Annotated in this window: 48 protein-coding genes and 1 pseudogene (1 of these 49 running past the window's edge); 27 read left to right on the forward strand and 22 right to left on the reverse strand. The window is 49.5% G+C overall.

Going from position 1 to position 57,671, the window contains the following annotated elements; translation table 11 throughout:
- From ACN0YR_RS09120 to ACN0YR_RS09150, 7 genes and pseudogenes are all read left to right on the forward strand, one after another.
- A pseudogene (locus tag ACN0YR_RS09120) lies at nt 1-699 on the forward strand (hypothetical protein); the annotation flags it as partial.
- A gap of 394 nt (nt 700-1,093) precedes the next feature.
- Nucleotides 1,094-1,384, forward strand: a complete 291-nt coding sequence (locus ACN0YR_RS09125) for a hypothetical protein (RefSeq protein WP_417848899.1) — start codon at nt 1,094-1,096, stop codon at nt 1,382-1,384.
- A 32-nt stretch (nt 1,385-1,416) separates the two neighbouring features.
- Nucleotides 1,417-1,983 carry a ParB N-terminal domain-containing protein gene (locus ACN0YR_RS09130; protein ID WP_417848900.1) on the forward strand — a complete coding sequence of 189 codons (567 nt, stop codon included), beginning with the start codon at nt 1,417-1,419 and terminating at the stop codon, nt 1,981-1,983.
- Between the two features lie 235 nt (nt 1,984-2,218).
- Complete coding sequence (locus ACN0YR_RS09135; protein ID WP_417848901.1) at nt 2,219-2,968, forward strand: ATP-binding cassette domain-containing protein; 750 nt, start codon at nt 2,219-2,221, stop codon at nt 2,966-2,968.
- A gap of 128 nt (nt 2,969-3,096) precedes the next feature.
- Nucleotides 3,097-3,492, forward strand: coding sequence for a hypothetical protein (locus tag ACN0YR_RS09140; RefSeq protein WP_417848902.1), 396 nt, complete (start codon nt 3,097-3,099; stop codon nt 3,490-3,492).
- Nucleotides 3,493-3,610: 118 nt separating this feature from the next.
- Nucleotides 3,611-3,991, forward strand: coding sequence for a hypothetical protein (locus ACN0YR_RS09145; protein WP_417848903.1), 381 nt, complete (start codon nt 3,611-3,613; stop codon nt 3,989-3,991).
- Nucleotides 3,992-4,028: 37 nt separating this feature from the next.
- Nucleotides 4,029-5,390, forward strand: a complete 1,362-nt coding sequence (locus ACN0YR_RS09150) for a terminase large subunit domain-containing protein (RefSeq protein ID WP_417848904.1) — start codon at nt 4,029-4,031, stop codon at nt 5,388-5,390.
- Between the two features lie 20 nt (nt 5,391-5,410).
- Here the strand turns inward: ACN0YR_RS09150 and ACN0YR_RS09155 are convergent, their stop codons facing one another.
- Nucleotides 5,411-5,935 carry an RrF2 family transcriptional regulator gene (locus ACN0YR_RS09155; protein ID WP_417848905.1) on the reverse strand — a complete coding sequence of 175 codons (525 nt, stop codon included), beginning with the start codon at nt 5,933-5,935 and terminating at the stop codon, nt 5,411-5,413.
- Between the two features lie 339 nt (nt 5,936-6,274).
- Entirely contained in the window at nt 6,275-7,147 is an 873-nt protein-coding gene (locus tag ACN0YR_RS09160; protein ID WP_417848906.1) for an SGNH/GDSL hydrolase family protein, read from the reverse strand.
- A 106-nt stretch (nt 7,148-7,253) separates the two neighbouring features.
- On the opposite strand from ACN0YR_RS09160, the gene ACN0YR_RS09165 reads away from it, so the two are divergent.
- Nucleotides 7,254-7,598, forward strand: a complete 345-nt coding sequence (locus tag ACN0YR_RS09165) for a histidine triad nucleotide-binding protein (protein WP_417848907.1) — start codon at nt 7,254-7,256, stop codon at nt 7,596-7,598.
- A gap of 325 nt (nt 7,599-7,923) precedes the next feature.
- On the opposite strand, the gene ACN0YR_RS09170 is transcribed toward ACN0YR_RS09165, so the two are convergent.
- The gene (locus ACN0YR_RS09170) at nt 7,924-8,118 is read right to left on the reverse strand and encodes a hypothetical protein (RefSeq protein WP_417848908.1); all 195 of its coding nucleotides are present in this window, start codon (nt 8,116-8,118) and stop codon (nt 7,924-7,926) included.
- A 276-nt stretch (nt 8,119-8,394) separates the two neighbouring features.
- Here ACN0YR_RS09170 and ACN0YR_RS09175 point away from each other — a divergent pair, with 276 nt between their 5' ends.
- The gene (locus ACN0YR_RS09175) at nt 8,395-8,811 is read left to right on the forward strand and encodes a hypothetical protein (RefSeq protein ID WP_417848909.1); all 417 of its coding nucleotides are present in this window, start codon (nt 8,395-8,397) and stop codon (nt 8,809-8,811) included.
- Nucleotides 8,812-8,993: 182 nt separating this feature from the next.
- Here ACN0YR_RS09175 and ACN0YR_RS09180 read toward each other — a convergent pair whose 3' ends face one another.
- Complete coding sequence (locus ACN0YR_RS09180) at nt 8,994-10,217, reverse strand: 1-acyl-sn-glycerol-3-phosphate acyltransferase (protein WP_417848910.1); 1,224 nt, start codon at nt 10,215-10,217, stop codon at nt 8,994-8,996.
- Nucleotides 10,218-10,658: 441 nt separating this feature from the next.
- On the opposite strand from ACN0YR_RS09180, the gene ACN0YR_RS09185 reads away from it, so the two are divergent.
- From ACN0YR_RS09185 to ACN0YR_RS09200, 4 genes are all read left to right on the forward strand, one after another.
- Nucleotides 10,659-10,841, forward strand: coding sequence for a hypothetical protein (locus tag ACN0YR_RS09185; protein WP_417848911.1), 183 nt, complete (start codon nt 10,659-10,661; stop codon nt 10,839-10,841).
- Between the two features lie 297 nt (nt 10,842-11,138).
- Complete coding sequence (locus tag ACN0YR_RS09190; RefSeq protein ID WP_417848912.1) at nt 11,139-11,549, forward strand: hypothetical protein; 411 nt, start codon at nt 11,139-11,141, stop codon at nt 11,547-11,549.
- Nucleotides 11,550-11,950: 401 nt separating this feature from the next.
- Nucleotides 11,951-12,502: an RNA polymerase sigma factor gene (locus tag ACN0YR_RS09195; protein WP_417848913.1), complete on the forward strand. Its 552-nt coding sequence runs from the start codon at nt 11,951-11,953 to the stop codon at nt 12,500-12,502.
- Between the two features lie 106 nt (nt 12,503-12,608).
- Nucleotides 12,609-13,415 (forward strand): anti-sigma factor family protein, encoded by an 807-nt coding sequence (locus ACN0YR_RS09200; protein ID WP_417848914.1) that lies wholly within the window; start codon nt 12,609-12,611, stop codon nt 13,413-13,415.
- Nucleotides 13,416-13,496: 81 nt separating this feature from the next.
- Here the strand turns inward: ACN0YR_RS09200 and tadA are convergent, their stop codons facing one another.
- The gene (tadA, locus tag ACN0YR_RS09205; RefSeq protein WP_417848915.1) at nt 13,497-13,985 is read right to left on the reverse strand and encodes a tRNA adenosine(34) deaminase TadA; all 489 of its coding nucleotides are present in this window, start codon (nt 13,983-13,985) and stop codon (nt 13,497-13,499) included.
- A 352-nt stretch (nt 13,986-14,337) separates the two neighbouring features.
- Between tadA and ACN0YR_RS09210 the strand changes: the two genes are divergently transcribed.
- Nucleotides 14,338-15,375 carry a sugar phosphate isomerase/epimerase family protein gene (locus ACN0YR_RS09210; RefSeq protein ID WP_417848916.1) on the forward strand — a complete coding sequence of 346 codons (1,038 nt, stop codon included), beginning with the start codon at nt 14,338-14,340 and terminating at the stop codon, nt 15,373-15,375.
- Nucleotides 15,376-15,467: 92 nt separating this feature from the next.
- Complete coding sequence (locus ACN0YR_RS09215; RefSeq protein ID WP_417848917.1) at nt 15,468-15,788, forward strand: cupin domain-containing protein; 321 nt, start codon at nt 15,468-15,470, stop codon at nt 15,786-15,788.
- An 89-nt stretch (nt 15,789-15,877) separates the two neighbouring features.
- Here the strand turns inward: ACN0YR_RS09215 and ACN0YR_RS09220 are convergent, their stop codons facing one another.
- Nucleotides 15,878-16,846: a prepilin peptidase gene (locus ACN0YR_RS09220; protein WP_417849143.1), complete on the reverse strand. Its 969-nt coding sequence runs from the start codon at nt 16,844-16,846 to the stop codon at nt 15,878-15,880.
- 11 nt (nt 16,847-16,857) lie between these two features.
- Entirely contained in the window at nt 16,858-17,982 is a 1,125-nt protein-coding gene (locus tag ACN0YR_RS09225) for a serine hydrolase domain-containing protein (protein WP_417848918.1), read from the reverse strand.
- Nucleotides 17,983-18,135: 153 nt separating this feature from the next.
- On the opposite strand from ACN0YR_RS09225, the gene ACN0YR_RS09230 reads away from it, so the two are divergent.
- Entirely contained in the window at nt 18,136-19,407 is a 1,272-nt protein-coding gene (locus ACN0YR_RS09230; protein WP_417848919.1) for a hypothetical protein, read from the forward strand.
- Nucleotides 19,408-19,700: 293 nt separating this feature from the next.
- On the opposite strand, the gene ACN0YR_RS09235 is transcribed toward ACN0YR_RS09230, so the two are convergent.
- Entirely contained in the window at nt 19,701-20,561 is an 861-nt protein-coding gene (locus ACN0YR_RS09235; protein ID WP_417848920.1) for a hypothetical protein, read from the reverse strand.
- A 100-nt stretch (nt 20,562-20,661) separates the two neighbouring features.
- Nucleotides 20,662-21,795: an HlyD family secretion protein gene (locus ACN0YR_RS09240; protein ID WP_417848921.1), complete on the reverse strand. Its 1,134-nt coding sequence runs from the start codon at nt 21,793-21,795 to the stop codon at nt 20,662-20,664.
- A gap of 683 nt (nt 21,796-22,478) precedes the next feature.
- On the opposite strand from ACN0YR_RS09240, the gene ACN0YR_RS09245 reads away from it, so the two are divergent.
- Together ACN0YR_RS09245 and ACN0YR_RS09250 are read left to right on the forward strand one after the other, a co-directional pair.
- Nucleotides 22,479-23,795 carry a Gfo/Idh/MocA family protein gene (locus ACN0YR_RS09245; protein ID WP_417848922.1) on the forward strand — a complete coding sequence of 439 codons (1,317 nt, stop codon included), beginning with the start codon at nt 22,479-22,481 and terminating at the stop codon, nt 23,793-23,795.
- Nucleotides 23,796-24,156: 361 nt separating this feature from the next.
- The gene (locus ACN0YR_RS09250; RefSeq protein ID WP_417848923.1) at nt 24,157-25,314 is read left to right on the forward strand and encodes a leucine-rich repeat domain-containing protein; all 1,158 of its coding nucleotides are present in this window, start codon (nt 24,157-24,159) and stop codon (nt 25,312-25,314) included.
- 227 nt (nt 25,315-25,541) lie between these two features.
- Here ACN0YR_RS09250 and ACN0YR_RS09255 read toward each other — a convergent pair whose 3' ends face one another.
- Nucleotides 25,542-26,273, reverse strand: a complete 732-nt coding sequence (locus ACN0YR_RS09255) for a DNRLRE domain-containing protein (RefSeq protein ID WP_417848924.1) — start codon at nt 26,271-26,273, stop codon at nt 25,542-25,544.
- A 386-nt stretch (nt 26,274-26,659) separates the two neighbouring features.
- Between ACN0YR_RS09255 and ACN0YR_RS09260 the strand changes: the two genes are divergently transcribed.
- The 4 genes from ACN0YR_RS09260 (at nt 26,660) to ACN0YR_RS09275 (ending at nt 31,343) form a co-directional block, all read left to right on the forward strand.
- Nucleotides 26,660-28,108: a DNA-directed RNA polymerase subunit alpha C-terminal domain-containing protein gene (locus ACN0YR_RS09260; RefSeq protein WP_417848925.1), complete on the forward strand. Its 1,449-nt coding sequence runs from the start codon at nt 26,660-26,662 to the stop codon at nt 28,106-28,108.
- A 311-nt stretch (nt 28,109-28,419) separates the two neighbouring features.
- Nucleotides 28,420-29,544 (forward strand): aminofutalosine synthase MqnE, encoded by a 1,125-nt coding sequence (gene mqnE, locus ACN0YR_RS09265; RefSeq protein ID WP_417848926.1) that lies wholly within the window; start codon nt 28,420-28,422, stop codon nt 29,542-29,544.
- 33 nt (nt 29,545-29,577) lie between these two features.
- Nucleotides 29,578-30,174: a LutC/YkgG family protein gene (locus tag ACN0YR_RS09270; RefSeq protein WP_417848927.1), complete on the forward strand. Its 597-nt coding sequence runs from the start codon at nt 29,578-29,580 to the stop codon at nt 30,172-30,174.
- A complete protein-coding gene (locus ACN0YR_RS09275; protein ID WP_417848928.1) occupies nt 30,171-31,343 on the forward strand; it encodes an aminotransferase class V-fold PLP-dependent enzyme in 1,173 nt (390 codons plus the stop codon). Before ACN0YR_RS09270 ends, ACN0YR_RS09275 begins: the two co-directional genes overlap by 4 nt.
- A 120-nt stretch (nt 31,344-31,463) precedes the next feature.
- On the opposite strand, the gene ACN0YR_RS09280 is transcribed toward ACN0YR_RS09275, so the two are convergent.
- The 10 genes from ACN0YR_RS09280 to ACN0YR_RS09325 form a co-directional block, all read right to left on the reverse strand.
- Complete coding sequence (locus ACN0YR_RS09280; RefSeq protein ID WP_417848929.1) at nt 31,464-31,925, reverse strand: VOC family protein; 462 nt, start codon at nt 31,923-31,925, stop codon at nt 31,464-31,466.
- Nucleotides 31,926-31,976: 51 nt separating this feature from the next.
- On the reverse strand, nt 31,977-33,077 hold the full coding sequence (gene ruvB / locus ACN0YR_RS09285) for a Holliday junction branch migration DNA helicase RuvB (protein ID WP_417848930.1): 1,101 nt from the start codon (nt 33,075-33,077) through the stop codon (nt 31,977-31,979).
- A 437-nt stretch (nt 33,078-33,514) separates the two neighbouring features.
- Nucleotides 33,515-34,240, reverse strand: coding sequence for a UMP kinase (pyrH, locus tag ACN0YR_RS09290; protein WP_417848931.1), 726 nt, complete (start codon nt 34,238-34,240; stop codon nt 33,515-33,517).
- A gap of 104 nt (nt 34,241-34,344) precedes the next feature.
- Complete coding sequence (locus ACN0YR_RS09295; protein WP_417848932.1) at nt 34,345-35,538, reverse strand: response regulator; 1,194 nt, start codon at nt 35,536-35,538, stop codon at nt 34,345-34,347.
- Nucleotides 35,539-35,708: 170 nt separating this feature from the next.
- A complete protein-coding gene (locus ACN0YR_RS09300) occupies nt 35,709-37,484 on the reverse strand; it encodes a type II and III secretion system protein family protein (protein WP_417848933.1) in 1,776 nt (591 codons plus the stop codon).
- A gap of 354 nt (nt 37,485-37,838) precedes the next feature.
- Entirely contained in the window at nt 37,839-38,906 is a 1,068-nt protein-coding gene (gene cpaB, locus ACN0YR_RS09305; protein ID WP_417848934.1) for a Flp pilus assembly protein CpaB, read from the reverse strand.
- A gap of 225 nt (nt 38,907-39,131) precedes the next feature.
- On the reverse strand, nt 39,132-39,686 hold the full coding sequence (locus tag ACN0YR_RS09310; RefSeq protein ID WP_417848935.1) for an A24 family peptidase: 555 nt from the start codon (nt 39,684-39,686) through the stop codon (nt 39,132-39,134).
- Between the two features lie 621 nt (nt 39,687-40,307).
- Nucleotides 40,308-40,481, reverse strand: coding sequence for a Flp family type IVb pilin (locus ACN0YR_RS09315; RefSeq protein WP_417848936.1), 174 nt, complete (start codon nt 40,479-40,481; stop codon nt 40,308-40,310).
- Between the two features lie 1,047 nt (nt 40,482-41,528).
- Entirely contained in the window at nt 41,529-42,311 is a 783-nt protein-coding gene (locus ACN0YR_RS09320) for a 3-keto-disaccharide hydrolase (protein ID WP_417848937.1), read from the reverse strand.
- A gap of 353 nt (nt 42,312-42,664) precedes the next feature.
- Nucleotides 42,665-45,316 carry a GDSL-type esterase/lipase family protein gene (locus tag ACN0YR_RS09325; RefSeq protein ID WP_417848938.1) on the reverse strand — a complete coding sequence of 884 codons (2,652 nt, stop codon included), beginning with the start codon at nt 45,314-45,316 and terminating at the stop codon, nt 42,665-42,667.
- A 520-nt stretch (nt 45,317-45,836) separates the two neighbouring features.
- On the opposite strand from ACN0YR_RS09325, the gene ACN0YR_RS09330 reads away from it, so the two are divergent.
- Both ACN0YR_RS09330 and ACN0YR_RS09335 read left to right on the forward strand, forming a co-directional pair.
- Nucleotides 45,837-46,583, forward strand: coding sequence for a phytanoyl-CoA dioxygenase family protein (locus tag ACN0YR_RS09330; protein ID WP_417848939.1), 747 nt, complete (start codon nt 45,837-45,839; stop codon nt 46,581-46,583).
- 87 nt (nt 46,584-46,670) lie between these two features.
- Nucleotides 46,671-49,043 (forward strand): aminotransferase class III-fold pyridoxal phosphate-dependent enzyme, encoded by a 2,373-nt coding sequence (locus tag ACN0YR_RS09335; RefSeq protein ID WP_417848940.1) that lies wholly within the window; start codon nt 46,671-46,673, stop codon nt 49,041-49,043.
- A gap of 209 nt (nt 49,044-49,252) precedes the next feature.
- Here ACN0YR_RS09335 and ACN0YR_RS09340 read toward each other — a convergent pair whose 3' ends face one another.
- Together ACN0YR_RS09340 and ACN0YR_RS09345 are read right to left on the reverse strand one after the other, a co-directional pair.
- A complete protein-coding gene (locus tag ACN0YR_RS09340) occupies nt 49,253-50,059 on the reverse strand; it encodes an endonuclease/exonuclease/phosphatase family protein (RefSeq protein WP_417848941.1) in 807 nt (268 codons plus the stop codon).
- 170 nt (nt 50,060-50,229) lie between these two features.
- Nucleotides 50,230-51,366: an SGNH/GDSL hydrolase family protein gene (locus ACN0YR_RS09345; RefSeq protein ID WP_417848942.1), complete on the reverse strand. Its 1,137-nt coding sequence runs from the start codon at nt 51,364-51,366 to the stop codon at nt 50,230-50,232.
- 498 nt (nt 51,367-51,864) lie between these two features.
- Here ACN0YR_RS09345 and ACN0YR_RS09350 point away from each other — a divergent pair, with 498 nt between their 5' ends.
- The 3 genes from ACN0YR_RS09350 to ACN0YR_RS09360 all read left to right on the forward strand — a co-directional run.
- Nucleotides 51,865-54,141, forward strand: a complete 2,277-nt coding sequence (locus ACN0YR_RS09350) for a DUF1549 and DUF1553 domain-containing protein (protein ID WP_417848943.1) — start codon at nt 51,865-51,867, stop codon at nt 54,139-54,141.
- A gap of 159 nt (nt 54,142-54,300) precedes the next feature.
- Entirely contained in the window at nt 54,301-56,562 is a 2,262-nt protein-coding gene (locus ACN0YR_RS09355) for a serine protease (RefSeq protein ID WP_417848944.1), read from the forward strand.
- A protein-coding gene (locus ACN0YR_RS09360) for a DUF1501 domain-containing protein (RefSeq protein ID WP_417848945.1) crosses the window boundary here: on the forward strand, nt 56,559-57,671 show its 5' portion. The gene runs 315 nt beyond the window's last position; only the first 1,113 of its 1,428 coding nucleotides appear in the window; the start codon lies at nt 56,559-56,561; its stop codon lies beyond the right edge, outside the window. The genes ACN0YR_RS09355 and ACN0YR_RS09360 overlap by 4 nt, the downstream gene beginning before the upstream one ends.

The following is a 57,671-nucleotide window of genomic DNA, read 5'->3' on the forward strand; positions in this document are numbered from 1 at the left end:
GGTGAGCAGAAGTCGGGTGAGCAGAAGTCGGGTGAGCAGAAGTCGGGTGAGCAGAAGTCGGGTGAGCAGAAGTCGGGTGAGCAGAAGTCGGGCGAACCGATGTCTGGTGAACAAAAATCCGGCGAAGGAGCGGGTGGTCAACAAGGTGAAGCTTCTAAAAGTGGTGAGGCTGGGAAACCGGGGCAGATGGATTCTGGCAAAAACTCCACTGCACGAACTGGAGGCGGCGGAGCAGGTGGAAGCGGAACAGAAACGCCTTCAGCAGACAGCGAACCTGCCACAGGAGAATCGCCACAACTCACTCCTGAAGAAGCAAATCTCGCCAACAAGAAGAAGGCGGTCGACCTCGCCCTCAAGAAACTTCAGGACCAAATTGAACGCGGTGAAACTCCACAAGAATTAATGGAACAGCTTGGCTACACCGAGAAGGATCTCTCCTCGTTCATGCAACGCCTTGAAGAACGTCTGTCAGATCCTGGAATCAACAAAGAAGCTGAAACCGAAGCAGCACGACGACAATTCGATTCTCTTCTCAAAGGACTCGATTACCAATCGACCGGCGAGCGTCGTGATGGCGGTGACCATGAGCGTCAGGCAGCTGAGGGATTTGGAGGCGCGAATCGCCCAGTCATCCCGGAGTATCGAGCAGAGGACGAAGCCTTCAAGCGGAAACTCTCTCGTCAGGGAACAAAGAAATAGTCCCTGCTCGACAAGAGTCATGTCCGTTGAGCAACTCTGAACAGACATGAATTTCGCCCATGAGCTAACATACAAAAGAGGCAGACAGTGAGGTGAATTGGGATGCTTTCTCAGTTCACCCCACTACTCCGCGCCTTCTTTTAAATTTCTTTCAAACCGAAATGGCATCGACAGAGATCGCTACCTGCTCACCGCTGCTTCTCAATTTTCTCTGAAAGAATTCGGCTTTCGCTCCGTAACAGTAGCTGTCTGCTTCTGCGGGACAAATTGTGGCTCGACACTGGAGCTGCGCAACTTTCTCGCGGTGAGGTAACAGATCGCTGTGAGATTCTTGCAAAACTCAGCGATCCTGATTCATCGTCTGAAATCTTTCGACTTGAACTACGGAGACAGGATGTCTGTAACGCGACGTAATGGAACGAAAATTCTCCTTCCACGAACTGGTGCTGATGAATTTTGGAAACTGATTCACGAAAATTTCGCTGGTGAAGATGAACGTAAATGGAAGTATCTCGCCATGCTCGCCTTGCGGGAAAATGCTGGCTGGCCGCTTGATCGAATTGGAAATGTCTTTGGACACCCGAAAGGTCATGTCACTCGTTGCTTGACGAAGATAAAGAAGGACCTGCGAGAAAGATTTGCGTCTTCACCAGAGTTCCTCGATCTCGACTCCGAATCTCTATGAAGCTCGCCTCTTCTCATCAAATGGTACTCCCCATGAACATTGAATCTCTATCGGTCAATGACCTCAAGCCGGCCCCTTACAACCCTCGTCTCAGACTTAAACCGGGTGATGCAGCTTGGGAAAAACTGGAACGGTCACTCGATGAATTCGATCTGGTTCAACCGATCGTCTGGAATCGACAAACCGGACACATTGTCTCAGGACACCAACGCCTGGCAGTACTCAAACATCGCGGTCACGAAACTGTCGAGTGTGCTGTCGTCGACCTTTCCATTGAAAAAGAAAAAGCTCTCAACGTCACACTCAATAACCAGTCGGTCGGAAGCGACTGGGATGCCGGAAAACTCGTCGATCTCGTCAGCGAACTTCAATCACTTCCTGATTTCGACGCGACACTAACAGGATTCGACGAACAACAATTAAAAGATCTCGTCCTCACTCCATGCCTGACCGAAGAGGCCGAGAGGGTTGAAGAGTTCAACGAATCATTGACTCGCGTGACATTTGAAATTCCGAACGAATTGTGGGAGCAAATCCGCAAGGAGTTCGATGAAATTCTGAGCCAGCATCCCCAAGTTCGGCTGCACGTCGGAACCTAAATAGACTCGTATTTCAGTGTCCGTAAAGAGTCCTTTTCATTTGGTGAACCACCCATCGCCACGAGACAGTTCTCGCACATTTTTCAAAACTGCTGTAAAGCAAATTAAACTTCAGCTTTGAAGACCTGCCTTGTGGCGAGCAGTGAATGCAGCCTTTGAAGTCATGGAAGCAACCTCGGACTCAAGAGCAAACCAAGACTTGCCATACCAACAATACCGATGCACCAGGTAGAGCATGAAAATCTCAGCACAACATCAATTCCTTCCCAAGAAGAATTCGACACGCTCATCAATGGTGATGGACAACTTCGGGATTAACTTTGAACAGGGTCTGCATGTCATCGCTGACGGACTCGACTTGCCTGTTCAGTCGGGGCAAATCGTCATTTTCACTGGTGAGAGCGGCTCTGGAAAATCGTCGCTGATGAAATCGCTGCGTACCGAACTTGAGAGAAATCATCAAACAATCGTCTCCCTCGATGAACTCGATCTTGGTACCGAAATCCTCGTCGATGGGCTCGATCTGCCATTTGAAGAGGCCTTACAACTTCTCTCAGCCTGCGGTTTGGGAGAAGCACATCTGCTGTTACGAACTCCACTTGAACTCTCAGATGGACAACGATATCGATTTCGACTTGCCAAGGCTTTATCGAGTCGGGCGGACTGGATCATCGCTGATGAATACACAGCAACGCTTGACCGAACACTTGCCAAAGTCGTCTCTTTTAACTTGCGAAAAACCGCTGACCGTTCTGGTTCCGGATTTCTCCTGGCAACAACTCACAACGACATCATCGACGATCTCTCACCTGACCTGCATGTCCATTGTCAGCTCAATGGAACCATTAATGTGCATGTTCACGAGAGCAAAGGGAGTAAAAAAAAAGACTCTCAATCGCTGATAGCTTCTGGATTTCATCAGGTACCAAAGCCGACTGGTCGTATTTCGCACGGTGGCATTACCGCAGTCACGAACTCGGATTGATTCGAAAAATCATGCTGCTGTGGTACGAGGAAATTCCCATTGGAATCTGTATTTTGAACTCACCTCCCAAAACTCTCGCGATGCGCAATCGCTTCTTTGGTCGCTCGGGGAGATGGGAGAGGACTTCAATGCGGACGCTCAATACTCAACTCCTCCTTCTTTCCCGCGTGGTAATTCACCCCACGTTTCGAGGTGCTGGCATCGCGAGCCAGTTTGTGAGACGCGTTTGCGAACTCAGCGGCTACCCATGGATTGAAACACTTGCCCAAATGGGGCATATCAATCCATTTTTTGAGCGTGCCGGATTTCAACGTGTGGGAGTCTCGCAAGCTCAGCAACGATCTCGAAACGCACACTCCAAACTTTACGGAAATCGACAGAACTATGCCGAAGAAAAAGGCCTCATCACTCAAGAAACGTTCAACAAAAGCCGTTACTCCAACCCCGTCTACTACATCTTCGACAACCGCAAAAACTGCAACAAAACGGGCAGCCAAGCGAACAACGCAAAAAAAGGCAGCTAAGAAGCCAGTCCATCAAGATTCGCGAGAGCCTCCCGCAGCAGCACCGCTTGCAGCAGCTACCTTTCTAAAGAAATCGGACAGCCCGACGCTTCTTTCAGAGGATATTCAATACTCCTACATGACTTTGCTTTCCCGCGGAGCTTCACCGGCAGCGGCGTGTTCCCAACTTGGAATCTTGTTAGCTGATGTCATCTGGACCATGGAACACGACTCCGGTTTCCAGTCGATGATGAATCGTGTTCAGGAGCTTCTTAGCCAAAACGTTGCAGCAGCTTTGTACCGCTCTGCGATGGAAGGGAGCGTTACTGCTCAACAAAACTATTTGAAAGCTTACCCCCCACCTGGGTGTAGCGCAACCATCGAAGGTTCAGGAAAAGACCCCGAACCCGAGATGACAGATGAAGAACTTACCGAGTACCTCAAGCAAGAAGCAACAGCTTTCCTTGCTGAACTTAATTCAGACCGCTCGCTTGAAGTCTCGAAAGATCCCGCCGTGTGAATTTCGAAATCAAGTCCTCCTTCCCGTTGAACAAGGGGTGTCATTTCAAGATGAAAGACTCCCCTGGCAAGAGAACGACCTGGCGGCTCTCGACAAGGCCTGGGAAGAACTGGCTGGACATCGACGACGCGGAAAGAAAACCATCCGACGAGCTTACGTCGAGCGCCCCCGTGGACATTCCAAGACTTCCGATATGGCGTTACAAATTGCCTGGATACTTCTGGCATCTAAACGCCCTGTGATCGGCCTCGCTGCCGCCGCAGATCGGGACCAGGCGAACTTCATTCACGACTCATTACTTCGTTTGGCAAAAGCCAATCCAGAGCTCATGCAAGCCCTGAAGTTTGTCCAGCACGAAGTGCGAAATCCACTTTCAGGCAGCCGGTTAGAAGTCATTTCCTCCGACGTCAAAAGTTCTTACGGAGCGTTGCCAGACTTTGTGGTCTGTGACGAACTCAGCCACTGGGAAAAACCAGACATGTGGTACTCCTTACTCTCATCGGCTGCCAAGAAGCCAAACTGCGTCCTCACAATTCTCACGAACGCAGGAGTTGGACGTGGCTGGCAATGGGAGATCCGGGAGCATGCCCGGCAGGATTCATCGTGGTACTTTTCATCGCTCGATGGTCCGCACGCTCCCTGGATTACGGATGACTGGCTCGCTGAGCAAAAAGCATTGCTCCCCGAACCGGTCTTCGAACGTCTCTGGATGAACCGCTGGCAACACTCCGATGGAAATTTTGTCACGCTAGCTGAAGCAGAAGCATGTCGAAATGAAGAACTGAGTTATCAAATCGACGGACAACCAAGTCAGTACTACGTCGCAACAATCGACTACGCGGAGAAACGAGACTTCACCGTTGGTTGCGTTTGTCACCGTGAAGGTGAGACAGTGATTGTTGACCGCATGGATGTTGTGAAGCCGACCAACTCGCAGCCTACACAAATCAGCTGGGTGGAAGACTGGATCGAAGACATCGCCAGCCGGTTTCATCGCGTCCGTTTTGTCGTCGATGAATATCAGTTAGTGAGTACGATTCAGCAACTGGAAAATCGTTATCCGATCGAGCGATTTGCATTTCAGTCCGGCCAAGGAAACCAAAAGCTGGCGGTGCAACTGCGGCAACTTCTCTTGCATCGAAAGCTTCAATGGTACCCCGGATGCGGTACTGTCCCCGGGATTCATCGTGATGATCTTGAAACCGAACTTTCGTCGCTGTTACTGAGGCACTCGAGTAGCGGACGTGTCCGTATTGATCATATTCAAGACGGGCAACATCACGATGATCGCGCCTTCGCGCTGGGTGTCGCCTGTTTAGCACTCACCGAGGATCACGCAGCGTCCAACGAAATGATTGTCACGCCGCCAGCGATCAATGGAGCGTTTTACCTGAGGTAAGACCACGCTTCCCTGCACTCTCACTTCGGCTTTGATTTTGATTTTGGTTTTCGCTTCGCTTTTGTTTTTGTTTTCGTCTTGGGTTTCTGCTTGACTTTAGCTTGCGGTCGACAAAGTGGAGGGCCGATGTTTGCCAAGGGGATACTCGGGTTGGGATCCGAGAGAACCTCAGCGACCGTTGTTGACTGGAATGCCTCTTCCATCACTTGAATTGCATCATCCATACGTTTGTGGAGCGGGCATAAATACTCTCCATGGGCTTCAAGACCGAGCGGGCAAGTCGTAATTCTCCCAAGTGGCTCCACCGCGTTGACGACATCAAGAATCGTGAGCTCGCTCGGGGAAGCCACCAGAGAAATTCCACCCCCGACACCACGTTGCGAACGCAATATGCCTTCGTTTCGCAGACCTTGCAGCACCTTAGATAGATACGCAGTCGGAACTTGTGTTGCGGTCGCAATTTCAACGGTCGTTTGAGCATCGGGGCAAACCGACGCCAAATGAACGACAGCACGGAGTGCATATTCAACAGTTTGACTCAACATCAACGATTCAATTCTTTCTTGGCGACTCGTTCAAACACAGGAATTTATTTCCATTCAGTCCCACCCTCTATCTGTATCACGATCGCCATCGACTTGCGAGAAATTTCTCGCAACCAGAATCGGATTGAGGATTGATCAGAAGAGGCATCTTTGACCTCTTAACCAGTAAAAACTTCATCCTGCAGTGCCTCGTGGCGAGCAGTCCATCAAGTCATACAAGTGACTTTCATAGACACGACAAGCAACGAAATTGCACTGATGGTGCTGGTTTTCGAGGTGTTTTTGGGGAACTGTCGTCTTTCTATTGTAGTCAAATCTGCTCAAAGAACTTGAACAGACTTACGGAACGAGTTCAAATGCATTTGAAATCTGGTCCCAAACAGAGCGAGCCATCTGTTCGTGACCAAGTTGTGATAGGTGAATGGTGTCGAGGGTGTTTTCAGGACTGGCAAGAATTTTTGCGAGTTCACGTTTTGGAATCAATTGTACAGAATAGCGTTTCGCGAGCCGTCTTTGCACTGAACCAAACCGATTGAACAACGGCGGGACAGGCAATTCGAACATGATCACCGATTGACCGCTTGCTGTCACCTGGCTGAGGAATTGGTTCAACTCATTTTCAAAATCTGAAACAGTTGTCGATCCGAGTACATCGTTCCCACCAAGTTCGATCAGAATGACTCCCTCGACGAGGGCGAGTTCATTCAGCCGTTTCAATTCCGAACCGACGGTCGCACCCATCCTGGAATGGTCGACCACCCGAATGCCATGTTCCCTGCTCAGCAGATTCGGCCATGTTGTCGCTTCGTTTTCACCGATCCCGGCAGTCAGGGAATCTGCAAAAATCACAAGTGTGCGCGGAGACGGCTCCTCGAAATGTGGTTGACGTCGCCAGCTTAGCTCATTAGCAAGCGAGATACTGACAAACGCAATCACAACGACGATGAAAATCGTTCCGAAGCGTCGGTTCGACCGAAAGTGAAATCGCCAAATCATCCAACTGATCCCCAGTCCAGCCCCAGCGAAATAGTAGAGACCGTTGCCAGGGACCGCGGTCATGATCATCAAAAGCAGGCCGAAAATGCCACACAGACCCGCCAACCGCTGGACGACCATGCGGCCTGATGCGAGCCCCAAAAGAGAGACGACGAACATCGCATTCCCCGTCAAGAAAGCATCACCACTCACCAGATGGAAAACGAAACGATTCATCCCTGTCGGTCCCGAGAAATTTCACGATAAGATCGAAAGCGCGAGCGACATTCGGTACGTTAGGATTGACTCGACAGTTTGATATTTTTGGGACAGGACAGGTGTTATGGCGGAAAAGACGATCTTTAAGAAAATCATCGACAAAGAAATCCCAGCAGACATCATTTACGAAGACGATCTCTGCTTGGCGTTCAAGGATTTGAATCCTCAAGCACCTGTACACGTTTTGGTGATCCCCAAAAAAGAAATTCGCTCGCTGGCTACGATTGAAGCTGAGGACCAGGCTCTGCTAGGACATTTATTACTTGTGATCCGAAAATTGGCTGAAGACCTGAAACTCTCAGAGGGATTTCGAACCGTTGCAAATATCGGAAAAGATGGCGGTCAAACAGTCGACCATCTGCACTTCCACCTGCTCGGTCAGCGTCCACTCGATTGGCCACCCGGTTAGAGCAGTTTGCTCTACCGTTTGCCCGTGAAGAACGCATTTCTCTAGAAAAAATGCTGTTCGCCACGAGGCAGAACCTGCAAACCAATTCGAAAGATGCTCTAGAAGAGACAGATTAACGGTTTGGTTGCTCCAATAGTTGGAATTCACAGCCGACAATGAGATGAGCGAGCCCCCTTTAACTAGAACTGATCCTGAAACTTGAAATTGCTCTCTCAAACGTTGAGAGAAGCGGCTATTCCAGAGGTTTTCGGACTGGTTCTAAGGGATTGGCGAGAATCTCATCAAAAGCGTTTCAGCAATGTGATGATTAATGAGGCACGAATTCTTACGACACGTTCGATGTTGCGATCCAGTAGTAAGTTAAAACTGTCATCGAAGTCATCGCGATCACAGTATAAAGAAAGAACACAGAGAGCATCTTTCCGATGTTCTCACCCGCTTCCGCGTCGTCAGCATCAAATTGTTTGATCTCTTCGGGGGCGAAGAGTTCTTCAGATTCAGAAATGGTCTGCTCAGACATAATTCGCTCTCTAGCGAGTATTGATGTGTTTGGTTTGGTGTGCCAAGGGCAATTGTTATGAAACTGGCGAAGAAAGTCGAGCCAATTCTCGGGTGTCGAAAATCAAGAATCGGAGAGTCCCGAGGTTGGGAGAGCACATTTTTCAAAAAAGCGGATATTTCTGGTTGACTCTCCTCCCAGCTCCAGCTTATTTTGCCCTGCAGAGAATCATGTGTCGCCACACACGCATTTTGAGCGTTGCAGTCGCTCGGAACCTCAACTCATGAGGATTGTGCGATGCGGATTTTCAAACAACTTCTCCAAGACGAATTTGGCGCAATACTCTCTGCGGAAGCAGTGGTTATTGGGACGATTGCCGTCATTGGTGTCTCTGTCGGACTCAATGCAGCTTCAAAATCGGTAAATGCCGAACTCTTCGAATTCGCCTCAGCGATTCGACATCTGGATCAAAGCTACTCTATCAGTAAAGTCGAAATCGACGGTGACTGGAGTGCCGGATCAGCTTACACACAGCCTGATGTCAAGAAATCAATCAATGAGCTCGAGAAGAGCTATTTGAAAGAGAAGAAAGAAGCAGAGAAAAAATTGCAACAGCTGCAAAAAGAACTCATGGAGAGAGAGAAAGAAAAAGAGTCCGAGGAAGATCCCCGTAAAAAACGTCGAAAGAAGCAAAAAGATGAAGACAAAATCTAGAGCAGTTTGCTCTACCGCGTGCCCGTGAAGAACGCATTTCTATAGTAAAAACGCAGTTCGCCACGAGGCAGATCCTGCAAACCAATTCGAAAGATGCTTTAGGTTTTCGAACACATCATTGTGCCCTCATCAGGCTCATAGTGTCACTGTCGCCGCGACAAAAGTAGTTCAACGACGAGAATTCAGCGAACAGCTTCGGCTCGTTCGCGGTTCACTTCGTCCATTAGTGCCTGGACTCGGGATTCTGCCAGTTGAGTTAGTTCGGCTGCTGTATACTTGTGTGAGGAAAGGTCGACTCGGTCCCCAAACTGGACAACGACCTTTCTTTCTCCACGAGGTGTCGGGTAGTGAAGCTCAAAGAGATCTTCCTCGAATTTATCAATCGTTTCCGCGATCCGTTCGATGGTCGGATTTTCGACAGTGTAGTTGCCTCGGTAACTTGAAAGCTGAGTGACGAAGAACATGTCGTCCATCTGTTGCTTCAACAATTCGAGTCTCGCTTCTAATTCGGGATTGGAAACATTCTCTTGAATTTCAGCCTGAGCTTTTTCTGTCAGACGAATCAAAACCCCGCGCACGGTTCGAATTTGATCAACGATATCACCCCCTCGGAACTTTAAGTCGAGCTGTTCACGTACTTTTTGCACAACAAAATCTGCCAGATTCCTAAGGCGCTCAGGGAGTTCCCCCGGATGTGTGGAGCCGGTGTATTCGATCTCTTTCGATGCCAAAAATCCTTCTCCAAATCGATAAATACGTTCAATCAACGGTAAATCTGGACGAGGTCGCCAGCGAATACGGTACTCAAGCTGGTTCATCATCTCGATCAATTCCGGTGTTGGATCCTTCGTATAAAAACATTTCATGACGGCTGGATAGACATGAATCGGTCGGTCTGATTTCTTCATCGCGCTTAAAGCAATGGCAGCGGCACCTTCGCGGAAGGGCATGACTCGATCGTTCGAATGATACAGGTCTCCCTCGGGGAAAATGACGAGAGCGTGCGGATCAGAACTAAGGATAGAAAGTGCCTGACGATATGCCTTCGTGTCGGTCCCTTCGCGGTTGATGCTGAAGGCTCCGTGTCGCTGAAGCATATGCCGACCGAATGTTCCAGCGAGCTGAAAGACCTGCCATGCGGACATGAAATGTGTATGCCAACCGCTACGAATTCCGGCTTCGATCATCACATGAGAATCATAATGGAAAGAGTGATTCGGCAAGATGAGGACGCCTGCCCCACTCCTGAGTGACTCGGAAATCCGTTCGCCATGCCGAACTTCAATTTCGTGAATCCCTAACTTCGCCAGGTCTCCTTTCCTCCAAAAGCGCGTCGCACGTACAAACCTTGGACTCAGTCGAGACGGCCACCAGTTCGGTGGAGTTTGATAGGGTTGGGGATTCATTCCAGGCTCGCCTCGTCTTCATCAGGTAGTGCAATCGATCCGAGAGTCCGCAGCAACTCGGGCGAGGTTTGATTGAGCATCTCACGCTTACAATGTTGATAATTCGTAACCAAACACGTTCGTACTGCCTGTTTCAGCGAAGAGTGCTGACGCTGACATGCCCCTCCAAAGTTGAATTCAAGCCATCGAGAACGAATAATAGAACACCTCTGCCATGTGGCGAATATCACAAACTCCTTCACAGTTTGGCCGTGAACAACCGGTTTCGTCAATGAGATCGAGTGTATCTACGTGACAGATCGCGAATGAGATTTGATATTTGGTCATTGTCCTGCCTCGTTGCGAGCAGTCTATGAAGCGGTGCTGTCGAACTTATCATTGCTCACGTCGGTATCGTCCGAATTTGCAGCAAATTTTGCTCTCTCTTCAAAGTCTTAAGCAATGAGAGAACCTCAACGATGGGCAGCTTGGCATCGACAAAACCGAAGAGTCTTCCTGAATTTAGAGCAGTTTGCTCTACCGTTTGCCCGTGAAGAACGCATTTCTCTAAAAATGCTGTTTGCCACGAGGCAGAACCTGCAAACCAATTTGAAAGATGTTTTAGCTCCAATTGCGATGGCATAACGCTCTCGATGCATACGGTTGCATCAGTTGTCACGCTTTTGGCATGTTTGTTGTTCAATTCTCACTGTTCAGCCGGTATTAGCTTGCGAAATCGCCATAATTCTCTCGATTCCTGAAAGAGAACGTGACGTTTCTCTTCATTTCGTTGCGTACGGTCGTTGTCTGGTAGTAAAGTTGTATTGAATGAGTCGGTTTTGACAGAAACCAACTTCAGGGGCAAATTGCCCAATACAGAACATGACGACAATAAACCTGTTCAACGCATTGTTTAAACTACACAACTGAGGTGATTTTCCCGTGAATAAAATGAGCTTGGCAGGAACATCGCTGGTCGCTGCAATCCCGGCTGGGATTCTTGGATATATCATGCTCATGGCGGTCATGAACAACATGGAGGGGATGCCGACGGTTCTGAAAGTCGCAGCCATCATGTTACTAATTATGGCTGCAGTGGTGATTCTCCTCCCCGTGTACATTCTGATTTACTTCGGAGGAGGGAAGGCGGCGACCGAACCGAGTTCGGAAACCTCAGCAGTCCCCTCTTCAACCGACGATGACGACCTCGAAGGAAGCTTCGACGATGAGCTCGGTGACATCGATGATGGCGACGAACTCTCTGACGAGAGTTTTGAAGCAGACGACGACGATGATGAATTCGCAACAGACGACGAGTTTGAATTCGACGAAGACGACGAGGAAGAGTTTTAGAAACCCGAATAACTTCGCCAGCGACGCTTCCTGAAGAACCGTTGCTGGAAAACGAATTACATTTCTAAACGACTCTTGATCGGGAAAGTTCTTCCCGTTGTTTTCTTATTTTCAATCTCAGATTTCCGGGCTGCCGAGTCTCCGTCGCAGATTCATTTCACAGACAAGACTCTGACCTTCGACTCCCAGAAGAAACGCCGACTTGATCAACCTTCCCCAGCTGAGAAGCCAAACTTGACAAACTGAATCGAAAGTTGTCTATCAAAGATTTGGAATCCCCCGACTACTGTCATTTCATGGTGAGTGCCGCGCGTGCCGCCGCTCAGCAATGGGAGTTGAGCAATCTTCATCTTGATCGAATTCTCTTAACATTCGATGAAATCAGGATTTTCGTGGAATAAATGGGCACCGAATCAGATCAGTTTGGCAAGGGAATGAATACAGAACGATCATCACAGTCAAATTCTGTAGGCATCTCGATCCAAGAACTGGTCAATTCGTTCTATTCAGACGTCTACCGGTTTGCGTATCGATTGTCTGGCAACCAGGCAGATGCCGAAGACCTGACTCAACAGACGTTCTTAACGGCTTGTCGTAAACTACATCAGATTAAGGACTTATCAAAAAGTCGCTCCTGGCTGTTTACGATTGTCCGAAATGCATTCCTGAAAACACAACGACATCCTGAAATAGAGCTCTCCACATTTGAGGACATGATCGTCGCTGTTGACGATCCCACGGTTCTCAACCTTGAGTTTGATGAGGAAGCGTTAGGAATGGCTCTGGGAGAAATGCCAGAGACTTACCGGACTCCGGTTCTTCTCTACTATTTTGAGGAAATCGGATACAAAGAGATCGCTGAAATGCTGCAAGTTCCCATCGGGACGGTGATGAGCCGACTCTCTCGAGGGAAGCAGTTTCTTCGATCTAAACTTTCACCTGAATCACCATAAGCCAACAAACAAACTGAACCAATAAAAACAGCTCGACAGAACGGATTTGTCGAAACAGACTGCCAAGATTCAGAAGCAGTCTCTGCAAGGATGACGGAACACTCCCATGATTGATTGCCAAACCACCCGTGAATATCTGGACTCAATGACTGCTCAGGAACGGGCTGTCAACGGGGAGGTTGCATCTCACTTGGAGAGTTGTGCGGACTGTCAGCTTTTCGCACAACAACTGGAACTCTTTGACCACAAAGTTTCGTCACTTCTGCAAGCTGTTCCCGTCCCTGACGGACTCCAGGAACGTCTACTTTCATCACTTTCGCAGTTCGAGCCTGCCGAACAAAGTGAACAGGCCAACATCCTCAAACTGCCAGTTCAAAGTCATCGACTGCAGCGGTGGACAATCCTTAAACGAAGTTTCATCGGAACCGTTGCAGCTGTTCTGATTGTGGCGATCTCCTTGATTTGGACTCAGCCAGAGCCGACCTCCACGTTGAATTACGCGGACGCGAAGTCAACTCTGCAGAGAACCTTCTCGAAGATCGAGGCATCCCATTGGAACCGGCTCGCTGCTTTTGATCAGCAAGAGTTTCAAATCAATCATCTCGATCGACCACTCCGTCGCTGGACCTTGTCCGAACCGGTGGGAATCGATCTTGGGAAAAGTGCCGCTCACGATGCTGCGGCGTATCAGTTTTCCTATCAAATTCAAGATGGTCCGAAGTGGTCCGGAACACTCGTTGTTTTACCAACTGCACAGTTCTCTGAAACACCAAAGCAAACCGAACCTGAATCGTCTTCTGGAATGCAGATTCTCGAATGGAAATCGACAGACGGCGCGCTCACCTACCTCGTCTTCGTCGATCAAGGCTCCGCTGATGAACTGGCGAACGTCATGTTCAGTGCGATTGGATAATTGAAGACATTGCGTCGCGCCAAGCCTCACACTCTTCGCAGATCCGTTTCTTCAAGCTGATTTGACTGACCCCCAGAGACGTTATTTCTTTCCCTTGGCTCGCTGGATCGCGAAAAACTCTTTCAGCAAAGTCTGACACTCCAGTTGGTGCACATCAGCTGTCACATTGACGCGATGGTTTAATCTCGCATCATCTGTAATCTGGTACAGCGAGTTGCACGCCCCACCTTTCGGGTCCATTGTTCCGTAAACGAGTCTTGGGATGCGAGACTGCACAATCGCCCCGGCGCACATCGGACAAGGTTCAAGGGTAACGTAGAGCGTACAATTCAAAAGCCTCCAAGACTTCAGCTCCTCCGCTGCCTGTGTAATCGCAATCATTTCCGCATGGGCAGTCGGATCGTTGAGCGTTTCTCGCTGGTTGTAGCCTTCGCCAATCACGCGATTTTCATGAACGACAACTGCTCCGACCGGAACTTCGTCCTGCTCGAATGCTCGCTGCGCTTGATCAATGGCGTGCATCATCCAGTATTCATGAATTTGCTGAAGCGTGACTGTTGGTTCAAACATCAATGTTCCGATTGTGAGTGGCGGTGGATTCTCAAGATAGCAACGAACCGCATCGGGAATCAATGACTCAAGATCGCGACTCTCCTCGAAATCTGGGACATGTGAAACTTGCCGTAGACATCAGGCAAAAAGGATGCATTGGAAACGAACTTGACGTCCCTACGTGTGCGATCGGAAATCAACTCTGATAGAGTCTCTGAAGTCTAGAGCATCTTTCGAATTGGTGTTCTGGTTCTGCCTCGTGGTGAACAGCAATCTCATTAGAGAAACGCATTCTTCACGGGGACACCGTAGAGCAAACTGCTCTCGCTGAATCATTTCTCGCTGAATCATTTCTCTCTGGGAGTTGATCATGAGTGGTCCTTATCCGTTTCAGAAGTCGGTGAGCCTGAATCGTCGGCAAGCCATGTTGTCGACCATGACGGCAGCCGCAGCAACGTTTCTCGCTGAAGGACAAAGTGACGCAGCGGAGGTGCCATCGAACGATGATCGGAAGCGGTCTCCGAAATCGTACAAGATGAAGAAATCGATCAACCTTTGGGCCTTTCCGTACCCAGATCGGATGTCACTCAAAGAGTGTATGCAACTGGCTAAGGATGCCGGATTCGATGGGATCGAGTTGAACTACGATCTCGAGAGCGATCTTTCTCCGAAATCAGGGCCTAAAGAACTGACGGCGATTCGCCGTATGGCAGAAGAGATCGGAATTGAGATCAGCGGGCTTTGCTCGTTCCTGTTCTGGCCATACCCGCTCACTGCCAATGAAGTGGAGCGCCGGTCACGTGGCATGGAATTGGCAACCAAAATGACCCACGCAGCTCACGACCTCGGAACGGAGAATCTTCTGGTTGTCCCCGGCTCAGTTCACATCCCCTGGCGAGATGACTATCCCCCTGTTGCGAACGATGTCTGTGATGAGCGTGCGAAAGCCGCTGTTGCAAAACTTCTCCCGACTGCGGAAAAGCTCGGCGTGAGCATGAACATTGAAAACATTTTCTTCAATGGATACATCATGACGCCCATGGAGATGGCTGACTTTGTAGATCACTTCGACAGTGAGTTTGTGAATGTCCATTTCGACACGGGTAACATCATGATGTTCCAGTTCCCCGAGCATTGGGTCAACTATCTTGGAAAACGCATCCGCAATGTGCATTTGAAAGAATTCACCAAAAACGGAACCGACTACTCTCTGGAAACCTTCAGACCTTTACTCGATGGCACGACCGATTGGCCTGCTGTCATCGAAGCTTTTGACCAAACGGAATACGATGGATATTTGACGTTTGAATATTTCCACCCTTGGCTGCATTACCCTGAAGCCTTGATCTACCAAACCTCTGACTCGATGGATCGTATGCTGGGCCGAACAAGCGGACGCGGCATGTAATGTCAGTGGTCTATTTCCTCAACTGCTGCTTCCCAACTCTTTCAGAGACAGACTCCGAAATCATTTTTTCACGGCATGCCAGGTAACAAACTATGGACATCTCAGAACTCAGCGAATTGGAAGAGCGCGAATTGATCCCCGGTTTTCATGGGAGATTGGTTCACTCAGCGACGATGACTTTCGTCTACTGGAGAATTGAAGCGGGAGCGATCCTTCCAGAACATTCACATCAACACGAGCAAGTCGCCCATACATTTGAAGGTGAGTTCGAACTTTCCGTTGACGGTGAAACCCGCTTGCTCACAGCGAATACTGTCGCAGTGATCCCGGGCAATGCAAAGCACTGGGGCAAGGCGCTCACCGATTGCCGAATCATGGATGCCTTTCATCCTGTGCGTGAAGACTATCGATAGTGAGTCGGGGCAAAAATGAATTTCACCTTATCCTCAGCCTGAGACGCCGTGTTGATAAAGTCACTTGTGGGACGCAAAGCCTACGCCTGCTATCTCTTCAAATCCAGAGACTTATAGAATCGCAACAGGCCCAGCAGGAGAACGAACAAGGTCACGGACAGGCCGATCGTCACTGTCATCGAAAGCCAGTCGCCGAAGAAACGGCGGACCGCGAAAATTGAGTCTCGATCAGGGTTCTCAGCCAGTGGGACTTCGAGCATCCAAATCCATTTCCAGGTAAACAAAGTTGCCGTCGCTCCCAATGCCAGAAATGGTCCGTATGGAAGGGCTGGTCGATTGCTGACAGCTCGAACGCAACCGCCGACAATTAATGCAAACAATGGTGCAATCGCAAACGCAATGATCGTCGGCTGCCAACCGAGAAACGCGCCGATCATGGCCATCAAATAAATATCTCCCGTTCCTAACGTCGGCATTCGCAGGATAAACGAGGAGATGAACTTCGTCAGTGTTGCCAGTGAAACGCCTGCAAAGATTCCGCATAGACTCCATACTAAACCGTGTAAATGCTGATGAGATGCCAACCAGGGGGGGAAATAGGGACCGCGAAGTTGTGGCTGTTCCTGATTCCAATCGATCCAAACATGCACAAGTTGGAATTCTCCAGAGGCCACCGCTCCGCCAATTCCAATCACGATTCCTAACCAGCAGGTCCACTCTAAAATGTAGTAGTTCCTGAGGTCTGTCGCTGTGATCATGAGCAATAATGATAACAGGCAGAGATGATAGATCACACGAAGGTTCCGCCAGTGTTCTTCTGGTCGAACAACAGGCGTATGTTGGCATTGATATGCAATCACACAGATCACAAACAACGCGGAAAGTATCGCCCCTGAGATCCCGAACAGCAGCGGCCAACTTTTAGGTTCCAGTTCACAATCGATCAACGATTTTTTCGTTCCGACAAAAGTCAGAACCCCGAAAACCACCGCGCAAGCGATCGTGAACTCTCGCAAAGAGAGTGTTGTGATTCCGAGAGCGATCTCTTGATCCCACATCAATTCAGAAATCAACCTTCACTATTCGAGTCGGAAAGACCGAGGTCTTCGTAAATGGCAGAATTGAGTTCACGGAATCGCTCGTTATGGAGTTTTTCGCCGGGGCAACCATTCGCGACAGCTGCGACAACGAGTTGATGTTCAGGGTCTGCAAATCCGATCGATGATTGAGCTCCGCCATGACCGAAAGAATCATCGGAAGCGTAGCGACCAAACCCATATGGAACGGTTTCAGCTCCATAGCGGTTTGAGTTCACAATCACCCCATAGCCGAAATCGAGTTTGTGTTGAAATGTCAAATCAAACATCCCGACGCGTTGTCTCGACGTCATTTGAGAAATACTTTCGGGGGAAAGGATTTGCCGCCCTGATCGACTGACTCCCCCCTGAAGCATCATTTCGTAGAAGTTGCCAAGTTGCGAAATTGGCCCTCTCATACTTCCGCCGGGAGATGCTGATCGGCAGGCAACTTCTTCATGTCCTTGAGTGGGGCGAAATTCCTGATCGACGATTGTGTGAAGCACACCAATTCGGTCGCCGTATGCCAGATAGAGATGTTTCGGGACCACCATCCAGCAATCAACCATATCGAGTGGCTCAAGAATGTTTTGACGCACAATTTGATCAATCGGTTTCCCTTCGAGCCGCTGAAGGATCTCTCCCAAGATGAACCATGAAAGAGCAGGATCGTACGCGGCATTCTCACCCGGCGTCCAATCTTTACGAAGTGGCGTATTGCTCGTTTTCGCAACAATTTCATCCCACGATCTGTGAGGCCAGCCAGAACTGACCGGTCGCAGGCCACCTGTATGCGTCAACAAATGAGCAACGGTCACTTCTTCTTTTCCACGTGCTGCGAATTCAGGAATGATCGATGACACTCGATCATTCACTGACAGTTTTCCGTTTTCAATGAATTGAAAAACAGCAGCTGCAGTGATTGGCTTTCCGCTGGAGAGCCAAGAGCAAAGCGTCTCTGGAGTGAGCACTTCATCTTCTCGATTCATCCCGATCGCAAAGTCTCCAATCACATTTCCTGCCTGAGAAACATAAACTTGCATACCGAGGTGAAGCTTGTTCGCGATCCCCTCACGTACGATTTCAATTGTCTTGGGAAACTGATGGTTGGTTGGCATGTCGATGATATTGGCATTGGTGAATGAGAGGGGGAGGTCGTAGGATACTATAGTCTCCGTGGTCGGATAAGCACGAGAGTTTTTCAATAGGCGAAGAAACAGGGAGGTGCGACGTTGCGAGTGCTACTCACATTTTGTTTGATGACTGGCTGTGTGTCGACTCTTGTGGCGGAATCGAAACAATCTCTAAAGGAATCCGATCTCGCTCGCAATTATTATTCGGCATATCAATCGCAGAACTACGACGCCGCTGAGGGAGTTGTCCAAGATCTCCAAAAACGATTTCCTGAAGATCCGTTGACAAAATTAGTTTCTGACCACTGGAGTAAAGTTCAGAATAGAACCGGCATTTCAAATTGGAATGAACTTCGTCTGAATCGCAAAAACCGGCAAGCAGCAGAAGAGCAAGACGAAACACTCGTCACTACTCATCTCTATCAAGTCGCAGATCTCTTGATTCCTCCTGTCTTACAAGGAACAAAAAAGGAAGAGTCCAAAAGAAATGCTACGGCTCTATTCGAGTTACTCCAAAATGCCTTGAAATCCGAATCGACTACAGAAGTCAATTCGGAACTCATCTATCTCCCGCAAAATTTATCGCTCATTGTTCGAACAACACCAAAGCGGCATCGGCAAATCAAAAAAATCTTGGGGCAGATACGCAGGATTCAAGATATTCAGGTCACTTATGAAGTTAAAATGCTGACTATTCCAGCAGAAAACGGGGACATTTTCGCTTCGAAGGAGATTCTGACAAAGGAGCAATTGCAAGCACGGCTTCAAAAGTTAACAGCCAACGAGGACGCTGCTCGAACTAACAGTCTTCATAAAGTCACAGCTTTTAATGACGCAACCGTTTACTTAGAAACAGATTTCGCTCATCTCGAACTTCACGGCCGAATCTCTGAAGATCGACGAGCCATCGCGATCGAGACCAGACTCAGCCGCGATGTTGAAGAAGTTCGCCCTCATTGGATTTTCGAAACCTCGGATCTCATCCCAGATGGGAAAACTGGGGTTTACTTCATCAAAACAAGTGGGGCTCCCTCGAAGTTACTTGACCACCGCAAGCTCACCGAACAAGGCGTTGAGCTTGGCCCCACAGTTGCGCCCCAATTTTTCCTGATGGTCACCCCGAGAATTATCATCCAAGAGGAAGAAGAAGAACTCATCAGTAATATTGAAGCTGAAACGGGTCAGACGCTTCAGGCTGCTTCTCCTCCGCATACAGCCGCGCACCAAGCTGCTTACTATTCATCTCATCCCACCAAGAAAGGAGGCTTCTGGACTCCCGCAAAACTTGAATGGGACGATGGAAACTGGAACCTGGACTTCCAACCGAATCAAGCAAACCAATACGGAGGTCAAACGTTGCCCTGGTACTGGCCTGCCTACCCAGTTCAAAAAACGCCATCAGCTCCTTAAATGACTCTTAACAATTGTTCAATTGACGATCGAACCGTCCTGAACTTCGAGAACTCGGCAAACTTTTCTGAATCGGAAGACTTCGAAAATCAGAGCGATTTTGAAAAAGATATCCCTGATCGGTCTCGTCAATTTGAGTGATGCAATAGATGAAAAGCACTCTTCATGGACTCGACAAACGCGAATACATTCTACCGCATTTTTCGAATAGACGTACGGGTTCTGCCTCGTGGCGAGCAGGCTATGAAAGTCGTGGATGCTAACTTCACGGGCACGACAGCATTGAAAATGCTCTAGCTGCGTTGCTGTTTGAAGAACACGATGTTGCCGACGATGATTAAGCCGATCATCAATAAGTGTGCGACGAGTTGCGGGCCCATGCGGCGTTTGCCTTCCAGATACTTTTTGTCCGGCTCTTTCCCGTCTTTCTTCAGATAATGATCGACAACGAGTGACTCGTATTCTGCGGCTCCCTTAATTGCACCGAGCAACCCTCTAAGCTGCTCCGGGATGTAAGGGTAAAGCAGCGGAGCCTGAACACCGGTGCAGCCGGCGACCATTTTGATTTGATTTGGATACGGAGTTGCAGCGTACTGCACCCACTCTTTTGTGCCGGGGTAAGCTCCACTGACATTGATGATTAAGTCCATCTGCTGGACATTTTCAATGTCGCGACACATCGGAATTTGATCGATATTTGTCCCCCTAGCATCGGTGGTATAGAGTCCGCGCAGGTCGGTCACGATAACTTTGATAACTCCCTCATAGCCTGACTTGTAGCCGAGATTGACGTAGTCTTCTCCGTAAGTCAGCTCAGGAAAGTCGGCTTTAAGAACATCAGTGACGGTCTTGTCGATCATCTGCGGGCCGACAGGCAGAAGAGTAATGAAATACATCTTCAGTTTTTTCTCGCAACAGTGAAGCGCCAGGGCTGTTGCCATGGGACCAAGTTCACCTTCTGTTGACGGATCGAAGTCCCAAGCCATTAAGACTTTGTCCCCTTCGTTCAAATTCTCGATCTCGTCGAAAACATTCTGGGCCAGTTCACTTGGTTTTTCCGGAAACTGTAGCTCGAACAGAATCGGGACAGCGACAGAAATCGCCATCAATAGAAATATCCAGCGACGGTCCAAATTTTCAAGAAAGTGAAACACGATCACAAAACTCAATCAAGATGAAATTGCAGACAACTTGATTGGAGTATAAGAATCTTCGCCTCAGAATGTCATCCAAGTCAATGAATGATTAAGACGATTACTGTTTCTCGCTCACACGAACCATCACCTGAGAACCGATCGGTACGCTCGGCCAAACGTGGCCTGTCTGTTCAACTTGAACCAGAACCGTTGTGTCTTCAGTCGAATTTTCAGCGATGAGACACGGCTTGGCTTGTGGGGCGACTGAGGAGACGACGCCCGAATAGAAATCATTCCCCGGGAACGTCAGTTCGACTTTCGTTCCCAACTCAAAGGAGGGAATGTTCTTCGAAGGGACGTAAACCACGAGATACCGTTTTGAATCATCTAGGAGCTCGACGAGCGCAGTTCCTGGCTCGACTTGATCGCCCGAACGGCACTTGAAAACGCCAACTCGACCAATCGCTGGCGAAACAATTGTCAACTCCGTCTCTTGAGCGAGAAGCTGGTCAAGTTCCGCCTCAGCTCGTGCAAGTTCCGCCTCAGCGACATCGACTCCTTGAGTTTTACGAATATGCAGCGGTAGCGATTCCTTAAGATCAAGGAGTTGTTTCTGGCGAAGTTCGCAAATCTCAACCTGGGCCGAAGAGACTTCAGCAGCGTTTGAAACCAGTTCCATCTCTAGTACGGTAGCCATCCGCTGTGAGGAATTGATTTTGTTGTTGACGACCATTGAATCGAACAGCGAGTTGCCATCGTCGATCATCGCGAAGTCGCGCCCTGCCAGAACATCGCTGAGCATGCTTCGCTGCAATTCGAAGTTATACTTCTCTTTTAAGAAGGAAGCTGATCGTAATTGAATGTCACAAATTTCGGACTCAAGAGTCCTCAATCGCCAATTCAATTCCAACTCCGCTGAAGCCAACGACTGTTGCAACTTTGATTCAAGCGATGCAATTTCACGTTTTTTGGCAAGGATCGAGCGACCGAGAGACTCATCATGAATCCGCATGATTGGATCGCCGATGCGGACTTCTGAACCTTCTTCAACAGTCACTTCCGCAATTCTCCCGGCGCTAGTCGCAGTGACATGAGTCGTCCGAGCTGTGAGAATTGCGTGGCACAACGGACCACTAGGCAGCTCCAGCCAAACTGCAGCGGCAATTCCTAGAAGGAGAGCACTCACCGCGAAGGCGAAGATTCGCCGAGGGGGTGCAGGCATTTCCGGGCAAAGCTCAGAGTGGTGGCTCATACGCTTGGGGACGCTCTTTCCAAAAGATCAAACTTCAATCGACCATTGATTCATACGATTCAAAATCACAATTTGAAACTCTGATATAAAACTGAAAGGTTTTGATTGAAGCCATAATTACAGTACGACAATTCCTAAATCGGCATACAGTGACTTTCAGCCCCAAAAGACTCGTCCATTCATATCGCAATGTTGACAACGAACTGGGTCCAGTCTTCACCAGCCGACTATTCCTGAGGATTCCGGTAACCGGAAAAGTCGACCCAGCCCACTTAAGCCAGTCGAGACGCCTCTCCTTTGTCTGCCCCGGGTTGAAACCTTAATTTCTGGTCAATTCTCAGAGTTTTGTCACCCGGAAATGACATAGCTGCGCCGAGGCCATTGCTTTCATGCAGAGATGATGATGTTCAACACGCTTATTTTTCCGATCAAGACTTGCCCTGCATTTCGAATTCCGTTGAAAATCATAGAGGAAAAACAAAGACTGCCTGCGGAGCTGACTCTTCCGACACATTTTGTCGACATGAGTTCATCAAATAGCCTGTCGACAGCCCGCAGAGTAGGTATATTCAATACGACAAATCCTCGCTTCCCCCTGTGGAAGATCGCACACCCAAAGAATCGACGGATGAACATTCATTCTCTATGATGCCGTCATGAATCCAAACTCAAAAGGAGAGCTGATGTCTGCACAAAATCTGTCTCGTCGCCACTTTTTACAAGGCGTTGCGTCGACTGCGGTCTTAGGCCCGATGGTCGTTCAAGCCCAATCCAAGCCAGCTGCCAAAGTGAATATCGCTTGTATCGGGGTGGGCGGAAAAGGTTGGTCCGACATGCTTGAAGTCTCGGTCGGACATAATATTGTCGCCATTTGCGACATCGACGAGGGACGTCTTGCCAAAGCTGCTGACAAATTCCCAAAAGCGAAGAAGTACACAAGCTGGCAGAAGCTTCTCGAGCAAAAAGATATTGATGCCGTCACGATTTCGACGCCAGACCATACGCACGCTCCTGCCACAATGTCAGCGATGGAGTTGGGAAAGCATGTCTATACGCAAAAGCCGTTAACACATGATGTATTTGAATCCCGACAGTTGACCGAGTTTGCCAAAGAGAAAAAGTTGATCACCCAAATGGGGATTCAGCACCATGCGACGGCACGACTCAAACTGGGCGTCCACGCAATTCAAAGCGGAGCCATCGGGAAAGTCAAAGAGGCTCACGTTTGGACCGACCGACCTGGAACATTCTGGAAGCAGGGACTCGAACGCCCTACGAAGAAAGATCCGGTTCCGGCTCAGGTCCACTGGAATGACTGGTTGGGAACCGCCCCAGAGCGGCCATTCGTCACCGGAATGTACCATCCGTTCCATTGGCGCGGCTGGTGGGATTTCGGAACCGGAGCACTGGGAGACATGGGCTGCCATCTCATGGACCCAGTGATCGACGCCCTTGAACTCGGGCCACCCAAAACGATCACCGCAGAAGGTCCACCGCCAACCTCAGAAAGTGGTCCGGAGTGGTGCATCGTGCATTACACCTTCCCGGGAACGAAACAGACTGAAAAAACGGTTGACGTGCATTGGTACGAGGCCGGTTTACAGCCAGATCGCAAACTCTTCCAAGCTCCTGAAGACTGGGCAGGATCAAAGAACGGAGTTCTTTACATCGGTGAAAAAGGAAATCTCTTCCTTGGATTCCCGGAAATGCCGGAGCTGTTTCCAAAAGAGAAATTCGAAGACTATAAATGGCCGGAGTTCGCCGACCACAATCACTACCAGGAATGGACCAACGCAGTCGCAACCAACGGAAAGACCTCCTGCCCGTTCGACTACTCCGGACCGCTCACCGAAACAGTTCTTCTGGGGAATGTCGCGTACCGCTCCGGAAAGAAAATTCAGTGGGACAGCGAAAACATGAAGGCGACAGGCGAACCGTCTGCGGATCAGTTCATTAAACGCACCTACCGAGAAGGCTGGAATGTCAGCGGACTTGGCTAATATTTACTCACAAAAACACTGAAACGAGGAGCGTTCTGACAACCACACTGGTTATCAACACGTCCTCGGTTTCAGGTTTGGTGAGAGTAGCGAGAGAAGCCTTTACACTCAGGGATTGCTATTCAGATGAGTCACTTCGAGCAGGGATCGAACTTCCCTGCTCGCCTGTGGCCGTTTTGAATTCCAATCCTTTTTTATTTCTCATCTTTTTTTCACGAAAGATTGCGGCAGGTGGATCAACTCGGAAGAGGTCCATAGAATCTGTTGAATCAAGAAGATCGAGCGACTTACGAATACGCCCGCTTTTCAAACCTCAGCGTAGAATCCTCGACGCAAAACACATCAACGAAGAATATTCTCAATGCCGAATTTGAACCTGAAAACCATCGCATGTGTTGCAACCGCACTCATCATCTCCGGTTGCCAGAAACCAGCGACCGAAACTCCAGCTCCATCAGCGAGCCAAACGCCCTCCGAAACCTCAGAGGCTCCGGAGCCTGCAGAACCAGTCGAAGCCACACCTGCTGAAGACCCTGAAGTTGTCGCTTCGATCGAGCGTGTTGCAACATCTATCAAAAAAGACTCGAACGGATACGTTACAGAAGTCAATTACCGTGGGTCGTCAGTCAGCGACGATGACCTCGAAACACTGACAAAACTGACGAAACTGCAATCGATCCTGTTAAATGAGGCCAAGATCTCTGACAACGGACTCAAACAGATCGGCAAGATCAAAACTCTTCGAAATCTGGACCTTCGTGACTGCCCGATCAGCAACGAGGGGCTGGCACATCTCGTCAATCTCGACGGATTGCGGGCACTCAGACTTTCTGGAAAAAGTGGAGTTACCGATGTCGATGACGACGGAATGGTTCATGTCGGCAAGCTGACTAGCATGAAAGCCTTACTGCTCGACTTCCTGTGGGTCAGCGGCGAGGGACTCTCTCAGCTTGGTGAGCTCAAAAATCTTGAAGAACTCTATCTGGCAGGAACCCTTGTCGGTGACGAGGACTTAGCACAGATGAGCCTGTTCCCGAATCTCAAAAAACTTCGGCTTTCGAAGCTTTCACAAGTCACTGGAGCCGGGCTGGAACATGTCAGCCAACTCTCGAAGCTTGAAGATCTCGATCTGAGCGAGGATAGCTCACTCTTTGACGCAGACTTGGCCCCCATCGCAAACATGACCACTCTCAAACGCTTGAACTTGTGGCGCGTCGCCTTAACAAACGACGGTGTCGCCCATCTTCAGAAGCTGACAAATCTCAACTGGCTCAATCTGGACAACACCCAGCTGAGCGACGCAGGTCTTGTCTATCTCAAGGGAATGAACCAATTGACCTTCCTGCACCTCGGCTCGACCGCCATCACCAATGACGGGCTCCCCGAATTAGCTGGCCTGAAATCACTAAAGGATCTTAAAATCACCAGAACAGCTGTGACTGAAGAAGGGGTCGAGAAGCTCAAGAAGGAACTTCCGAAGACTGAGATTCAGTTGAAGTACCTGGGCGACGGAGAGTAGTCCACTATCGCAGAACAAGCCGCCCGCAGAACAAGCCGCCTGAGACCACCATCCCAGGCGATCAGGTCGAATCAATCGCCTGAACAACTGTCCAAACTCTTAAAAACAACGAAAGCCCTGACATTGCATCAGGGCTTTTTTATTGGAACAGGAGCTCTCAAGTTTGAAATACAGCAACTCGAACCCCTGTCGTTGAATTGCATTCTTGTGCTTAAACAAGCAATTTTTCAGCTTGAGTAGACAATGGGCTTGGATCGCAAGCGACAGGCAAACGCTAACGCAAACAGTCCAGAAAGCAACAACAGAAAACTAGACGGCTCAGGGACAGTTTCAACCTGAAGTGTTGGAAACGGTACGGCATCGAGAGTTTCTTTCGATGCAAATGTCAAATTCGAGGACCCCGTGTTGCTGCGGGTCAAGATGAATGTCAGAAAATTATTGGAATCTGAATTCACGAAATCTCGAATTGCTGTGTTTGTGAAGGCAATACTGACCCCATCAGACAGTCCCGCAAACATGAACGAGCCAAGCAGTGGAGCTCGTAAGGTGTCCACCGCACTAGGACTCCCTACAAGATTAGCTGGTGCATTATTCCAAGTGATGGTTGACTCGCCCCAGCCCTCACCAACATCAAGGTCGTTCAATCCGTATAAATTGAATGTAACTGATCCTGCAAAGTTATCCGTCGGAGTCAGAAACAGAGTCGCATTCGTTACGCTGGAAATACTGGACAAATCGAATCGCAAATATGTTTTTCGCGATGTCGTTGTGTCATTCTGCATGGAAACGAATTCAGAAGATCCATAATTGGTATTGGCTTGCGATAGCCGAATCCTAGCATCAGCTCCGTTGGCCCCAGTGTCTGTTGTAACAGTAACCATCGACGCTTCGAGATTCGATGACACCAAAAACAACGATAAAATACAAAGAGAAATTTGCCTTTGAGAGATGAGTGACATGGATCAACCTTCAGGTTGCTTCGGCATTTACTAATGTCGAACATGTGAAGCGAAACGCTGCCTAGTACCATACAACGGGCCAACGTTTCACAATCTCTTTATAACACTTAAATCAAAAATCCGCTATCTGAGCAAAAAAATTATTAAAAAAATCTCGCCTCCCTCAGAGGACCATCAAGTAAATCCCATCCCATGGCAGGTTTCTCTTGCGAGGTCGCAATATTTTCAAAATAAATTGATTCCCAGTGATCGGACCATGTACAGCTGCAAAATTCCCACAGGCTACCTGGAAGTTTGAACGCGATTGATTCCACGTATTTGCTTGCTACAATAGAAGATTCGATCATCTTCGCGACGATTTTTAAGAATCAAGGAGTGCGAGTCCGTTGTTTACACCATCATCACCAGAGTCGGAACCAACGCCATTTTCAGCGATTGTTCCCCCTGAACAGCCACAAGATCATTCCGCATCGCACCTTTCTTCACCGCAGTTGCCTGAACAACCGGCACCGCAGCCGCCTGCTCAGCCAACGGTGCCGAGCTTTGATTTTGTCGGAGTTCTACGAGATTCGGCAACTCTTGGTCGTGAAGAGTTGCAACGCATGCTCTCTGCTGCCATCGGAGCAGGGGCGATTGATTTTCGAAAAGCAGTAGAACAAATCACCGAAGAGGCCAAGTCCAATCCGGGTCTGATTGTTCGTGCCGGAATCGGTCAGTTTTACATCGGAAACGCCACCATTGCGGAAGAGCTGTTAACCGGAACTAACGACGGGATTGGTCGCTACTATCTGGGACAGGCTCTTCTTTCTCAGGAACGGTACGAAGAAGCTGCGAAAGAATTCGAGCAAGCTGGAAAGCTTGGCTACAAACCAACAGAGAGCACACTCCGCCGTTCAGGTGCCATCCGACGCGCAGGACGACTCGAAGATGCTGAAGAACTGATCCGCAGCACCGGAGCAGATGGTGCGCGACTCGCAGAATACTCCTATCAAATGGGGTGTATCCTGTCAGATCGTGGAGACACGTTCGGAGCGATCGAATATTTCGAACGCGCCGTCGACATGGACCCGCATCACCAACGAGCTCTGTTTGCACTGGCTGTCCAGAACAGCCGCCACGGCGATGATGAAGAAGCGATTCAACTCTATGAACGCTGCCTCTCTCGCCCACCATACCTGCGTGGAGCATTGCTGAATCTGGGACTTCTCTACGAAGACAAAGAAAATTATTCGGCGGCACAATACTGCTTCGAACGAGTTCTCAAGTACGATCCGGGCAACGAGCGAGCTGTTCTGTACTTGAAGGACATCGAAGCCACGAGCGACATGTACTACGACGAAGAGTCGCTGAAAGAACAACAACGACTTGAGCAGCTACTGGCTCGACCTGTCACCGATTTCGAACTCTCAGTGAGAAGCCGCAACTGCCTGGCGACCATGGGGATCGATACGCTCGGCCAACTGACGGAAATCAGCGAACAGGAATTGCTCTCCGGAAAGAATTTTGGTGAAACTTCATTGATCGAAGTTCGTGAACTCATGGAGATTCACGGCCTGTCGATTGGTGAATATCTTCACGAAAAACAACGGGAACCATCATTCGACAACCGTGAGCTCACAGCAGAAGAGCAAGCTGCAGTTCAGCTTCCGATCAGTGATTTGAATCTCTCGGTTCGAAGCCGGAAGTGTATGGCTCGTTTGGGAATCACCACGATTGGCGAAGTTCTGATCCGTACGCCGGATGAGCTACTTTCAGCCAAGAACTTCGGGGTAACATCCCTGAACGAGATTCGAAACAAGCTTTCAGAAATGAACCTGAAGCTTCGAAACGACTAAGGTCATAAAATTGAAAACGGGGCCGAAATGGCCCCGTTTTTAGTTAATGATTTCGGTAACTTACGGTGAGAGTGACGACCGGAGGCAACGTTCTCATCCTGAACAGGTCAGTCCAGCTGATTGATTGTTTCACTTGTCTGCGTGCCTCGAAATCAACGTTTCTCTCAAACTATTAAGAATCTACGACTGGCATTCTGTTGGACCTGAATTGACACGTTTCTCGAAACATCCGGCAGGCTCGTTGACTTGCTTACCAAACGTGGCGAATTTTCAATTCAGCGATAGCCAAACAACTAGAACTGCGTGAGCACATGAGTAACGCATCGACGCTTGAGCTAATTCGAGACAAAGTCTCCAACGCGGAACGCCTCACCTTTGAGGACGGAATGTTCCTGGAAGAACATGTCGACCTGCTCACCCTCGGACAATTGGCACACCAAGTCCGTACGCGCATGCACGGAAACGTTGCGTATTACAATACCAACATCCACCTGAATCCAACCAACGTTTGTGTTTATCGCTGCAAGTTCTGTGCGTTCCGATCGGATCTGAAAGACGAGAAGTCCTACGTCTTTGACGAACCGATGATTCAAGAGCGAGTCCTGGAAGCCAAAGCGGCCGGAGCTACTGAAATCCATGTCGTGGGCGGATTGCATCACCAGAAAAAATTTGACTGGTACGTCGATGTCGTTCGCGTGATTCACGAAACCTGGCCAGAGATTCACATCAAGGCCTGGACGGGCGTGGAGATCAACTGGTTTGCCCACCTGACCAAGAAACCGTATCGCTGGATTCTTGAGCAACTCATTGATGCCGGCCTGGGAAGCTTGCCTGGGGGAGGAGCTGAAATTTTTGATGAGGGGGTTCGTTCTCAAATTTGTGAACACAAAGCCGATTCTCAAAGCTGGATTGATATTCATCGAACCGCACATGAACTCGGTTTGCGATCGAACGCGACAATGCTCTACGGACATGTTGAAGAGGCACGACACCGCATTGACCACCTCTGTCGATTGAGAGATCTTCAAGATCTCACCGGCGGGTTCCAAACGTTCATCCCATTGGCTTTCCATCCGGAAAATACCCGCATGGACAACATCATTAAGCCTTCTGGGAACATGGATCTACGGACGATCGCTATTTCGAGATTGATGCTCGATAACTTCGATCACATCAAAGCGTATTGGATCATGTTAGGCGAACAGACAGCACAGATCGCTTTGGGCTTTGGCGCGGACGATCTGGACGGAACAGTGGTTCATGAGCTGATTTATCACGATGCCGGTGCTGAAACCCCCGAAGGTTTAACAGTCAGTCAGCTTCATGAATTAATTCGGGAAGCTGGTTGTGAGCCAGTTGAGCGAGACACTCTCTATCGACGAGTGCATCGAGACGGAATGAACTGGTCCGTTGGCGAACCTGTTTTGATCTCCTGAAATCCGCTTCATCCACCAGAGTCAGGCCTGACCATGTCCTCGCGTGACCAGATTCTCAACAAGATTAAGAAGAACCTTCCTCAGGCGGTTCCGCTGCCTGACCACCAAGGTGACTGGATTCAGTACGAAGATCCAGTCTCGCAATTTATTGCAACGCTGGAATCCGTTGGTGGAAAAGGGCATGTCATCGCCAGCCTGGACGAAATCCCAACGATCCTGGGAGATTCCATTTCTGACGATGATCTCGTGGTCTCTTGTGTTCCCGGAGTTTTTGATGGTCGAATGGACCTCAGCACAATTTCGGATCCACACGATCTCAAGTCAGTTGACTTTGCGATTCTCCCCGGCCAGTTGATGGTCGCTGAGAACGGTTCTATTTGGGTCACGGACGAGAATGTCCCGTTGCGAATTCTCTTCTTTCTTTCGCAGCATTTGGCTCTTGTCGTTCCGAAGAGTGCGATAGTCCATAACATGCACGAGGCGTACGAGCAAATTGATCCCACGCTTCGAACGTTTGGAACATTCATCTCCGGTCCATCGAAAACAGCGGACATTGAGCAAGCCTTGGTAAAAGGGGCACATGGGGCACGCACATTAAACGTCTTTCTGGTTGAGGGACTCCCGGAATGACGGAGCAGCGCCAGCGAATTTACCTCGACAACGCAGCGACGAGTTTTCCGAAACCATCCCCTGTTTACGATGCGGTCAACGAGTACCAGACTGAACTTGGGGGAGCCGTGGGCCGTGGGGCCACTCAAGTCGGGGCTCGCATCCAAAGCCGAGTTGACCGCTGCCGAAACCGACTCGCAAAACTGCTCGATGTTGCCAGCCAACAACATCTGTTTTTCACGTTCAACGGAACGGATTCCCTCAATCTTGCGCTACACGGAATTCTGACTCCGGGGGATCATGTTGTCACGAGTTGCTGGGAACACAATTCTGTTTTGAGACCGCTGCATGAGCTATCTTCATCACGAAAAATCGCAACGACTTTTCTCGGTGGGAACGAGTTGGGTCAGATCGATTTGAAACAGCTGGAAGCTGCTCTCGCGAAGAAAACAAAGCTTGTCTGCATCACTCACGCCTCCAATGTGACCGGGATCATCCAACCAGTCAAACAGGTTGTTGAACTTGCCCATGCTGCGGGAGCTTACGTGTTGTTGGATGCCGCACAAACAGTTGGGCACCTTCCCGTTTCAATGCAGGAACTCAACGTTGATTTTCTGGCTTGTCCGGGGCACAAGGGCTTACTTGGGCCACTCGGAACTGGGCTTCTCGCAATTCGTCCCGGGCTCGAAGTGGAATTGCCTTCCTATCGACAAGGGGGAACAGGAACGACGAGCGAATCCGAATCGCAGCCGGAATCGCTGCCCGAGAAATATGAATCCGGCAACCATAACGCTCCAGGTCTTTTCGGTCTTGAAGCTGCGCTGGCCTGGCTGGAAAACGAAACAGTCGAAAAAATTCACCAGCAAGGGCTGGAATTAACGAAGCATTTCATTGAGGGGTTGCGAGCGCTGCCTTCGATTGAAACCTACTTCACTGACAGGTCTCCCAACCGAGTCAGTCTCGTCAGCTTGAATGCAGACAAATTAGAGCCGCAGGTTTTATGCTCTCTGCTCGATGAACACTTCGGCATTGAAACCCGGTCTGGTCTCCATTGTGCTCCTCGTGCTCATGCTGAAATCGGGACACTAACAAGAGGTGGAACGACTCGCTTCAGCTTCGGAGCATTCAACACGCCTGAACAAGTCGACATCACTCTCGAAGCGATCGGTCAGATCGTCGCATCTTTTTGAGAGCTGAGCAAGAACTGATCAGGCCACTTTCAATGCTTGACCTGCCCGTAAAGAACACGTTTCTTCAATTCTTTGCTGTTCGCCACGAGGCAGAACCTGTACTGCAATTTGAAAGATGATCTATCCTTTCATCATTTCAGCGAAACGCCGATCGACTTCTTCTTGGGTCAGATCTTCAATGTGCGTTGAAATAGACCATTGGTGACCGAATGGATCTTTGAGTGTCCCGGAGCGGTCTCCGTAAAACTGATCCTGCAAAGGGCGCACAACTTCGGCTCCTGCTGCGACCGCGCGGTTGAACACCTCATCGACGTTTTCAACATAAACCATCAGGTGCGTTGGTGATCCGCCGAAATGATTTGGTCCATGAGCTCCCATCTCTGGATGTTCATCTGCGAGCATCACAACTGAGTTCCCGATCTTGATCTCCGCATGGGCAACACTTCCGCCTGGTCCTTCGAGACGAAGATGCTCAGTCGCTTCGAACGTTTTTTGGTACCAGTCGATGGCTTCACTGGCTCCGCTGATGATCAGATAAGGAGTCACAGAATGGTAACCATCGGGAATCGGTTGAACAGCCATTGTCGCTCCTGACTTTTCAAGTGAAGTTGTCGAAGATGAAATGCGGGTCGATCACATGAATGGGCTCAAACCGGGTTTAAGCCCCAAGTGCTCATACCCACGACCGGTCACAATCCTCCCACGCGGAGTTCGTTGGATCAAGCCAGACCGTAATAAAAACGGTTCGATATCATCTTCCAATGTATCTGTGGGGATCGACATGCTATGAGCAATTGCCGAAAGCCCTGCTGGACCTCCCTGGAACACCGATACAACTGTCTCCAAGTAGCGCCGGTCCTGACGTTCAAGGCCGAGTGAATCAATCTCCAGCATCTCCATTGCGTGATGTGCAATCGCTGTGGTGATCTGACCGCTGGGATCTTTCAATGTCGCAAAGTCTCTGGTCCTCAACAAGATGTTGTTGGCCTTACGAGGTGTTCCCTGGCTTCGCCTCGCAACTTCTCCAGCAGCTTCATCTGTGAGAGACGTTTTCAGCTTGATCGCGTTTCGCTTGACGATTTCGATCAAATCTTCTGGTTCGTAGAAGTCGAGATGCTCTCGGTACACAAACCTGTCTCGCATGGGAGCGGTCAGCATTCCGGCTCGTGTTGTCGCCCCGATCACAGTGAATGGCTTCAACTGCATATTAATGGTGCGTGCGTTGAGCCCTTCGCCTAAAGCGATGTCGATCCGGAAATCCTCCATCGCTGGATAAAGAAATTCCTCGACCGCTGGTCGTAAGCGGTGGATCTCATCAATAAAGAGAACGGAACCATGCCCAGCATTTGTTAGATAAGGAAGTAAATCCTTAGGTGCATCCAGAGACGGCCCGGCAGCGATTTGATAATCGACACCGAGCTCCCTGGGTATGACTGTTGCTAAAGTTGTTTTTCCGATTCCGGGAGGACCGTCAAAGAGGATATGCCCAAGAGTATCGTTGCGTTTTTTTGTCGCATCGAGCATGACACGGACGCGCTCGACAACTTTCGATTGCCCAATGACATCACTCAGGCTTTGAGGGCGAAGACGCTCATCAATTTCCCGGGAATTCGGATCGAACTCACCGTGATTTAAAGACAAATCGTCGTTGTCACCTTGATCGCCGTTGCTGCTCTGGTCGTGATCGTTGTCGTCGCTGTCATCGTTGTCAAAGAAAGTTGTCTCTCTCGCCATCTGGCTCCCTCCATCATGCAGATGGCGCAACTGTAGCCAATAACTGATCGTCCGTCCACCGATTCCTCAGTTGCTTCCCTTGATTGAACTCAGGTTCCAATCATCTACCACCAGTTGATCCGGTGACTTGAGCAATCCCTCCAATGTGGAAGTTCAATGCTTGCCGTCAGAATCAATTTGGTGAACTCATTCAGCTTCAAAGTTGAGTTCCGATATCAAACGGGAAAGCAGATTCACTGGTATTCATTAACTTTTTCGTGCCTGGGCTGATCATTTTTACAATTCCGTTGCCGGTTCAGCTCGGGCAGATCACGTTCACGCCTTCGAATAAAGCTTTAATTTTGTGGGTGACGTAGTGGAATGAGGAAGCTTGTAGAGCGATGAATTGTGCCCCGACAGACCGACCTCAAGACAACTCTCCGGACAACAATTTCCTCTTACGCATGCACAATCGTTCCGATTTTCTTCCCTTTGATTGCCCGCAGGATATTTCCTGGAACACCGAAGTTGAAGACATGAATTGGAATTTTATGCTCCATGCAATGATGAATTGCCTGTGCGTCCATCACTTGCAGATTTTGTTTCAGAACGTCCTGAAAAGAGATATCGGTGTACCGGACGGCATGTGAATTCTTCTCTGGATCTTCAGAGTAGACACCATCAACTTTCGTAGCTTTCAATAAAACATCTGCGCCAAGTTCGCGAGCACGCAGGGCTGCGGCTGTGTCGGTCGTCACGAATGGGCTTCCCGTCCCGGCTGCGAGAATGACCACGCGTCCTTTTTCCAGGTGACGAATACAACGTCTACGGATGAACGGCTCGGCGACTCCTTCCATGCGGATGGCAGATTGTACACGCGTCGGGACACCTTCGTTTTCGAGTGCATCCTGCAAAGCTAGCGCATTAATCACAGTTGCCAACATGCCCATATAGTGGGCTGTCGAGGGGTGAATCGCTGCACTGACTGCGGAAAACTGTTTCCCGCGCAAGATGTTCCCCCCGCCGCACACAATGGCGAGTTCAACACCTGTCTCGACAATGTCTTTGATCTGCTGTGAAATCTGCGCGACTTCTGTCATGCTGATACCGCTTTCGCGTTCACGGCAGAAGCTCTCACCACTGAGTTTCAGAATCACACGTTTGTACTTGCTCGCTTCAGACATCGATATTGCTTTGTCCTTTGAAATGAAAAACAGCGAGTGAGAACACTCGCTGTTGATGAACGGTCAACGGGATAGCCATTGTATCAGACTCAAATTAAGAATGGCTACTTTAAGAAGCTGAAGAGCCCACTCTTTTTCGTTTCCGACTTGGGAACTTCCCCGCCATTTGCGTTTGATGCATCAATTTTCAGAGCTAACTGCTGAATGGCGCGTGTGATTTTTGCTTTCGGGAATTCTGTCACTAACGGAACTCCATTATTTCGAGATTCGATCACTGGCGAGTATTCGTTGGGAATTTGCCAGAAGACCTCGCGTCCGATGGTATCGAGTGCCTTATTCAACGAGATTTGAGCATCTCCGAGACCGACTCGATTCACTATGACCTTCACTTTGTCGTTGAGTTCACGCTCTTCCAAAAACTGATTGATCCGAACGACATTCCGCAAACAGGGAAGGTCGAGTTGTGTCACAAACAGAATTTGGTCAGAGACCTCCAACGCTGCAAGATCAAGCGGTGTAAACGATTTCGTGAGGTCGATAATCAAATGTGTAAATGTCGCTTTCAGCAATGCAATCACACGCTGAAGCTCTTCCGGGGTCATCGGAGCGGTTTCTTCCATGTGAACTGGACGCGGAAGTAAAAATGCTCCACTTGCGTGCTGAGTCAGCGAACGTTTCAACATCGAGTAATCGAGTCGGTTCACATTTTCAGCCACGTCCTGGATCGTGTAGTCAGGAATGATGTCCAGCCAAACATCAGCGTCGCCCAACGACAAATCGAGATCCATGATGGCCACACTGTTGGACTCGTTGGCAGCCAGCGCACATCCGAGATTCACCCCCAGCGACGTACAGCCAACCCCTCCGCTGGCTCCAATGAGTGTCATCACCGTCGAGCTTTTTGACTTCCCGTCTTTTCCGCCACTGATGTTTCGAATTCGATCCAGAGCGGCCATGAAGTCATCGAGGTTCAATGGAGCACTCAGAAATTCTTTTGCACCATTCCGCATCGCCTGCAAAATGAGCGCCCCCTCCTGAGATTTACTCACGACCAGGATTTGACACTCCGGCGATTCACGATGCACTTCTGCGATAACTGCCAACCCGCGCTGCTGATCTCCGTCGAGAGTAATCAAGGCGATATCGGGTTGCGTTTGCGTGATGATGTCAGTGAAAAACTCATACCGCGCACATTCAGCTTCGAGCCATACGGAATCAATCCCAAGTAGAAGGTTCTTGATCGAATTCCGCGACTGATCTTGCGGATCGACCATCGCCAATCTAACAACATTGTTCATTATCGAACTCCCTGGAACATTTTCATGTTCGCCGTGCTTGTCAAAGCGGGTCCTGTGATTTTAGAGGTCGCTTCACAAGATATAACAGACTCACCGTTTCATGAGACACTCAGGTCAGCCAATCAGCGACTGACCTGAGTGGATCTGATTTTCTGCCCACAGTTGGAATTCTACTTTCCGAACCAGGAACCGGAGCGAGTTGACTTCTTAGGAGAAGTCGCTTCCTGATTACCTTTGGACATCGACGGTTCTATCAACCCAAGCTGGTTCGCTGATGAGGTTGATGCCTCCTCAGCTTTCACTTGGTCCTCAGGGAGTGCTCCTTGTTGATCACTTGTTCGATCAACCTTTGTTGAAAAGTTGTACTCCGCTGGTTTCACTGCCTGTTTTTGACCATCGTTGCCACTGACCGTTTGAACCTGGCTGGAACGATTCCCGTTCTGAGCAGATTCAATGATCGCGTTTGGAGGCAATTGTGGCGGAAGTTGTGATGGATAGCCAGGATGAATCAGTTGATCCTGACAAGGTCCGAAAGGCTCACACTCAGGTCCGTAAAGTGGAACTTCAAGAAGACCATCGATGTACAGCTCTCTGTCGACAGGAGTATCAGTATGCAATCCAGGACCACCAGAAGGGACCTGTTCTGGAGACATCGGAGCGACCATCTGTGGAGTGACTAGAATCAAGAGTTCAGTTTCACCCTCAGTGAAGGTCTTACGACTAAAGGCTGCACCGATCCATGGGAGTTCACCGAGGAACGGAATTTTCTGTGTGTCGCCAGTTCGAACTGTGGAGATCAAACCACCGATCATTAATGTTTCACCAAACCGCATCTCAACTTGCGTATTGACACGTCGGACAGTGATACCGGGAACAACGAATCCATCGACGCTCACAGCGTTACTAACGTCTCGGGCACTCACTTCAGGAGCAATGTCGAGCCTCAAGCGTCCATTCCCCAAAACGATCGGGACAGCTTCCATGCGAACACCGAACTCTCTCCACTCAATACTTGTGGCTCCGACACCTTGTGGGACAAGTACTGGGAATTCACCCCCGGAAAGCATTGAAGCGGGGCGTCCGCTGGTTGTTACTAAAACAGGTTCCGCCAGGACTTTCGCCAATGCTTCAGATTGGAGTGCTTTCAAGAAACCAGTGAAGAGATCTCTGTTCCCAGTGATTGCGAAGGCGAGTTCAGACCCTTTCGGTGTCAATGCAGCATCTGGCGGTCCTCCACCTGAAAAAGGTGTCGTTAGACTTGCGAGTGGAGCAACTCCACCAGGAGTACTCACAACTGCATAATTTTGTCCAAGAGCAAGAAAGTTAAATCCAAGCTCACGAATCTTCGAGCGTTGGACTTCCATGATTTTGACTTGCAACTGAACCTGACTGACTCCGCCAACATTCATCTGGCTATGAACACTCGGGTAGAACTGTTCAGCAACATCAATGATTTGTGGAATCTGCGTTGGGTCAGTTACCCAGCCTCGCAGGACGACTCCATCACGAAGTCCAACAACATCAATTGCTGTTCCAGGAAAAAGACGTTCCAGGTAGGCCTGGAGTTCGCGTGTATCTGGTTCGACAAAGAATTCGACGGTATAGACCGAATCGAACTCGTCGATCATTTTCAGAGATGTCACACCCGGGCTATCAGCATGAACCCGAATACGATATGGCGAGAGTGCATTGACAGAGATTGTTTGAGAGTTAAACCCATCAACAATTTTTATCCGATTTGCCATTTCCAGGACTCGCGAATCAAGATTTACCATCTTGATCGTGGTCTCCGGCGTGAGAACTTGGAAAATCTTTTCCCCAGGTTTCACCGACTCGGTAGCCGTTTCTTCGGGCTGAGCAGACAATGGTGTAGTCATCAGAATGCAGGCAACGAGCGTTGCGCAGAGACGATTCATGTGACCGCGACGTTTGACGAGATTGGGCATCCTTGCACCTCAGGATCTGAGCCGGACAAATGTCGAAGCAGTTCCTCAATGAACTACTTCGCCATGTTCGGCAATATTCATCCAAGTTGAGTCCCGCAAGCGAGAATTCGCTGACGAAACGTGGACATCAATGTCCGGTAAGGGGAGTTCACGCTCACTGTGGATTTGTGAATTCACTCCAATAAAGAGCAATCCCCTCACAAATCGAGAGAGCCATCAACTCCATAAACAGAGTAGTGTTCTCAAATTACGAAATGTCGGTTGCCCGATCTTCATGACGTCTCCGAAAACCGACATGACCGAGAGTCTCTCAATGTTTGAGAGACTCTGAAGATCAAGTTTTCGGAACAGTCTTTAGCCACCTCCGAGGAGTGATCGCACAGTATCGGCGATAGGATTTTTCCCATCTTTCTGTGCGGTCTCTTCTTTGATCGCTTCTTCTTCTATTTCAAACGAGTGAGGAGTCGGTGAGTTCCCGTTGTAAACATGAAGTGTCCACTGCGGTTTCTCAGCTTCCACAACCTCCTGTACTGGTTCAATCGCAACTGGTTCTGGTTCTGGAACTGCTGCTTGCTGAACTAATGCAATGGCAGTTTCAGGTTCTGGAGTCGTCAGCTTAGTCTCTGGCTCGTCCATGTCTCGAAATTCACTGTCAAACCGTTGGCTGTAGAGTGGTTGGCGATCATTAATTCCAATTGTGCCTTCCAACTCTTCAAGCAATTCCTCATCAATATCTCTAATTTGTACTAGCTCGTCATCAAGTTTGTGCCGCCAGGATAAGCTGAGATTTCCCTTGCTCTCTGCCAGTTTGACGTAGTTCACTTGTTCAGGCATCAACAACAATGATACGAAACTCGTACGTCCGGTTTTGTCTTCACTGTTAATTCTGTCTGAAGTTGTTGCGTTTGTCGCAAAGACTTCAACATACTCCAGGAGTGTTTTCGTTTTGGTTGAGCTGCCACGAAGTCCTGTTCGGGACTGATAAGTGACCAGCACATCCACACGGTCTCCAGGGGAGACCAAATTACTTTGTGTATTTGTTTCCGTAACAGGAATCGTGATCACTCGCATTCCTTTTGTGATTTTGACAGAGTTCCCGGTTCCGCCAGGTTCAGTCAATTTGGAAAAAGTGATCAAGTCCCCTGCAAAGAGTGGAACTCTCGCTCCACGGTCGGCATATTGCTCTTCTGTCAAAATCAATTCTTCCTCGGCAGGAAGATTCTCAACTGGGATGTCACGAAAAGTGACTCTTTCAGGCGTGAGTACCGAGCCTGTTTCAATGTTCTCCATTGCAACTAAAACTTTTTTCGTTTCAACCGCTACAATGGCCTTACGACTTTTCATGGCTTGTTGGACACCAAGCATGGCGACCAATCCACAGCCTCCTGCAACAACGAGTAGTATGAGGGTCTTGGGTTTCATTTCGGAGATCTCCGATTTGGGGCAGGTATCCCACAACCGGAGTCCGCACGTCATTGTGTGAATCGGCTGATGATGACAGTCTGCTTCAATCTATGAGGGTTATAAGGTTTGATTTGGTAGTAGGGATTTGCATATCGCCATGCAAAGTCACCCCATCTCTCCCAGACTTCCATTCCAGGACGGCAAAAAGGCCAACAAACAAGAGTTGGCCTTTCAAACGTGTTCCTAGTAAATCATTCCAGCGTAGAGGAAGTAACCAATTGAACCGATGCAGATCGGGATTCCGTACGGCAGGAGAAACATCCGCGGTTTTCGCTCAGCAGCGATTGCGGAGAGTTTTCGAGGATCTTTAATTGTCATCCATTCCGCAGCGATCAGAAGAAACTGACCATAATGCTTGTCCCAAGCTTTTCGGGAAAGAACCATGATGATTGCCATGACAGCCCCAACAACCACTGTCGCGACAAATGCCCACCAAGTGACGGCGGCGCCCAGCCAGGCTCCGATTCCAGCCATCAGTTTGACATCACCGGCTCCCATTCCTCCAACTGCATAAAGAGGCAGAAGGGTCAGAAGCCCAACAGTCATTCCCCAAAGACCATCGCCTAAACCTTGGAGTCCACCGACCCAAGTGCTGTAGACGAGACCAGAAAGAACCATCGGGAAGGTTATCCAGTTCGGAACTCGAAGTTCCTTGCCGTCAATGTACGCGGCAACGATCAATACAATACAAACGAATTTGACGTGCCAATTATCAAGAAGAATTGTTTCCCAGTCCATTATTGCTGGCCTTTCACGAGTTTGAGGGGTGTATAGCTGGACAGCGCCACTTTGTGTGAATGGGTGAAATAAATATTTTTGCAGGCAGAATTCGCTGTAATCGCAACACAATCAGGCATGTCGAAACCGTGCCAGTCGCAATCCATTTTCCAAATGTTTTACAGTCGAATCACTGCGAAAAGTGATGCTGTCTTAACGAGAACTGATCTGAAAGGCTGAATGAGGCGGCTCAATTGCTGAGAAAACCGTTCATCGCAGCTGCTGTCAAATCGGAACTTAGGTTCTTCCGCCAAGTCCAATCGTCTGAATAAGAAAGGTCACCATGCCCATTACAATCACGGGAAGGAATTCGAAGAGCGGAAGAGTTCCGAAATCAATCCAAATGGGAATCATGATCCAATCCAGTGGGAGTCAGTCGACGAGATGTTGTCTGTTTAAGTAATCCGAAAACCTGAAATCTGTCTCTCTTACTGGAGTAAGTTTTTCAGCCTGTCGGTTTTCAGAGAAATTTCAAGTACGTTCAGTGCGTAGAGGATAGACAGGTAACCGCCCGGCCAGATGCAGTTCCGACCGGGCGGCCAACCCTGTATCAATCTGATGATCAAGCGATCATCAACTCTTTTATGTGAGTTGATCCTTGATTTGGTTGAATTTTGCCGATGCGTTTGTACCGACGGCACGGATTGCTGTTAGACAGACAATCACGATCAGAGCAAGCATGACTGCATATTCAACTGCAGTTGGGCCGTCTTCTGAAACCAAGAATGTCTTCACGCTTTGAGCCAAGTTAGTCATCTTTTGTCCTCTCTCAGTGGTTTCGACCGAGCTCTCACGTTCGGTCGATATTGGCAGGATCCGCCCGACCTCGAACTCCCGAGGGTCTGTCAGCAAATCCAATTTCCCTTGTTAATTGCCTCGGGAGAGACATATGACGTTGATAAAACTGACTTTATCAATCCCGAAGACAACCAAACCTAGGTCAGAAAACCGGGCACGCAAATTTTACTTAAATAAATTTCTATTTTTTTTTGCACCAAACGAACCTGGGAGGTGCGACAGCGGAGAGAAATCATCGAAAACCGCATGATTTTCCTCACCGTAGTAAGTTCGTGAGAGATCAAGAAAGAAGACCGAGCAGCCCCTAGAGCAGTTTGCTCTACCGTTTGCCCGTGAAGAACTTATTTCTCTAGAACTGATCCTGAAACTTGAAATTGCTCTCTCAAACGTTGAGGAAAGTGGCTATTCCAGAGGTTTTCGGACTGGTTCTAGCTAGAATGCTGTTCTCCACGAGGCAGAACCTGCAAACCAATTCGAAAGATGCTCTATATTCTGCTGATGCGAAGCGTTTTCTACGTGCTCTTGAGCCATTTCAAACTCTTATCGTGGCCGAAAAATCACGTTAATGGCTTCTTAGTCCGACCTCAACAAGGCAGCTCAGGAGGCCCGACTTTGAAATTTCCTCCATTGAATCGAGCAGGCTCCCCACCCTGTGTACGTGCAGAATGCGCTTGACGACGAATATTGCTCGTCGTCAAGAGGCAGAACATGACCACCACCTTGAAAAATGCGGTGGTGAAACAAGAGAGACGCATACTGCCGCGTAAATTGTCCGCTTCCTTCCATGGAAAGCACCTCTGGACAAATCGCTCCGGACAAGGTGTCGCCGAGCGCCTCTAAGAAAAAAGGCCCGCCGATTCACTATGAAACAGGCGGGCCTTCACTGATCGTTAATCAATTTCGCTACAGAATTGAGTTTTTCAAAAAGAATATCCGAGAACTGCGTCGTGAATCAGTAATCTTCTATGTCCCGATTCTTCACGGGCGTGAAAGGACATAGGTACTCTATTTCACGGGTTTCTCTTCTCCGGTTTTCTGGTTACGAATGAACGGCTCCCGTGTCTGCTCGCCTTGGGCATCTTTGATTTCTCGCACCCAGATGTTTCGGAAACGGACAGGATTTCCGTGGTCCTGAATTCGAAACGGAAGTCGTTCCGCATGTTTGTTGTATGAAGGTGGACGATTAAAAGGAGTGTCTCCTTTCAGTTCAAAATGATTGAGAATTAACACACCATTGTGCAACGCAGTGATGTAAGCCGGAGATTTCAACGAACCATCATCATTAAATCTGGGGGCCGTCCAGATAATATCATAAACGTTCCATTCCCCAGGCGCGACGGTTGCGTTCACTTGTGGAGGAGTCTGCTTGTAAATTGCTCCAGCTTGACCATCAAAGTAGGTTTTGTTCTCAAAGGAATCGAGAATCTGAATTTCATAAGTGTCCATAAAGAACACTCCACTATTTCCACGACCTTGACCGGTTCCTTTCGCAGGCGTTGGAGCCGACCACTCGATGTGAAGCTGGCAATCTCCGAATGATTCCTTACTGACAATGTTGCCTTTTCCGGAGACCATCGCTCCGTCAACAATTTTCCAATTTTCGGCATTGTCCCAGGCAGAAACATCTTTCCCGTTGAATAACACGACGGCGTCAGACGGAACTCCATTCTCATCAAGAGTGACACGTTTGGGTTCTTCCCAAGTGATCCCGTTAAGGTACTCATCAGCGTGAACGATTGAGCATGATGTGAACGCCAATATGACGAAGTAATAACGATGAAGATTCACAGATCCCTCCTTAGGATTGGTAGGTTTGGTGGAAATTGCAGATTGACCGAAGCAAGCAATGATACACATTGACTTCAAGCTTCAAGTGTAATCCATGACAAGAGAAGTTGCGCTTCTGCAAGCAGAAATGCTCTGACAGACTCGCCGGCAGACTCGCTGGCAGACTGTCAGAGCTTGTCTCGCAGTCGGTGACCATCCTCCAGTCCCACAGAACATCTCTCTGAGCGAGATCTTTGAACATCAACATCATTAACTGCATCAGATCGCGTTTGAGAACACGCCCAACATGAACCTCGACGTTATGCCGAGGTGACTCAATGTAAAGCTGTTGCGAACATTTGCCGAAATCATTTTCACTTCGACTTTGCAGCAGCTTGAATCCAGTTTCGAATCAAGCTGGCAGCTTCTTCTTTCTCGCCGGCGCCACGATCAATGAGACTCAGGTCTTGTGCTTGAACAAGTTGGCGGACGAGAAGATCTTGATCGCTGTCTGCTGCGTCTGGATCGAGGACTGCAGGATGAACGACAACACAGTCCCAGGTCGGCGGCCCGAAATTCAGTGACAGATTCATGATCCAGGCATACGAGTTAATAAAGGCTTCGTCAGACTCAGCGGATGCTGATTTTGGGACCGCAATCACAACGAGGTCAGGCTTCATTTTTCGAACCCGACCTCGCGCATCGTTTTCGATCTCAGCGAGCGTCATCCCGTCGACCTCCCAGGTCTCTATCTCAACGTCAGTTCCAGCAGCAATTTCATTCAGAGCCGGACCGATCAACTCAGCAACCGGAGCCATTGCAAGGACTCGAATCGGCTGCTTTGTCTTGAGTCGCTCAACTGTATGCCTCAGCGGTGCAGTCGGTGGTGGGACATCATCGAGAGAAACTCGGAGTCCAGTTATCGATTGAGTCAAAGCAGTTGCCATTTTTTTGTGACCTGCCATATTCGGGTGGATCGCATCACTCATCAGCATCTGCCAGCCGAAGTCAGAATTCCTTCGCAATGCTGCAAGTTCTCGATAGCAATCAGCAAGTGGAACGTTGAGTTCTTTGGCAACTGCCCGAACAACATCGCAATACTGAATGAGTTTGTCAGTGGGTCTCCCAGCGGAATCTGTGACAGCATTGGGAGTCGCCAAAATGACTTCAGCTCCTACCTCTCGGCACTTCTTAACAATCTCTTTAAGATTTGCTTCATACTCCTGCAGCGGAACGCGAGTCATGTCATTGAGTCCGAACATCACTGTGACAAGATCAGGCTTGTGGCTGAGAACATCGCGATCAATCCTTGCGAGAGCATTGACGGTCGTATGCCCACTGATCCCGGCGTTGATCATCTCAACATTTGAGTCAGGAGAGATTCGGTTCAAAGCGATCCCCAACATGTCGGTATAGGCTCGGCGGCTTCCCGTGTGGTAATACACACCGGTTACACTGTCGCCAAAGCAAATGACTCGAACCGGTTCGCCGCTGAGGATTTTCTTGCGTGTCTTGACCACCGGTCCAAATGCTTGCCGAAGAACTGGAAGTGCTTCCTGTGCAATTTCTGCATGCCCCATCGGATTTGGATGGCACCCATCGGTTGTCCAGTCTTTCAGCTGAGCCCCCTTCTCTTTCGCGACCGTCCACGCTTGAAAGTGATCAACAAGAGGAACGCGCCACGCCTGAGCGACTTCTCGGCAAGCCTGCATGTATGGAGTCAGTCTGACATTTGGATGTTCTCCGACACCGTTCGCGTAGGAACCGTCTGCCCATCGCGGTTCGGTCATCAACACGGGAGTGATCCCTCGTTCAAGCAGCCTGGAGACGATTTGATTCAGGTTTTCGCTGTATGCTTCGACTGAAATCCGGCTTTCCGTTTTTCCCTTATCCACATAACTATCGTTCGTGCCATACATCACGGTAACGTAATCTGGCTTCAAGTCGATGACATTATCCAGCCGCTTCAAGGCTTGATCCGTTCGTTCACCGCCGATACCAACGTTGAACACCTTGGCTGGAGTTCCCTCTGTGTTCAATTTCGATTCCAAGAGAGATGCAAATGTCTGCTCCGCTGTGACTCCGCTACGAACTCCTTTGGTGATTGAATCTCCCAAAGTCACGATCCGTACAACGGGCTGCTCTGGAGAGAGTTTTGACTCCACCGTGAAGAGTGCCTCAGCCATCAACCGTCCGACTTCGAGCGTCCCTTTGGAATCGAAATGAGCACTGTTTGCGATGGTTGCACGAGAGGTGTCAACGTACACCGCACGGGGATCGGCGGCAGCCATACTCTGTTGCTGTGCAACAATTTCTGGCATAAATTCTTTTGTTCCGTTGCCGAACTTTGTATTGACCGCCACCAACGCTATGAGCTGTGGCGCGTTCAATTCAGCTCGCAGCGACTGAACCATCTCGCCAAGCGTGCGAGCATACTTCGGTGCGTCATTGGCATTCGCATCACTTTCCCCCTGAATCCAGGCGAAGGCTCGCGGACGAAGGGTGATTCCCTGCTCTTTCGCTGCTGCGATGGCTGCCTGAGTTTCTGAGATCAACGCCTGATAACATTGACCATGGTCCCCGGGGTCGGTGTGGCTCCAGTCTCTTTGCAGGTTGGTTCCGCTGAACGCGACCTTGATGACCGCAAACGTTTTTTTCTCCTGCTGATAGATTGTTCTCGCAAGTCCAATTTCTGGACCGAAGCCTCCTTCAGCCTGAGCAAAGTTTCCGTACTGTCGCCCTTCTTTCGGAAGCTTTGGATTCCCAAGTGGCTGCGGTTGCAGGTGCGTCCACTTTTGGCTGCTTACGGAGTCGTGTTCATCCGGCGGCGGATCACCAGTTCGCCACCAGAATCGTATCTCCTTATCGACTTCACTCGCAGGGAGTTCACTCGGCTTCGCATCGTACCCCACAGCATTCGACTGCCCTGCAACGATGACCAAATCCATCTGCGTCTCTTCAGCAGCCACTGAAAGGCCCGTTAGCATCAACGCATAGCAGGAAAGAAATCTCAAGGAGCGATGCATCAGTGTTCCTCAGTTAAAATTTTTGAACTGATCCCGAAACTTGAATTCCCTCTCTCGAACGTTGAGAAAAGCGTCGGTTCCAGAAGTTTACGGACTCGTTCTAAATCAAATTCAATATTGGTCTTTACGTTCAGTCTCGTAGCGAGCACTCTATGACGTCATAAAAGTGCCCTTCACGGGGACGACAAGCGTTGAAAAGAAACGATGCAGGAAGTCTCCGTCAATCGAAAATTGTGTTGAGATCGTCCTACAGTCGACTCGTTATTGCAAACCAGGTGTTCTGAAGATACCGGAGCAACCGCTTCTGTATCAATGCCCTTGAATTTTCAAAGCTCTTGCTCCAGCCATCTTCTGAAGTCGAGAGTGAAAAGAGTTGCTCTTTTCGAGTCAGTGAATCAAAACTGGAGATTGTACAGCAGGCGATGAGCGATCATACTCTTTCACAGTATTGTTCACAGTAATGAAAATGCGACGTTGAAAATGTGGTGAGCCAAATCCAATCCAGATGTGAGGTTCGACAGTGTTTGAATTCGAAAAAGAGTCTTACGACAAAGATGGTTTTGTTGTCATTCACAAGTTCTTGGATAAACCTGAACTCGAAGAACTTCAAAACAACCTAGAGAGGTATGTTCATGAAGTGGTTCCGACGCTCCCCTCAACAGATGCGTTCTATGAAGATGCCTCGCGACCAGAAACACTCAAGCAACTCCAGCGAATGGGAGTTGACCCCTTCTTTCTGGACTATGTGAACCGTCAGAAGTGGAAAGGTCTTGCAAAGGCTTTAGTTGGCGAAGAAGCAACTTCTAAGCAACCTGAATGGTTCAACAAACCGCCCAGCACAAATCATGTCACACCTCCGCATCAGGATAATTACTACTTCTGCCTGAAACCCGCGAACGTCGTGACACTCTGGCTGGCGCTTGACGAGGTCGATGCTGAAAACGGATGCTTAAGATATGTTCGCGGATCGCATCAGGGTGGGTTTCGGCCACATGCAAAATCTAAAATCCTCGGGTTCTCACAAGGGATCACGAACTATTCCCCGGAAGATTTCACATCGGAAGTCGCAATCCCTCTGCAACCGGGCGACCTGGTTGCACACCACGGAATGACGATCCACCGTGCCGATGCCAACATGTCGACAACTCGCCACCGTCGCTCATTTGCAATGGTCTACCAAGGTGTCTCCTGTGAGCGGGACGAAGCTGCCTTTAATCGCTATCAGGAATCTGCACGAGCTCAGCATGCAGAACTGACAGCGACTTGATCCAAAGCGTGCAGATGTCCCATTCTTTATTTCTATTCAGGCGTCCGAACACTTGAAGTGTCCGACTAAAAGTATTGCTTTCACAATATGACTTCATCACTGAATTTGACTGAACAGGAAAACAATCCGTATGTTTGGGCCACGATTGGCGAAGCGGACCTTGAACTCTTCGACAAGCACTTGAAAGATTTTGTTCCGCAAAACTCTTTTGATGCACATGCTCACTTATGGCAAGTCGCCGACCTGGGAACACCAACTCCGTCACTGGCAGCTGCCGGTCCCGCCGAAGTGACACGTGCGGTCTATGACGATCGACTCTCGCAGTGGATGCCCGATCGTTGCCCGAGTGGTGGATTGTTCTTCCCGTTTCCAACACGAAAGCTTGATGTCGATTCCGCCAATCGTTTCATGGCGGAGCAAATGCAAGGGGACCCGAATTCGCGCGGATTAATGATTTTGACGCCCACACAAAATCGTGAACAGGTTGAACAGCAAGTGCTGGACGATCACTTTGTTGGCTTTAAGGTTTATCACCTGTTTGCAGAACGAGAAGAGACACTCTTCGCACAATGTGAAGAGTACATTCCAGAATGGGGATGGGAACTCGCTGAGAAACATGGTCTCGTGATCATGCTGCACATGGTTTTGCCGAAAGCCTTAGCAGAACTGGAGAATCAGGTTTACATTCGTGAGCATTGCGAAAAGTATCCCAATGCCAGGTTGATTCTCGCCCATGCTGCGAGAGGTTTTTGCGGACGCCACACTGTTGAAGGAATTGCGTCGCTGCGAGGACTGGACAATGTCTACTTTGACACGTCTGCTGTCTGTGAACCTGAAGCATTCGAGGCAATCTTGAAAACATTCGGCCCGACTCGACTTCTCTTCGGTGCCGATTTTTGTGTCACCGAAATGCGGAGCCGCTGCGTGAATCTCGCTGATGGTTTTTTGTGGCTGGATGAAATTCGCCCAAACTTTGAGCGATCACGGTTTGCAAAACCAACGCTGCTCGGGCTGGAATCACTCCTGGCACTTAAACAGGCTTGTCGAAATCAATTCCTCAACGACGAAGATGTGGAACAAGTTTTCTGCCATGCCGCACGGCGTCTACTCGACATCCCCTTGACCAAAGAACTCCCCAATGTTCAGGAAGCTTACAAACAGGCGAAGGAGATCATTCCGGGAGGAACTCAGCTGCTCAGCAAACGCCCGGAAATGTTTGCGCCTGACCAATGGCCGGCTTATTATCGAGAGGCTCACGGCTGCGAAGTGATTGACATCGAGGGGAATCGCTTTATCGATATGAGCCTCGGAGGAATTCTCTCCACAATCCTGGGCTATAGTGATCCTGACGTGAATGCAGCGGTCATCCGGCGAGTTAGTTTGGGGTCGATGTCGACGCTTCAGACTGACGACGAAGTCAAACTCGCGCAGCGGCTACTCGATATTCATCCATGGGCGCAAAATGCTCGATTCACTCGTTCTGGCGGAGAGACGATGGCGGTTGCGGTTCGTATCGCACGAGCTTCAACTCAACGAGACCATGTCGCGATTTGCGGGTATCATGGCTGGCATGACTGGTATCTCTCAGCGAACCTGGCAGAGCCAACAACAGATGGAAGTGCATCCCAACTCGATGGGCATCTCCTCCCAGGTCTTGAGCCTCGGGGAGTTCCTGCCGGGCTTGCCGGAACTGCTCACACATTTCACTACAACCGGCTTGATGAGCTGGACGCCATTATAAAAAAACATGGCGACAAGCTGGCAGCGATTGTCATGGAACCAACGCGTCAAACTGATCCCGATCCCGGTTTTCTGGAAGGAGTCCGAGAGCGGTGCAATCGCAATGGTGCTCGACTGGTCTTCGATGAAATTTCTATCGGCTGGAGATTGTGCCTAGGTGGAGCTCACTTAAAGTTTGGAGTCGAACCGGACCTTGCTGTGTTTGCGAAAGCACTCGGAAACGGCTTTCCCATCGGAGCTGTTATCGGAACAAAAGAGACAATGCAGGCTGCTCAAAACTCGTTTATCTCCAGCACATTCTGGACTGAGGGTGTCGGCCCAGCGGCTGCTCTGGCCTGTGTTCAGAAGATGCAAGAGTGCAATGTCCCCGAGCATCTTCGCAAGATCGGCTCCTTGGTCATGAACGGGTGGGAGGAACTCGGCAGGAAGCATCGACTCCCTGTCAAGCCAGCTGGTCGCCCGGAAGGAGCCTTACTGACATTCACCCACCCTCAGGCGGCAGCTATCACGACGTTAATGACCGCTGAGATGCTCAAAAAAGGCTTCCTTGCTGGTGGCGCTTTCAACGCGATGCTCGCTCACGAAACACGTCACGTTGAAAGCTACCTGGACGCTCTGGATGAAGTCTTTGCAACTCTCGCAGAAGCCATCTCTACCAATACAATCGAAAAGCGAATCGGCGGTCCAATCAAGCACACCGGATTTTCGCGACTGACTTGAAGTCGTTTGCGTTAACCTGTGTCCGATAAGAACGTATTTCACCAGTGAGATGTCGTCCAATCGTAGCCCGGAACCTTTGTCCCGGACGAGGCAGACGGGACAATGGTCCCGTGCTACAGGTACAGGTGCAGGTACTGAGTCTTCGTGTTCGGTTTGCAGTTTCTTTAGTACCGCTTGCTTTAACCTGTGTTCGTGAAGACTCGACCGAACTACTTCTTGACTTCGAACACGACCAGCACGGGACGATGATCAGAAGCGACCGGCTCATCGAGGACTTCCGAAGAGAGCATCTTCAGTTGGCTTCCGCGTGAGAAGACATAGTCAATTCGAACTCTCGGTTTGTTGGCAGGTGCTGTGAATGTCGCATCGGCATCGATCGCATTCTTCCAGTGCTTTTCCAAAATGTTGATCGGTTCCGAGCCTGGCTGAGCGTTCATATCCCCGGCGAGAATGGTGGGCATTGTATCATCAACGAAGTATTGGTTGATGGCTTTCGCCTCTGCAACGCGGTCTTCGGGGACGTTGTGCTGGAAGTGCGTGCTGATGAACTTCAATGAAGACCCGTTGGGAAGCGTGACAGTCGTTGCGATTGCAGCGCGGGGGTAAGTGGTCAGCTCTTCGGTACTTTCTGTGTATGGCAACGGTTGGATGTGAACATCAGTAATCGGGAGGTGTGTGAGCACAGCGTTGCCGAAAAGGCCCCCTTCATAATGTTGAGTGGGACCGAAGCGAACAGAGAGTCCGGTCATTTCGCCGAGCATTCTCGCTTCATGCATTCGCGACGAGCGTTTGACACCAACGTCGACTTCCTGCAAAGCAACGAGGTCTGGCTTGGCCTTCTTGATGACTTTGGCGAGTCGCTCGATATCATAAACACCATCCATCCCCTGCCCGTAGTGAATGTTGTAGCACAACACTCGCAACTTGATCGGTTCGGCAGCTTGGACAAATGACCCCAGAACAAGGCAGGCTGCAACGATTTTTGAGATCGAGGAATAGAGTGAACTACGTTTCATGGAAATTTCTTTCATTGTTCATTCAGCTAAATTTCTGGAATGATATTCGGAGCTTTTCGTGAATGACATCCCACAGCAAATCCAACATTGGTCTTTACATTTTGTCTCGTGATGAGCAGTCCATGAAATCATGAACATGAGCTTCACGGGGACAGTAACAAAATAAAGCTCTACGGATTTCTGGCAAGTTGCCACTTGAGCCAGGCGTAAATTGTTGTTCCGACTTGCTGGTATCCATGAGTGTTTGGATGAACGGCGTTGTTTTCCGGGTAGCCATCAACAGGATCAAGGTTGAGTTGAGTCGGAATCAAACTCATTTTCGGATCATTCTTCTGAGCGACAAATTCCATTTCTCTTTGAACAAGTCGATGCTGAATTTTCTTCCAGCCCCAGCGAGGATACCGATCTTTGTAATTCGCTTCAAAAGCAGATTGGCGGGAGTTAGGCGGAGTTGTCAAACAGATACCAATCTCTGATTCCGGAGCTGCTGCCCGCATGGCTGTGAGGAGAGTCTCGGCATGCCCGAAGACAAGGTCGATCCGTTCGTCCATCAATTTTGGATCGTTTGCTGGTGCGGAGAAGCAATCATTGATTCCAAGCATGATGATGATGTAATCGGGCCGGGCTCCGTCAAAGTGTTCATCGAAATATCTCGGGACGTCCAGAGCGGGTTGACCATCATCATTCAGAAAAACAAAAGGGCTGCTCTTTTTGCGATGAGTCCCATCCGGGTTCGGTTCGTAATGTGTCACAAAGCGTGCCCAGGTCCAACCACCGTAACCTTCGTGAGCGATTCCTTCGGCAGCTGAACTTGGCTTGTGAGTCCCTAACATTTCCCACTCAGGGTTTCCCGGTTCGCTGAGCAGTCGCCCAACTTCGTTTGGGTAAGTGGTATTGTGAGTCAGACTATCGCCGACGATGAGCAAGCGTATTTTCTTCTTGGCCTTGGCTCCTGCGTCATTCGGAATCACTAGAACCTGACTCGCGTGTGAAGCCAGCACTTTCCCTTCCTGGTCGAGAACATCCACCTTCAGCGGATGTTTGCCAACGTTCTCATCGGTGGGTGTAAGTGTCCATCTCTCCGCTCGCGTGTCTCCGACATTGCAACTGACTTTGAATTGATATTGATCAGAGGCCTTCGACAGGATGATGTTGTCGAAGTAGAAATTCGTCTCGATTCCGGGGACGGCATAGATCACCGGAGGTAGCGTCGATTGAAGATCGTTGTTGACCTTCGGACTGCTTTCAACGGCAACTTGTTGAAAAGAGAGAACTGTCAGGAGAGTCAGGGCGGTCGTTGTCATCATTGATCCTTGGCACTGCAACATCGATTACTGCAAACATCGATTCGAGAGTTGAGTTCATCTGCAACTCAGCAAGAGCATCTTTCGAATTGGTGTTCAGGTTCTGCCTCGTGGCGAACAGCATTTTCATTAAAGTTCATTAAAGAAATGCCTTCTTCACGGGCATACGGTAGAGCAAACTGCTCTAAAGAATAGACAAGTTCAGGGCCATCAGCGAAGCGAACAACAAGAATTGACCTCTGAATACGAATTCCTGCTATTCAGCCACTCGCATCTGCATGGCAAAATCGCCTCTCTTTGGGATCGGGTTGTGAGGGATATCATCATCTTTCAGTGAAAGCAGGCGCAATGATGATTCTAAAAAGAAAAAATCTGGACGGACGAAGATCGCATCACATAGAATTGATGAATGACGATAAAAACGTTATTGTCAATAGCCCACCACTAGATCGTCCCCCCTACCCACCTTGCTGATCTACCAAAACTCACAAAGGTCTCAACATGTCTCTTTCTCGTCATGACATGACCATCCCGAATCTCAGGGGAGCTTGTCTGCCTCGAATTGGGACATCACTTTCGATGTTCGCTTTGGTACTCGCTTCGGTTTGCTCTGCTGGAGAACCCGGCAGCGAAGAGCCCAGCAGCACAGTCAGCTTTATCAACGACGTCATGCCGGTAATCACCAAGGCAGGATGTAACACGGGAGTCTGTCATGCAAAGGCGGGAGGTGGACAGAACGGTTTTCAACTTTCGCTGTTAGGCTTTGAACCAGAAGAGGATTACGAAAGCCTCGTGAAGTCGGGACGGGGTCGAAGAGTCTTCTCAACAGCACCCGGCAAGAGTCTGATTCTGTTGAAGGCTACTGGCCAAACCCCGCACGGTGGTGGTGTCCGCCTTACGAAAGATTCAGAAGGCTATCAAACGATCACAAAATGGATCGAGCAGGGAACACGATACCAATCTGAGACGGAACCAACACTCGTTGGGGTCGAGGTTCACCCGGAACGCGGGATCGTGGAAATGGGGAAAGATCAGCAACTCAAATCGATTGCGACTTACTCTGACGGAACTTCACGTGATGTGACAAACATTGCTTTGTACGAATCGAATGCCGATGCCATGGCAGAAGTTTCTGAAACGGGCCATGTTCGTATTAACGACATCCCCGGTAAAGTTGCGATCATGGTTCGCTATCAAGGGAAAACAGCGGTTTTCACGGCAGCCGTTCCTTTGGGAATTCCGGTGGAGAACGTTCCACCGAGCAAGAATTTTATTGACGACCACGTTTTTGCGAACCTCAAAGAGATTGGCATTCCTCCATCACCACTTTGTGATGACGCCACATTCTTACGTCGCGTTTCTCTCGACATTGCCGGTCGCCTTCCAACCGACGAAGAAGCTCAAGAGTTCCTGGCAAGTTCTGACCCCGAGAAACGAGCGCAACTGATTGATTCACTCTTGAAGAGTCCTGGCTATGCCGACTTCTTCGCAAACAAGTGGACGACTCTTCTCAAAAATCGCCGAGACGATGCCAGCGACATTACTTCAAACTTTGCGTTTCATGCCTGGATTCGTGACAGCTTGTTGGCCAACGTCACTTATGACCAGATTGTTCGTGAGCTTCTGGCAGCGACCGGGACCGTCATCGCAAACCCTCCAGTCGCCTGGTACAAACGAGTCAAAGATACGAAGCAACAACTCGAAGATGTCGCTCAACTTTTCCTGGGTGTTCGCATGCAGTGTGCCCAGTGCCATCACCATCCTTTTGAGCGCTGGTCACAAGACGACTACTACAGCTTCGAAGCCTTCTTCAGCCAAGTTGGACGCAAGCCGACCGGCACACGTGGCGAAGATCTCATCTTTCACAAGCGAGGAATAGCGACAGCAAAGAATGTGAAAACTGAAGTTGCTTTAAAGCCAGCAGCCCTTGGCGATTCAGTTGGTGACATTCCTCCTGATGAAGACCCACGGTTGCGGTTAGCAAACTGGATGAGCTCACCGGAAAACCCCTTCTTCGCAAAAGCGCTTGTGAATCGCTACTGGAAACACTTCTTCAAGATCGGGCTGATTGAACCTGAGGATGATATCCGCGACACCAATCCTCCCACCAATCCGGAACTCCTTGCCGCCCTCGAAAAGCACTTCATCGAAAGTGGTTACGATCTCAAAGAATTGGTGCGTCTGATTACGAATTCAAATGCTTACCAGTTGAGCGCGATTCCAAACGAACACAACCTCGCTGATCGACAAAACTATTCGCGATACTACCCACGACGGTTACAATCTGAAGTTCTTTTGGATGCAATCGACGATCTTACTGGATCAAAAACAGCATTCGCCAATCTTCCCCCAGGAACTCGTGCTGTCGCCCTTCCGGACAACAGCTACAACAGAGCTTCCGCCTTCCTGCGAGTCTTCGGTCGCCCGGACAACTTGAGCGTCTGTGAATGCGAACGGAGTCAGTCTTCGAATCTCGCCCAAAGTTTGCATTTGATCAATTCCAACGAAATCAAATCCAAACTGGCTGCCGGATCCGGACGTGCTGCAACATTGACCAAGAAAGAGATCACCCCCGAAGAGAAAATTTCAGAGTTGTACCTCTGTGCCTTCTCTCGCCCTCCCACTGAAGACGAACTCAACACGGCCTTGGCCTACCTGAACGAAATTCCACTCGATACAAATGGAAAACCAGTCGCCGACGCGGCTGCTCATCAACAAAACTTACGGGATCTCATCTGGGCATTAATGAATACGAAAGAATTCATGTTCAATCATTAATTTCCAGCTGGGGCAAATACAATATTGGCCTTCACCCTCCGCCTTGTGGCGAGCAGTCTGTGAGGCCATGGAAGTGCCCTTCATGGACACGGCAAAGATTGAAAATGCCCTAAACGGTTCCTGCCTTCAATTTAATATCGTTCTTCAAAGGACCAGTTCGTGATATTTTCAAAACACGCACAATGCCTTTTTAATTGTGTCACCGCATTGGCACTGCTGAGCTCCAGCCTGTGGGCACAAGCTGTCTGCTTGCCCGCTCCGCGACTCTTGACAACCTTCCCCATGGGAGGAGAGGTTGGCTCAACAGTCGAAGTTTCCATCACCGGTGAAAACATCGAAGATGCCGACCTGCTCAGTTTTTCACACCCCGGAATCACCGCGATTCCGAAAGTCAACGACAAAGGAATTCCGGTTCCGAACACATTTGTCGTGTCGATCAAAAAGGATTGCCCTGTCGGGATTCACGAAGCCCGCGTGATGACGCGACTCGGGGTTTCCTCGTCACGGGTCTTCAACGTTGGTTCTCTTTCCGAGATCAACCAGGTTAAACCGAACACAACACTTGAAAAAGCGATGCCGCTTGCCGTTGATTCGATCTGCAATGCCTCGATGACCAAACAGGCAATCGATTTTTATTCTTTTGACGCTCAGCAAGGCCAGCGAATCGTCGTGGACTGTGCCGCAAAAGGGATCGACTCAAAACTCAATCCCGTCCTCGTCATTGCCGATGCAAAAGGAAACGATCTATTGGTTGAACGTCGCGGTGGAGCGCTCGACTTCGATGTCCCCGCAGATGGAAAGTACATCATCAAAGTCCATGATCTGACATTCAACGGCGGAGGAGAATACTTCTACCGTTTGGCACTGAAAGCCATTTCCAAAGATGAAGCCATCGTTCGTCTGCCTTCGACCAATACCGTCAGTTCATTTTCCTGGCCGCCAGAAGGCTTGGCAGAAAACGCTGCTGCTTCAGAAGCTGAACCAAACAACGATCACACACAACCGCAAAAGATCACACTTCCATGCGATATCTCGGGGAGTTTTTTCCCCGCAGCCGACGTTGACACATTTGAGTTCGCAGCCAAAAAAGGAGATGTCTGGTGGGTCGAAGTCGCCTCAGAACGCCTCGGCTTACCGACAGATCCGTCGATCGTAGTTCAAAAAGTGACCGGCGAAGGGAAAGATGAAACCTTGACCGATGTCGTTGAACTGACCGACATCTCCAGCCCAATCAAAGTTTCAAGTAACGGCTACTCATACGATGGACCTCCTTACAATCCCGGATCTGCCGATATTCTGGGGAAGGTCGAGATCAAGGAAGATGGAAATTACCGTCTTCAATTGACTGACCTTTTCGGAGGAACTCGAAACGACCCACGCAATATTTACCGTCTCATTATTCGCAAAGCGCAACCAGACTTCGCACTTGTCGGCTGGGCATTGCACATGAATTTAAGAAACGGTGACCGTAATGCCCTTTCGAAGCCGATCGCACTTCGTGGAGGAGCAACAATTCCTCTTGAAATCGTCGCCGTTCGCCGCGATGGATTTAACGGAGAAATCAACCTGACGATGTCTGGACTTCCAGAAGGAGTCACCGCAACAGGACTCAAGATTCCTGCTGGGAAATCAACAGGAATCATGCTCGTCACTGCGAAAGCGAATGTCCCTCGCGGCCTTTCGAGTGCTACCTTGACCGGAACCGCAGACATCAACGGCGCACCTGTTACCCGTCAATGCTTTATGGCCTCGATGGCATGGCCGGTCCCGAACGCATGGAGCGAAATCCCCAGCCCCCGCCTTCTTGTTGACGTCCCGGTTTCTGTTTCAAACTCAGAACAGGCGCCGATCACTATTTCTGCCAAAGAACAAAAAGTTCTGGAAGTGACTGAAGGTGAGAAGCTGACGATTCCACTCGTGCAAACATTGCGCAGCGACTTCTCTGGGACAAAGATGAGCCTCAAAACGTACGGAGAAGGATTCGATAGAACTCCGGCCTTCGATGTCCCACTTAATGAAGAGACTTCACAGGCGGTTCTCGATTTAGGAACTCTTAAAACGCCCCCGGGAGATTATACAATTGCTTTTTATGGAAGTGCGGTCGCCAAATACCGATACAATCCAGAAGCGGTGACAATCGCGGAAGCAACACTCAAGCGGCTTCAGGAAGAGTCCACAGCGATCGCAGCGGAATTGAAAACTCTCACTGAATCTGCCAAAACTGCGACGGAAGCTGATAAAGCAAATGTCGAAGCGTCCGTCCAGTCTGTAACTGAAAAACAGAAAGCCAATGCAGCTGCTCTGAAAGTTGCTGAGCAGCAAGTGAAGACAGCCACCGCAAAGGCGAAACCTAAAGACATTGTCGATATTGTCGTCTCAACTCCAATCACAATTCGCGTCAACCCCGCGGAGAAAAAATGACACGTTCATCAAACAGGTCAGCGCCCCAGTATTGTCCCGGCCCTGGGAGTCGCCGCAGCTTCATGAAAATGGGAATCGCCGGATTTGCCTCGCTGAGCCTGCCCGGCATGCTTCGCCTCCGCGCAGAAAGTCCGTCTCCAGAGAAGGACAAGAAAACAGCTGTCATTATGGTTTGGCAACCGGGCGGAAATTCCCACATTGACACTTACGATCCCAAACCAAACGCTGGAACCGAATACCGCGGTCCATTCAGTTTGATCGACACCAAAGTCCCTGGACTGCAGTTCACAGAATTGCTGCCAATGCAGGCAGCAATTGCGGACAAGTTCACTGTCCTGCGTTCTATGCGACAAGGAGCAGGCGGTCACCCTGCCGGCTCGATGCAAATGCTTTCCGGAGATTCTGACACCCGCGACAAGCCGAAGCCGAAATACCCAGATTGGATGTCAGTCGCAAATTATTTACGTGATCAGGAAGGACCACGCACCAATCCGTTGCCAATGTATGTCGGCGTGAATCCTCCGACGACGTATAACGGGCCGGCTTACCTTGGAGATTCTTACGCTCCGTTCTCCGTCACCGGAGATCCAAATTCTCCGAAATTTGTCGTCCCCAATATCGGTTTGTCTAATCAGAATGAGGTGCAGCACCTCGGTCGCAGATCATCGCTCAGGCAAAGCCTCGACACTCTCGAACGGTCATTTGATCAAGCTGGAGAACTTGAGGCACTTGATGAGTTCGAAACTCAAGCCATGACCTTGCTGACGAATCCGAAAACAAAAGACGCATTCGATCTTTCTCAGGAAGATGATCGAACTCGCGATCGGTATGGACGTAATACCTGGGGGCAGCAACTCCTGCTGGCCCGCAGACTTGTTGAAGCGGGTGTCGAAGTTCTTACTTCCAGCTTACGCGGTCCGTTATGCGGTCGAGTGAATAACTGGGACGACCATGCTGTCAATCACCACGTCTTCGATGCGCTTCGGTTTCGGGCACAAGCTTACGATCAAGCAGTCTCAGCACTCATCGAGGACATCTACGAACGGGGACTGGATGAACGTGTGATGGTCGTGGTGACTGGTGAATTCGGACGAACACCCAAGATTAGC

This window comes from Thalassoglobus sp. (assembly GCF_048270125.1).
GTDB lineage: Bacteria > Planctomycetota > Planctomycetia > Planctomycetales > Planctomycetaceae > Thalassoglobus.

Bases quoted from the DNA above. Each gene is read 5' to 3' on its own strand.
- ACN0YR_RS09125 (WP_417848899.1), top strand. From the start codon at position 1,094: ATGTCTGTAACGCGACGTAATGGAACGAAAATTCTCCTTCCACGAACT.
- ACN0YR_RS09130 (WP_417848900.1), top strand. From the start codon at position 1,417: ATGAACATTGAATCTCTATCGGTCAATGACCTCAAGCCGGCCCCTTAC.
- ACN0YR_RS09135 (WP_417848901.1), top strand. From the start codon at position 2,219: ATGAAAATCTCAGCACAACATCAATTCCTTCCCAAGAAGAATTCGACA.
- ACN0YR_RS09140 (WP_417848902.1), top strand. From the start codon at position 3,097: ATGCGGACGCTCAATACTCAACTCCTCCTTCTTTCCCGCGTGGTAATT.
- ACN0YR_RS09145 (WP_417848903.1), top strand. From the start codon at position 3,611: ATGACTTTGCTTTCCCGCGGAGCTTCACCGGCAGCGGCGTGTTCCCAA.
- ACN0YR_RS09155 (WP_417848905.1), bottom strand. From the start codon at position 5,935: ATGTTGAGTCAAACTGTTGAATATGCACTCCGTGCTGTCGTTCATTTG.
- ACN0YR_RS09160 (WP_417848906.1), bottom strand. From the start codon at position 7,147: ATGAATCGTTTCGTTTTCCATCTGGTGAGTGGTGATGCTTTCTTGACG.
- ACN0YR_RS09165 (WP_417848907.1), top strand. From the start codon at position 7,254: ATGGCGGAAAAGACGATCTTTAAGAAAATCATCGACAAAGAAATCCCA.
- ACN0YR_RS09170 (WP_417848908.1), bottom strand. From the start codon at position 8,118: ATGTCTGAGCAGACCATTTCTGAATCTGAAGAACTCTTCGCCCCCGAA.
- ACN0YR_RS09175 (WP_417848909.1), top strand. From the start codon at position 8,395: ATGCGGATTTTCAAACAACTTCTCCAAGACGAATTTGGCGCAATACTC.
- ACN0YR_RS09180 (WP_417848910.1), bottom strand. From the start codon at position 10,217: ATGAATCCCCAACCCTATCAAACTCCACCGAACTGGTGGCCGTCTCGA.
- ACN0YR_RS09185 (WP_417848911.1), top strand. From the start codon at position 10,659: ATGAGAGAACCTCAACGATGGGCAGCTTGGCATCGACAAAACCGAAGA.
- ACN0YR_RS09195 (WP_417848913.1), top strand. From the start codon at position 11,951: ATGGGCACCGAATCAGATCAGTTTGGCAAGGGAATGAATACAGAACGA.
- ACN0YR_RS09200 (WP_417848914.1), top strand. From the start codon at position 12,609: ATGATTGATTGCCAAACCACCCGTGAATATCTGGACTCAATGACTGCT.
- tadA (WP_417848915.1), bottom strand. From the start codon at position 13,985: ATGTTTGAACCAACAGTCACGCTTCAGCAAATTCATGAATACTGGATG.
- ACN0YR_RS09210 (WP_417848916.1), top strand. From the start codon at position 14,338: ATGAGTGGTCCTTATCCGTTTCAGAAGTCGGTGAGCCTGAATCGTCGG.
- ACN0YR_RS09215 (WP_417848917.1), top strand. From the start codon at position 15,468: ATGGACATCTCAGAACTCAGCGAATTGGAAGAGCGCGAATTGATCCCC.
- ACN0YR_RS09220 (WP_417849143.1), bottom strand. From the start codon at position 16,846: ATGTGGGATCAAGAGATCGCTCTCGGAATCACAACACTCTCTTTGCGA.
- ACN0YR_RS09225 (WP_417848918.1), bottom strand. From the start codon at position 17,982: ATGCCAACCAACCATCAGTTTCCCAAGACAATTGAAATCGTACGTGAG.
- ACN0YR_RS09240 (WP_417848921.1), bottom strand. From the start codon at position 21,795: ATGAGCCACCACTCTGAGCTTTGCCCGGAAATGCCTGCACCCCCTCGG.
- ACN0YR_RS09245 (WP_417848922.1), top strand. From the start codon at position 22,479: ATGTCTGCACAAAATCTGTCTCGTCGCCACTTTTTACAAGGCGTTGCG.
- ACN0YR_RS09250 (WP_417848923.1), top strand. From the start codon at position 24,157: ATGCCGAATTTGAACCTGAAAACCATCGCATGTGTTGCAACCGCACTC.
- ACN0YR_RS09255 (WP_417848924.1), bottom strand. From the start codon at position 26,273: ATGTCACTCATCTCTCAAAGGCAAATTTCTCTTTGTATTTTATCGTTG.
- mqnE (WP_417848926.1), top strand. From the start codon at position 28,420: ATGAGTAACGCATCGACGCTTGAGCTAATTCGAGACAAAGTCTCCAAC.
- ACN0YR_RS09270 (WP_417848927.1), top strand. From the start codon at position 29,578: ATGTCCTCGCGTGACCAGATTCTCAACAAGATTAAGAAGAACCTTCCT.
- ACN0YR_RS09275 (WP_417848928.1), top strand. From the start codon at position 30,171: ATGACGGAGCAGCGCCAGCGAATTTACCTCGACAACGCAGCGACGAGT.
- ACN0YR_RS09280 (WP_417848929.1), bottom strand. From the start codon at position 31,925: ATGGCTGTTCAACCGATTCCCGATGGTTACCATTCTGTGACTCCTTAT.
- ruvB (WP_417848930.1), bottom strand. From the start codon at position 33,077: ATGGCGAGAGAGACAACTTTCTTTGACAACGATGACAGCGACGACAAC.
- pyrH (WP_417848931.1), bottom strand. From the start codon at position 34,240: ATGTCTGAAGCGAGCAAGTACAAACGTGTGATTCTGAAACTCAGTGGT.
- ACN0YR_RS09295 (WP_417848932.1), bottom strand. From the start codon at position 35,538: ATGAACAATGTTGTTAGATTGGCGATGGTCGATCCGCAAGATCAGTCG.
- ACN0YR_RS09300 (WP_417848933.1), bottom strand. From the start codon at position 37,484: ATGCCCAATCTCGTCAAACGTCGCGGTCACATGAATCGTCTCTGCGCA.
- cpaB (WP_417848934.1), bottom strand. From the start codon at position 38,906: ATGAAACCCAAGACCCTCATACTACTCGTTGTTGCAGGAGGCTGTGGA.
- ACN0YR_RS09310 (WP_417848935.1), bottom strand. From the start codon at position 39,686: ATGGACTGGGAAACAATTCTTCTTGATAATTGGCACGTCAAATTCGTT.
- ACN0YR_RS09315 (WP_417848936.1), bottom strand. From the start codon at position 40,481: ATGACTAACTTGGCTCAAAGCGTGAAGACATTCTTGGTTTCAGAAGAC.
- ACN0YR_RS09325 (WP_417848938.1), bottom strand. From the start codon at position 45,316: ATGCATCGCTCCTTGAGATTTCTTTCCTGCTATGCGTTGATGCTAACG.
- ACN0YR_RS09335 (WP_417848940.1), top strand. From the start codon at position 46,671: ATGACTTCATCACTGAATTTGACTGAACAGGAAAACAATCCGTATGTT.
- ACN0YR_RS09340 (WP_417848941.1), bottom strand. From the start codon at position 50,059: ATGAAACGTAGTTCACTCTATTCCTCGATCTCAAAAATCGTTGCAGCC.
- ACN0YR_RS09345 (WP_417848942.1), bottom strand. From the start codon at position 51,366: ATGATGACAACGACCGCCCTGACTCTCCTGACAGTTCTCTCTTTTCAA.
- ACN0YR_RS09350 (WP_417848943.1), top strand. From the start codon at position 51,865: ATGTCTCTTTCTCGTCATGACATGACCATCCCGAATCTCAGGGGAGCT.